Origin of the sequence: Mesorhizobium australafricanum (assembly GCF_033977265.1) — a bacterium.
Taxonomy (GTDB): domain Bacteria; phylum Pseudomonadota; class Alphaproteobacteria; order Rhizobiales; family Rhizobiaceae; genus Mesorhizobium; species Mesorhizobium australafricanum.
Genome location: NZ_JAVIIT010000024.1, coordinates 1 through 55,800 on the forward strand (window position 1 = coordinate 1; position 55,800 = coordinate 55,800).

Genomic DNA, 55,800 nt, shown 5'->3' on the forward strand with positions numbered 1-55,800 from the left:
ACGCCAGGACCGACTTCGTGTTCCTTCCCCTCAACAATGCCGCGCTTGGCGAGCAGGGCACCCACTGGTCGCTGCTGTTTGTCGATCTGCGCGGCTCCCAGCCGCTCGCCTCTCATTACGACTCCTCCGGCGGCCAAAACAGCGCGCTGGCACAAGAGCTCGCCGCAAAGCTGGGCGCCCGCTTGAAGCCGGTGCTGATGGCCCAGCAGGACAACACCTATGATTGCGGCGTCTTCGTCCTCGACGCCACCCGGGCGCTGACCGCACGCCTGGCTGAAGCCGAGCCGCCCACCGGCCGGCCGCTCCACCTCGACACCCTCGTCGCCGACCGCCAGGCCTTGCTGGACCGCCTCAGGCCGCTTATCGGCTCCGGTCCATGAAGCGACTCGGATCTGCAGCGGCGGCACGACGATGAAGATCAGCATCCCCCACAGGAAGACGATGGCCACGGCTACCGCGGCAATCGCACCGGGCTTGGTAAAGACGACAAACAGCAGGGCCATGGCGAGGAGCGTGGCGATCACACGTCGGCATCAGCTTCCAGTCTGCCGCCGATGATGTTGCCGATGGTCATGCCGGCGCCGAACAAGAGCAGCACCCAGGTCACGGTCGCCGTCGACAGGCCGGAAACGTCGATCCGATACGGCTTGATGTAGGTGAAGACGGCGAAGAGGCTGGCCGAGGCCAGCGAGGCGATCGCGCTGACGAAATGTTGGCGAGAACTTCGGCGGTTTTTTTCGCCACTAGCCGTTGGCCACGGCCTCACATGCCTGCGCCCGCGAGCGCCAATGGCCGGCACGCGGCTGAGCGATCTCATACGCATCGCATGTCTGCGCCACATGCTGGCCTCTGATGCCATACTGCCTTGCGATTTCGGTCATCGGTTTCGACCAGACCAGATCGTAGGGCTCGGTCAGCACGTATCTTCCTCTCGTATCAATCGCCAGCAACGTGAGCCAGCCTCTCGGCAATTTAGACGCGCTTGGCCTTACCTCCGCCTAAATGAAGATTTCGTGGATGCGCTCGGGCCGCGCCATTCATCAAAACGGAACGACACGACGTAGAGGAATATCCGCCCTAATTTTTCTTACCCCAGGTAGCCGGGAAAGGACTTCCCGGTGGATCTCTTCGTAGCCCCGGATGTCTTTTACGCAGACGTATAGAAGGTAATCCGTCTTGCCGCTCACCGCATAGCATTCTTCGATTTCAGGGTGCTTTCGAAGAGAATTTTCGAAGCGCTCGACCGTGTGTGAGCTAACGGCCTCCAACTCGATCCGGACCGGGATTTTGCTACCGGTTGTCAAATTTCTCTCTCCGGTTTTTCCAACTTAAACACCTCATGGAGTCAGCCGCGGTTTCAGTGGGATCGAGCCGCGGTGAGAAAACCGCTGTGCGGGGTTGACCCACGCTTTCTATTCGAACCCAAACTGCCGACGACAGTATGTCTCCCTTTGAAGTTGCGCGAAGACCTCTCGTATAGCCAGGCCTCCACCTGGCTTGCAAGTCGCCCGACGATCGCCCGCGCAAACATGTCGTACCTGGCATAGTCACGATCCGATGAATTCACGTCGAATGACGACGTTGTCGCCGGGGGAGGGCGAATATCCTCTTTGGCCATCGGGGCAGTACGGTGCCACAGATGACGGCCCGGATTGCGGCATGGGGGCGCGATTTCATCCCGCGCCTGGCTGCAACCTCGTCGGATCATGAATACGATCGCTTTATTGAGAAGGAGGGGCCAAAAGCGTAGCGATGGATGACCAGCCAGGGGCAACTCCAAGAAAGTTGAGCAAGGTTTTCCGTCCGCGACGTTCTGCCGAAGGCGTGACGTGGTCATGAAATAACCTTCTGACCACCTCGACATCAGCGTACCGCGGTTGAAGTAGATAGCGAGCCGATCGCCGGCATCGCCAGAGGCGACCAGCGGTCCCGTCCGATCCGAGCGGCTAGCAGCGTCGGGGACAAAGGCCTTGGCACAGATTGCCAAATGTTTGGTTTGGCCAGCAATGTTGCCGCGTGTCTTGGTTTTGCCATTGGCCCGGCTTCGGGGCGGTCGCGCTTCGCCAATCCTGTCGACGTCGGCAAGCCATCGGCCATACTTCGCAGCCCCACTGGCGTCATCAGATTGTCCGCGATTGCCACCACGCCGCAGCGGCCCGGGGAGGGGGCCTTGTTGCAGTAAGCGGGCTTCGTCGTGCCGCGCTCCTCCTTCAATCGCCACCTTGTCATCGCACCGAACTCGATGCTGCCAGAGGTAAAATCGTGCGGCTCTGACATGGATCAGGGCAAACAGGCCGCGACTGCGTAATTGATGCGACGCGGATTGGCGTCCGCCGGAATTTCCAGATCGGGACTTGCGATGAAATTTGGCACAGAGATCGTCCTTCTAGGCCTTTTTGCTTTTGGCGCCCTCGTAGCCGCCGGCTTCGGGGTGGATGAACCATTTCGCCAGCACATGTGGGTTTTGTTCTTCGCCGTGGCTGGCTTCAACGCGATGCTGATGCGCAACACCGAGTTCAAGCCCGCGGCGCCGATCGACCCTTCCGCCTACATGGATGGACCGATCCGCTACGGGGCCATCGCAACGGTGTTCTGGGGTGTCATCGGCATGCTGGTCGGCGTGGTCATTGCGCTCCAGCTTGCATTCCCTCACCTCAACATCGAGCCCTGGTTCAATTTCGGCCGGTTGCGGCCGCTTCATACCTCCGGCGTCATCTTCGCCTTCGGCGGCAATGCGCTTCTGTGCACATCTATGTATGTCGTGCAGCGCACGTCCCGCGCCAGGCTGTTCGGCGGCAATCTCGCCTGGTTCGTCTTCTGGGGTTACCAGCTCTTCATCGTCATGGCCGCGACCGGCTATCTGCTGGGCATCACCGAAGGCCGCGAATACGCCGAGCCTGAATGGTACGTCGACATCTGGCTGACAATCGTGTGGGTCGCGTATCTGGTCCTTTTCCTTGGCACCATCCTGAAGCGCAAGGAACCGCATATCTACGTCGCCAACTGGTTCTACCTCTCCTTCATCATCACCATTGCGATGCTGCACGTGGTCAACAACCTGTCGATGCCGGCTTCTTTCCTGGGGTCCAAGAGCTACTCCGCCTTCTCGGGCGTTCAGGATGCGCTGACGCAGTGGTGGTACGGGCACAATGCCGTCGGCTTCTTCCTGACGGCCGGCTTCCTCGGCATGATGTATTACTTCGTGCCCAAGCAGGCGAACCGCCCGGTCTATTCATACCGTCTATCCATCATCCACTTCTGGGCGCTGATCTTCCTCTATATCTGGGCCGGGCCGCATCACCTCCACTACACCGCCCTGCCAGACTGGGCGCAGACGTTGGGCATGGTGTTCTCGATCATGCTTTGGATGCCGTCCTGGGGCGGCATGATCAACGGCCTGATGACGCTCTCCGGTGCCTGGGACAAGCTGCGCACCGATCCCATCATCCGCATGATGGTCGCGGCCGTCGCCTTCTACGGCATGTCGACCTTTGAAGGGCCGATTATGTCGATCAAGACCGTCAACTCGCTCTCGCACTACACGGACTGGACCATCGGCCACGTCCATTCGGGCGCGCTTGGCTGGGTCGGCATGATCTCGTTCGGCGCGATCTACTACATGGTGCCCAAGCTCTGGAACCGCGAGCGTCTCTACTCGCTGCGCCTCGTCACCTGGCACTTCTGGCTGGCGACCCTTGGCATCGTCGTCTACGCGGCCGTGATGTGGGTTTCCGGCATCATGCAGGGCCTGATGTGGCGCGAGTACGACGAGCAGGGCTTCCTCGTCTATTCCTTCGCCGAAACGGTCGCCGCCATGCATCCCTACTACGTCATGCGCGCCGCAGGCGGCGCCATGTACCTCTCCGGTGCACTGATCATGGCTTGGAACATCACAATGACCATCTTTGGCCACCAACGAGAAGAGGATCCGATGCCGGGCTCTGTCGCCGCCCTCCAGCCTGCGCGATCAGGAGCCAGAAAATGGGCTTGATGGACAAGCACGCGCTGATCGAGAAGAACGCCACGCTACTTCTCGTCGGGTCCCTGCTGGTCGTGACCGTCGGCGGCATCGTCGAGATCGCGCCGCTTTTCTATCTCGAGAACACGATCGAGAAGGTGGAGGGCATGCGCCCCTACACCCCGCTCGAGCTCGCCGGCCGCAACATCTATGTGCGCGAGGGATGCTACCTCTGCCACAGCCAGATGATCAGGCCGTTCCGTGACGAAGTGGAGCGCTACGGCCATTACAGCCTGGCGGCCGAGTCGATGTACGACCATCCGTTCCAGTGGGGATCCAAGCGCACCGGGCCGGACCTAGCACGCGTCGGCGACCGCTACTCCAACAGCTGGCACGTTCAGCACCTCACCGATCCGCGTTCCGTCGTGCCGGAATCCATCATGCCGAGCTATGGCTTCCTGAAGGATACACCGATCGAGGTGAAGGACTTCTCCATGCACCTCGTCGCCAACCGGCGCGTCGGTGTCCCCTACACCCACGACCTGGTCGTGCAAGCCAACGCCGATCTGATGGCGCAGGCCGATCCCAACGCCGACACGTCCGGACTGGAAAGCCGCTATCCGAAAGCCAAGGTCGGCGACTTCGACGGCAATCCGCAACAGGTCACCGAGATGGATGCGCTGGTCGCCTATCTGCAGATGCTCGGCACGCTCGTCGACTTCAAGAACTACGACGAAGCCGCCGGCTACCGCTGAGGAGAACAAACCGATGGAATACAACCTGATGCGCGAGTTTGCCGACAGCTGTGGCCTGCTTGCCATGGTGCTCTTCTTTGCTGGATGCGTTGCCTTCGCGCTCAGACCGGGCGGTCGCAGTCAGGCTCATGAAGCCGCACACATCCCCTTCAAAGACGACTGATCATGAGCACGCAGTATATCGATGATATGTCGGGCATCTCAACCACCGGTCATGAGTGGGACGGCATCAGGGAACTCAACAACCCCCTGCCGCGGTGGTGGGTGGTCACCTTCTACGTCACCATCGCCTGGGCGATCGGCTACACCATCGCTTATCCGGCTTGGCCGATGCTGACCTTTGCAACAAAAGGTGCGCTCGGCTATTCAAGCCGCAATGACGTCAAGAACAAGATGGCTGCGGCCGAAGCCGCCAAGGCCAAATATGTCGCGGCCGTGGGATCGAAAACCGTCTCGGAGATCGCTGCCGACGACGCGTTGCGCGAGTTTGCTGTCGCCGCAGGCGGTGCTGCATTCAAGGTCAACTGCGTGCAGTGCCACGGATCCGGCGCGCAAGGTTCGAAAGGATTTCCGAACCTTAACGATGACGATTGGCTGTGGGGAGGCAAGACGGGAGAGATCCAGCAGACGATCACGCATGGCATTCGTTTCACCGCGGATGATGACACCCGCCAGTCGGAGATGCCTGCCTTCGTCGATGTGCTCAAGCCCGAACAGATCGCCCAGGTCAGCGCTTTCGTTGCCAGCCTCTCGGGGACCATTAAGGACAAGAGCCTGATTGAGCCCGGCGCCAAAGTCTTCGCGGAAAACTGCGCTGTCTGCCATGGTGAGAACGCAAAGGGCAACAGGGAATTCGGCGCACCCGATCTGACCGATGCCATCTGGCTCTATGGACCAGGCGAGACGGCGATAGCCGCCCAGGTGCGCACCCCGAAACAAGGCGTGATGCCAGCGTGGATCGAGCGCCTCGGCGAGATCAAGGTCAAGGAACTTGCAGTCTATGTCCATTCGCTTGGCGGCGGAGAGTAGGCGGCGGCCTATTCTCGGCCCTCCCCCCGCCAAGCGACGAGGCCCGGCGCGAGCCGGGCCTCGACCGCGTTGCGGCAGTCCGCGATTGAACTTCCTCAACGCGACGCTGCCCGCCATGCGGCAAGGGTCGCCCGACCTTCGGCCAGAACCCGTGGCCGAGTGTCGGGCGCGAACATCGTCGCTGGTCACCGGAGCTTCTCGTGCTTGATAACAAGCAGATAAAATGGCTCGAAGCCGAAGCGGTCAACTCCGCCACGACACGCCAGCCGCTCTATGCCGCGCGCAAGAAGGTCTTCCCCAAGCGCGCCTCCGGCCGTTTCCGCCAGTTCAAATGGCTGGTCATGGCGATCACGCTCGGCATCTATTATCTCACGCCCTGGCTGCGCTGGGATCGTGGCGCCTTCGCCCCCGACCAGGCCGTTCTCATCGATCTGGCGAACCGTCGTTTCTACTTCTTCTTCATCGAGATCTGGCCGCAGGAATTCTACTACGTCGCCGGCCTGCTGGTCATGGCCGGCGTCGGCCTGTTCCTCCTTACATCGACGATCGGGCGGGCCTGGTGCGGCTATACCTGCCCGCAGACGGTCTGGGTCGACCTGTTCCTTGTCGTCGAGCGCGCCGTCGAAGGCGACCGCAATGCCCGCATGAAACTGGACGCCGCACCATGGACCGCACGCAAGCTGGTCCTGCGAGCATCGAAGCACGCGATCTGGCTGGTCATAGCGGTGGTCACCGGCGGCGCCTGGATCTTTTACTTCGCCGACGCGCCTAGGTTGCTCGGCGAAGTCGCCACCGGAACCGCCGCGCCCGTCGCTTATGTCACCATCGGCGTTCTGACCGGAACCACCTATCTGTTCGGCGGGCTGATGCGCGAGCAGGTCTGCACCTACATGTGCCCGTGGCCGCGCATCCAGGCCGCCATGCTCGACGAAAATTCGTTGACTGTGACTTACAACGACTGGCGTGGCGAGCCGCGGTCACGCCATGCCAAGAAGGCATTGGCGGCCGGCCAGCCGGTCGGCGACTGCGTCGACTGCAAGGCCTGTGTGGCGGTCTGCCCGATGGGGGTCGACATTCGCGACGGCCAGCAGCTCGAATGCATCACCTGCGCGCTGTGCATAGACGCCTGCGACAACATCATGGACAAGCTCGGCCGCGAACGCGGGCTGATCTCCTACGCGACGCTTTCCGACTACAACACCAACATGGCCATAGCGACGGCAGGCGGCACCCACCCGATCGATCCCACTCTCGTTCGGACCGCCGGCGGCGCTTTCTCCGACAATCTGACGCATTTCCACGTTCGCAAGATCTCTCGTCCGCGCACCTTTGTCTACATGGGCTTGTGGTCACTGGTCGGCATCGGACTGCTCTTTTCACTGATGACCCGCAACCGGCTCCAGGTGAACGTGCTTCACGACCGCAACCCGCAATTCGTGACGCTGTCCGATGGATCCATCCGCAACGGCTACACTGTGAAGCTGCTAAACATGACCCCTGAGCCGCGAACCATAGTCGTCACGATGCAGGGACTGGAAGGCGCGCAAATGAACCTCGTTGGCTCTGACCTGCCCGCAGGCCGTTCCTTCGCTATCCCGGTCGAACCCGACCGCCTCAAAACGTTGAAAATCTTCGTGCGCCAGCCCGCCAATCAGCTCCGGGGCCAGACACAGACCTTCACGTTTGTCGCAAACGATCAGGCCGGTTTGGAGTCGGACCGATACATCGCCACCTTCAACGCGCCGGAGACGACCAGGTGAGCACTAAAACAGAGCAACCTCGCGAATTCACCGGCCGGCACATGCTTCTCGTCATCTCGGCCTTTTTCAGCGTGGTCGTCAGCGTCAATGCATTGATGGCGACGCTTGCCACTACAAGCTGGACCGGGCTCATCGTCGAAAACGCCTATGTGGCGAGCCAGCAATTCAACAAGAACGCGGATGAAGGCCGCGCTCAAGCGGCCCTTGGCTGGAAGAGCCATTTGACCATTGTCGGTGGCGAGGTTCGCTACAGCCTCGCGGATGCGGCTGGCAAGCCTGTCGCATTGCATGGCGTCAAGGTGCTCTTTCGTCATCCCGCCTACGAAGCCGAGGACTACTCCATCACTTTAGCCCTTGCCTCCGGTCAGGAATACGCGGCCCGGCATACGCCCCGCAATGGCGTCTGGATCGCTGAGGTGGACGCGGACGCAGGTCTTGCGAAGCCCTATCGGGAAGTCCGCCGAATCATCGTTTCCAATGGGGCGTTGCAATGAGTTGCTGTGCACCTGGCGCCGAGATGGTTCCGGATCCAGGCAGGGTGACGCCGGACCTGCCCTCGAACCAGGAAATCAGGCTGGCAAGCCGCCGTCTTGGCGACGGCATCATTCAGTCGGACTTGTCGGTCCCGACGGTCCACTGCGGAGCCTGCATCCAGGCGATCGAGGCAGCACTCGCAAAACTCGACCGCGTCGAGGGCGCGCGCGTCAACCTATCGACGAAACGGGTGTCGGTGCAATGGCGCGAAGGTGAGGTGCCGCCGATCATAGCCACGCTCGAAGGACTGGGTCATCCGGCGCACCTCTTCGAAACCGACGGCGACGAGAAGGACGCGATGCTTTCGGGATTGGTCCGGGCAGTCGCGGTGGCAGGCTTCGCTGCGGGCAATATCATGCTGCTGTCGGTCTCTGTCTGGTCGGGCGCTGGAGGGCCGACCCGCGATCTGTTCCACTGGATCTCGGCGCTGATCGCCATTCCCGCGCTTGCATTCGGCGGCGGCATCTTCTTCCGGTCGGCCTGGAATGCGCTGCGACATGGCCGCATGAACATGGAGGTCCCGATCGCTGTCGCAGTTTCGCTCGGCTATGCGATGAGCCTCTACGAGACAGTCATTCATGGCGAGCACGCCTATTTCGACGCGTCGGTATCGCTGCTGTTCTTTCTGCTGATCGGCCGGACGCTCGACCACCTGCTGCGCGAACGGGCCCGAACCGCCGTCAAGGGCCTGTCCCGGCTGGCTGCCCGCGGTGCCATGGTCTTGCGCGATAACGGCGCACGCGACTATCTGCCGGTCGGCGAGATCGAACCGGGCATGCGTGTGTTGATCGCCGCTGGCGAACGGGTGCCCGTCGACGGCAGGATCGTTCAAGGCACGTCGGACATTGATTGCTCACTAGTCTCGGGCGAGAGCACACCACTAGACGCCGACGCGGGAGAACTGGTCCAGGCCGGCATGCTCAACCTGACCGGCCCGCTGACTGTCGAGGCGACCGCGGCCGCCAAGGATTCCTTCCTGGCGGAAACGGTCCGTCTGCTGGAGGCCGCCGAGGGCGGCCGCGCCCACTATCGCCGGATCGCAGACCGCGTTGCCGCGCTTTATGCGCCGGTGGTACACCTGACGGCGTTCGCGACGTTTCTTGGCTGGATGGCCGCCAGTGGAGACTGGCACAGGGCGATGACGATCGCCATCGCCGTCCTGATCATTACCTGCCCCTGCGCACTCGGCCTTGCCGTGCCCATCGTCCAGGTTGTCGCCGCGCGACGACTGTTCGACAACGGCATCATGGTCAAGGACGGGTCGGCCCTGGAACGCCTGGCGGCGATCGACACGGCGGTCTTCGACAAGACGGGCACTCTGACGCTGGGAAAACCCCGGCTCGTCAACAGGTCGTCTATCGATCCGGCAATGCTGGCCATCGCCGCCGCGATGGGCGCGCATTCCCGCCATCCGCTTTCGCAGGCGTTCGCCGGCCTCGCGAGCCCGGCCGGGCAGCCGACGTTCAATGAAGTGAGAGAGCATCCGGGTTTTGGCATCGAAGCGATTGCCGCGGGCGGCACCTGGCGCTTGGGCAGGCGGGGATGGGCCGGCAGCAAGGGTCGCATCGGTGCCGAAGGAAAAACCGGTGAGACGGTGCTGACCCGAAACGGAAGGCTCGTCGTATCCTTCAAATTCGAGGACGCCTTGCGGGCGGGTGCGGACACGGCCATTGCGCAGTTGAAACATGCCGGACTTACGGTGGAAATGTTGTCCGGCGATACGGCCGCCGCATGCGCCGTAGTCGCCGACGCGCTAAAGCTCGACCGTTTTACCCCCGCTCTCGTGCCCTCGGGAAAGGTCCAGCGGATCAGGCAGCTGACCAATGATGGTCACCGGGTCTTGATGGTCGGCGATGGCTTGAACGACACGCCTGCGCTGGGCGCGGCGCATGTCTCGATCGCTCCGGCCACCGCCGCCGACATTAGCCGCAACGCTGCGGATTTCGTATTCCTTCGCGAGAGCCTATGGGCGGTACCCCTTGCCTTGGACGTCTCGCGGAGGGCGGGACGATTGGTCCGCCAGAACATCGCCATCGCGATCGCCTATAATGCGATTGCCGTGCCGATCGCTATTCTTGGACACGTCACTCCGCTGATCGCCGCCATCGCCATGTCCGCCTCGTCGCTGCTTGTCATTGGAAACGCGCTGCGCCTGCAAGGCTTTGCACCTACCACGACGGCTCCTTCGGCAACGCGCGCTGGCATTCGCGCATGGGTGCAGCCCTCATGACGACGCTCGTCTACCTATTACCAGCAGCGCTGTTCCTTGGCGCGCTTGGGCTATCCGGCTTTCTATGGGCGTTAAGGAGTGGTCAATACGAGGATCTCCACGGGGCCGCTGAGCGCATCCTCATCGACTGGGACGACAAGCTGGAACGCTGACCTGATCACCGTGCTGGCGATTGTACGGATGGCGGTGGTCAGCCGGGTCGACTTGGTCGGGGCCAGACTACCAAGGCTCCCACAGCGAGCTCGCCAAGCGACGTTCAATTAGCCCTACCGCTCGAAGGACTTGTCGCCCGTTCCTCCGTGCAGGCGGCTGATGTGACAAAGTACCTCGCATGGCAGACAGGAGCGTCCGATGTTTGCTTAGAAAGGCTGCCGAGCCGATGCGACGGGCGCGAAAAACGGATCAGCCAAGGTTAAGTTTGCCGAACGTACGCCGGAGGGGTGCCCGTCATTCCAGGATGACGTGACCACATGGCCGACATTTTCTTGGGCCGTTGACCAGTCGAGCATAAAACCCGCCGCTGTCGGCTTTGCCGCGTCTGGCTGATCCAGATCAAGGTTATCTTCTGAGCGGCGTGGTTACGTCTACCAATACTTCAAGGGAGAATGCATGTCTAACGGACAGTGTGGTCGTTACCTTCAGCGAACCGACGTGGTGAGAATCCCTCCTGCTGGTTGGCAATTTGCCTGGCTCGGCCCGCGGTCCTATCGGCTGCGTTGCTGGCCGCATCCTTCGTTGCCGATTTATGCGCATTCTTATGTCCAGTTGCTTGAGGCAATGCGGCGCACACTGGCAGCCAGGGCAACCGGTCCACGGATTGCGGCTCAACGCAACCAGCACCTCACCCAGATAGCCGACGCGATGGCAGCGCGCTGATGGCCAGGTGCGACGACAGTTTCGACATCATCGTCGCCGGAGCCGGGCCGGTCGGACTTTCCTTCGCAGCATCGCTTGCAGAGAGCGATCTCAAAGTGGCGGTGGTTGAGCAGCAGGCCCTCGAAAGCCTGGCGAAGCCGCCTTTCGATGGTCGCGAGATCGCGCTGACCTTCGCCTCGATCAGCATCCTTCGCGAGCTCGGCGCCTGGGACGCCATCCCCGCTGGTCAAAAGTCACCAGTGCAAGGCGCGCGCGTGCTCAACGGATCGAGCCCTTTCGCTCTGTGTTTCGATCCTCCAAGAGGATCTGCAGAACCACTCGGATTTCTGGTCCCAAATTGTCGGATCCGCGATGCCCTGTTCAAGATCATCCGCACGCACCACCGTGTCCAGCTGCTATGCGGCCACTCGGTCGTTGGTGTAACCAACAGCCGCAAAGGGGCGGTCGTAAAGCTTTCCGACGGCAGGCGCTTGACCGCTCGGCTTTTCGTTGCAGCAGATTCGCGTCTGTCGCGCACGCGCGACCTGCTCGGCATCGCCGCCGACATCAATCGGCTTGGCAGCTCGATGGTGATTTGCCGGGTCAGGCACGAGCGCGCCCACCATCAGCTCGCAATCGAATGGTTCGATCACCATCAGACCATAGCGATCTTGCCGCTGATGGAAGGCGAGTCGTCATTGCTTCTCACATTGCGCGCAAACGAGGCCAATAGACTTCTTGCCTTAGACGACGATCTGTTCCTGATCGAATTGACGGACCGGTGTCGAGGGCGCCTCGGAAAAATGACCCTTGCAAGCAAACGCCATATCTATCCGTTGGTCACGACCTGGGCGCACAGCTTCTGGGCTCAAAGCGCCGCACTCGTCGGCGACGCTGCTGTCGGCATGCACCCGGTGACCGCCCATGGCTTCAACATCGGCCTCGGCGGCCAACAGCAACTCGCCCATGGAATACTGACGGCTATTCGCAAGGGTCACGACATTGCCGACCCCGACATGCTCCACAGATACGAAAGCTGTCTTCGGCTGTCGGCGGCACCGCTCTATCATGCTACGAATCTACTTGTCGGACTCTACTCAGGCGAGCACGCGGCGGCACGGTTTGCAAGGCATGTCGGGCTTCGCCTTGCCCAATATTTTCCCTTTGTCCGCCATGGCATTTCGGTCATGCTGAGGCGGTGAGACACAGGCATGGGTAGCTTACCCCTAGCACGACGCCTTCTGCATGTCCCGCCGCTCGGCGGTGACGAAGCCGCCCGCGAGCGGGCCCTCAACGACACGCGAGCGGCACGGCAGCGGAGGTCGGTTGCCGAACACCTCGCCTGGTTCGAAAAAGCACCGGTGACCACCGCTCTATCGAGCTGCACCAGGTTTCTGACGTCACCTTCGCGTGCCCCGGTTCGAGCGGCCGATCTCCCCGCCGCCGATCCTCACCAGGCACGCTTACGTGCAGCGGTCAGACTCGATGCTTCAACCTAGGTTTGAATTTTCGCCTCCGTCCATGGAACTCAGACAAACTCCGTTGCCTCTCCGACACACCCGTTGTCAGCCTTCTGACGAGGGTGCAACGCCGCTGTGTGAGTGAGCAGGTTCTTGGGCCGGTTTCCCGTTTGGCCTGGCAATTGCTTGGACAAAGACAAGCGATTCTGGAGCACGCACGAGCAGGAGCCATGACAGCCTCGCCAGATAGACAATCCAAACAGCGGTGGTGCGTCCGCCGCAGGTCAGTATCGACATCCTGGCCGACCAATATTCTAGCGCATCCGCAGGCAGGCCCGCGGTCCTCCGACATCCCTATTAAGCCACGCATGCTCTATCGGCGCTCACCTTGCCGAAAAAAGGGACTATTCCTGCGCCCGCCAGCGGTCACCTAAATCGGTCGGCCGACAGCCAGGCATACTCGCGTGGCGTTCCTGCACCGTCCTGACAATTCCCATTCTTCTGAGACGAAGGACAACGACATGCTGCATTCTCAAAAGTCCATGAAGGGTGGAACACGGTCTTTTTCGCCGCTGCGAAGCGCACCTAATCGGCCAACAGCAGCCGCCCGCAGTTCAGCGGCGAAGAGGTCAAGGCCCCACACTGATGTGCCAAATGAAAAAGCCAGTGAGCGTGCAAAGCGCGTCACCTTCAAGGCCGTCATCACTTCTTGTGTCCTGTTGTCGGCGCCATCGTTCGCTGCCGAGGGGAAGGGCCCATTTTACATCGACAATGGGAACATCGTGGTTTCCGGCGAAATCGGTCTTGCCGACATCAGGGCCCAGGAATTTGTCTACTGGAAGCACGACTGGCACAATCACAAGGTCAGCCAGCTGGATTGGAAGAGCATAGAGGTCACTCTGCTGACGGTTGGGGTCAGTGCACCCATCGATAAGGAATGGAGCCTAAAGAGCAGATTCGATGTCGGTATTGGCGGCGACGGGCACATGCTCGACCGCGATTGGGCCAGCAAGCTCCACGACAGCTGGAGCGGCCGCGCGGTTATGCCCGATACCGACCTCGATCACTATTTCGCCGGTTCGATCGAGGTTGACCGGATCGTCGGCAGCAATGAGACCGGCAGTCTCGCGGTCGGTGCGGGCTTGCGCTATACCGATGTTAAGTGGACAGCCTTTGGGGGATACGGCATCGAATCCAGCGGGGATCCGCTCTTTCGCGACCGACAGGAAATCTGGTCGGGAAACCATAAAGTCATCAGCAATCGGCAAAAAATTCCGGTTGGCTTCGTGAGCCTGAGCGGCGAACAAGTCCTCGGTGACCTTAGCGTCAGTGGCGGCATTCGAGCTGGCCTGAGCATCGGCTTCGAGGACATAGACGACCACTGGGGCGAGCATCGCTTTTACAGTGACCTATACACAGCACCGACGATGGGAGCCGATATCGCGGTTAGTTACGCGGTAACGCCATGCACCTCGCTGTATCTGCGGGGGTCCTTCGATCGGGTGTTTCACACCCGCGGCGACGAAGAAAGCTTAGACACCGACAAAGGGCAGCTCAAGGGCCCGTGGAAAGACAGAGTCGCGGCGACGTTCCAAGCCATGTCAGTCTCCTTTGGTCTCAAGGCCACTTTTTGAGGATGCTGAGACATGCACCTTTGCCGAAGCGCCGAAGGAGGCCGAGACTGCTATGGGCGCTCGATCGCTTCCAGCCATTGCCTCAGCCGAAGCGGCACGCTCACCGAGTGACGTATTCACGATCGCTGGGCGCCGGTGCGCTTACGTTCTTGATTGTCGGGCCGTGATTTATCCATGGTCGCGCCAGCGCCGACAACCTTGCTAAAACCCGCTCCCGACGTACGATGATAGCGGGGTCGTTCACCAAACCTGTCTGGATTGCGCACGCTTCAGATCAGCTCGGGCCGCCATCGGGCATGCCAGACATTGTGTCTGGCGGGCCAATAAGCTGGCGCATCGCCGCAAACCCGCTTCGTCGCGAGGACGCGCTTTTCCAGGGCGCTGCTAAGATCGGATTTTGCCGCGATATGCGGCGCGGGGCGGTACCCGCCGCGGATCTTCATCTACTCAAACGAGCACCGGGCGGCCCGATTTGCAAGACATGTGGGGCTTCGCTTGGGTCAATATCTTCCGTTCGTCCGGCACGGATGCGAACATGCTTGGGCGATGAAAAAGCTGCCAGTAGATTTTCGGGCTATTGCGGCGGATGGATTGCCAGGTGCGCTGCGAAATTCCCCCTGAGCAAGTTGCTGTCCCTGGCGCGCAATTCGGCAGGGACTTCCGGCTGGAGGTCCTTCGTCCCCGAGTTCCTGGGTGACATTTTAGTCGGCCCCGGGGTCGCGTTGGCTGAGGAAACGGAGCCTCCGCCGGATCTTGCCTCAGCCCGCATCGCCGTATGCTGCCACAAATGCTCCCGCCCGCAGGATGAGGCGAAGCGCCCCGGTCCATATCTCGCCACTGGCACTGCCGCCCGGTGTCGGGCTGCCGTCTTTTTTCTTGTCGGAACGCCAGTCAGCCGGCGAACAATTCCCTGTAGCCTGTCGTCACCATCCAGTTCGCCCGATCGAGATGGCTGCGGGCCGCATTGCGGGCCCGTTCCGGTTCGCGTTCGGGATCGATGCCGAGGATCAGCTGCGCCATTTCCTCGTAACTGGCACTGTCGGCGGCGGCGTCCAGGAACCGCATATAGGTCGTAAAATGCTCTTTGTCGTAGGCCGTGAGGCTATCCGACCAGGGAACTTCGTCTTGCATTTCGATGTCCAAGTGCTTTGTGCGAGTTCGGCTTCCGGGCGCGTCTTCCACGATCCAGATGTGTTTTGCGCGGCTCACTATAACGAATAGGAACGATCGTTCCTAGAACGATAGTTCCGGTTCTGGTCCGTATATCGCCATGGACCTCAAAGAGGTGATGGCGATCAACATGCGTCGCGTGCGCCATCATCAGGACCTGACGCAGGAGGACGTGGCGGCTCTCGCGCAGCTCAGCATGCGTTATGTGGGCTCAATCGAGCGCGGCCGCGTCTCCGCGAGCGTAAGTGTCCTGGGTCGGCTCGCAAAAGCTCTTAATGTTGATCCTTGCGAATTGATCAAGCCGCCCCGGTGATCAAGCAATCCATATTCCCCGTCGGCATGACTCGTTAATGCATGTCGCCCAGAAGTGTGCAGCGGTTCTGGGACAACGACATGCATCAAAATAAAGACCTAAAAGCCCGTCGCCTGAATCCGTTTCAGCGCGACGCGCTCTAGATGGCGGCGTCCAACCCCTTGAACTGAGCGGCGGCTGCGCGCAGACGGCGCTCACCGGACGCTCGGGAAATCGAACCTGCTCGGCGATGCGCTCGGCCCGATGGCCGCGTCAGCCGTTTTCCGGCGTGACAGCAAAAGAGCTATCGTTGAGAGGTCGACAGCCAGGAATGATTGTGGCCGATTGTTTAATAGTCGCTTCGAAGTTCCGCAATCGTTAAACAATGATGTAACGAAAGTTTCACAAAACTAGCTTTTATTGTTAGTTCTATTGTGTAAAATGTTATAGATATGCTTCGATTTGGTTTCGGTGATGCTTTGGTGATCTGGGGGAAGATTGTAAGACATATTGGGTCGGCTACGTTATTGATCTCAGGTCGGCAACCGGATTCATAACTATGATAGGAGATGTGACCATAACCGCGAACTCTAACAATGGAACTCGCCAAGCATCCACCGCATCGGCGTTGCGGACTCTGGTATGTTCGAATGAAATCGCTTTCCTTATGGAAGCCCACGACGCCCTGTCGGCGTCGGTCGCGGAGGCCGCCGGCTTTCGAGGTCTGTGGGCCTCAGGACTGTCGATCTCGTCCTGCCTGGGCTATCGCGATGCGAACGAAGCGTCGTGGACTGAGATCGTCGATGCTGTGCACAGAATCGTCGAGGCCACGCAAATACCTGTTCTTGTCGACGGCGACAGCGGATTCGGGAATTTCAACAACGCGCGCCTGTTCGCGCGCAAGCTGCACCAACGCGGGGCGGCCGGTGTCTGCGTCGAGGATAAGAGCTTCCCAAAAAAGAACTCGTTTGTCGCAGACCGGCACTCACTCGCTGAGATCGGTGAGTTCTGCGGACGTCTAAAGGCTATTCGGGACCACGTGCCGGATCCGGAATTTGTTGTGGTCGCGCGGATCGAGGCACTCATCGCGGGGCATGGTCAGGATGAGGCGCTGACGCGGGCACATGCTTATGCTGACGCCGGTGCCGACGCGATCTTGATCCATTCGCGCAAACCAGACGCAGCGGAAATTCTCGCCTTTAGCCGCGCCTGGAGGAACCGTCTTCCGGTAGTGATCGTCCCGACCAAATATTACCGCGCGCCGGTCGCGCAATACAGAGCGGCACAAATCTCAACCGTGATTTGGGCGAACCATAATATGCGTGCTGCGATCTCGGCCATGCGCCAGGTTTGCGACCGCATCATCCGCGAAGAGAGCACCGCCGGGATCGAGCGCGACGTTGCGACGCTCGAAGACCTCTTTGATCTGCTGAAATATCAAGAGCTCTCCGCGGCCGAACAAAAATATCTGCCGCAAATAGCGAGCGGTGCCCGATAAACGGGCCTGACTTCCCAAATCAAGGCAAGGAGGCGCCGATGCTTGCTCGACGCACAAGCTCGTTCGGTTCATCTGGAACCGCCGCGGCGCGGGCCGCCGCAAGACAGGCAGCCCACAGCCGCCAAGAGGTGATCGACCTGACCGCTGGCGAGATCTGGAGCGAGCTCGCTCCGACCATTCGCGAAGGCGCGATCAATGCTATCAACAACGGCGTCAATCGATACACCGATACGCTCGGCATGATGGAATTGCGCGAGGCGCTGGCGCGGAAGGTCTCCTTCGATACGGGCCAGACCTGGAGAGCCGACGAGATCGCGGCAACGACAGGCGCCAAGCAAGCGCTCTTCAATGCGACCATGGTGCTGCTGAATCCAGGCGATGAGGTGATTATCCCTTGTCCCTACTGGACGACGTTCTCGGCCCAGGTCGTAATTGCAGGTGGCAAGCCGGTTTTCGTCGATACGCGTTCCAACGCATACGTCCCTCGGATCCAGGACATCGCTGCGGCATTGACCGAAAAGACCCGTGCGATCGTCGTCAATACGCCCGCCAACCCGTCGGGTGCGGTCTACGATTTTGATACGCTGACGGCGATCGCCCATCTGGCGATCAACCGCGACCTGTGGGTCATTTTCGATGAATGCTATGCCAACTTCGTCTACGGCCATCATGCCCATCACCCGATCGTCTCGGTTGTGCCCGAAGTCAGGTCTCGAACAATTATCGTCAACGGATTCAGCAAGTCGCTGGCCCTGACGGGCTGGCGGATCGGCTATCTGGCGGCTCCAAAGGAAGTTGTTGATGCCGTCAGGGCCTTGCAGTCCCATACCACCTCAAATCCCAATGTGATCGCCCAACATGCGGTGCTGGCTCACCTTGAGCGGGGAGACGGCTGCCATGAGAGCAAGCTGGGCTTGCAACTGGCAAGTTCCAGACAGATCGGTCTCGGCATCCTCTACTCATTGAGGCGGATCCCCGCGCCTCGGGCGCAGGGCGGCATTTATTTCTATCTTGATCTTTCCGAGTTGCGACCCGCATTCAAGAATGGTCAGGCGAGCGCCGATGACGTTGTGACCTCGCTCCTTGCCGACGCCGGCGTCGCAGCTGTATCGGGCACCGCCTTCGGCGACCCCCTCGGTCTCCGCCTGTCCTATGGAATTCCTCCCGAACAACTCCAAACCGGGCTAACCCGGCTGGTTGATCTCCTCAACAGCTGGAAATGACACCACGAAGAAAGGGGATCGACATGCCTGTCGCCGCGCCCAAGAAAGCCGTCATTCTCGCCGCCGGAATGGGCTCACGTCTGCGCCCGCTGACCGATCTGCGGCCGAAGCCCCTGATCGAAGTCAACGGCACATCGATCCTGCACAATGCGCTGCGAAACCTCGCAGCAATCGGCGTGGAAGAGGTCATAGTCGTCGTCGGCTACCGCAAAGACGCTATTCAATACGCATGCGGCAACCGCTTCCACGGCATCGAGATCACGTATGTGGAGTCAACGGTTTTCGACCGCACCGGCAGCGCCTATTCGCTTTGGCTAGCCCGCGATATGCTGCTTTCGGGGGATTGCTATCTTCTCGAAGGCGACGTCTTCTTTGAACAGGAAGCACTCCACTATCTTAACATAGCCGATGCCCCCGACGTTGCCGCCGTTGTAACGTTCGACGCTACGATGCAAGGGTCGGCGGCGGTCATTTCGGCGAGCGGATTGATCTCGACTTTCCGCACAAAGCAGACCGCGGCAGATCTTGCCGAAAGCGGGCCCAAGCTCTTCAAGACAATGAATCTGCTGCGTTTGGCCGCGTCTACCCTTAGAGGCCTCATCGTTCCCGCGCTCGACGAGGTCATCGGCTCAGGTGCTACTCAGGCTCACATAGAGGAACTTCTTGCCTATCTGGTGGAAAGGCGCGGGCTCCAACTGGCCGCGGCCCGTTGCGATGGCGTGAAGTGGTGCGAGATCGACAGTGCCGAGGATCTGCACAGCGCGCACAGCATCTTTGCTGATGCCGCGCAGCCGCTCCACCCCGCCCGGGCGTAGCGCCTGCGATAATCAGCAAAGGGAGGTCTCGATGATCCGCCTGCTTGTCGATCCGGCAAATGCAATCACCGCCATGGGCCTCGCACTCTCCTCGATCGGCATCGATTTCTCGATCGCTGGGTTTCCGGAGATCGGCATGGCAATCGTTTTGTGGGCGCTCTTGGCTGATCATTTCGACGGTGTCGTCGCGCGGCGAATGCGAGGCAGCCGTTCGGCGGAAACCGCAGAAGTCGGCAAGAATTTGGACTCACTCGCCGATCTCGTCAGCGCTGGAATTTTTCCAGCCGTGACCCTGATCGTCGTCGGGCACGGATCGCCACTGTGCGTTGTTTGCGGAGCCGTTCTCGTCGTCGCCAGCGCCTTGCGGCTGAGTTTCTTCAACGTGGTCGGGTCTCCGACAGGGCGGTTCGTCGGAGTGCCGACCAGCTGGGTCATGCCGGTGACGGCGATTGTGTTCTTGCTTCGTCCCACTCTCCCCGAAAGTATTTTCGCGAAGCTGTTCGCATTCCTCCTCATCCTGCTCGCCATTCTCCACGTCTCGCCGGTTCGCGTGCCTAAAACCGCGGGCTTCATGTATTTGGTCGTGACGGCGTTTTGCGTCGTTGCATCCGCGGCGCTCGCATTTCGGGGCGCGTCTTGAGGTTGGCGGAAAGTGCCGCGAGCACGGCAGGCCGACGTGCCCTTTGTGTCCGGGCGACCGTGCTCAGCCATTGCGGCAGGCCGACGTAGGGCTGAACAATCGATAAGGCATGTCACATCGCGCTTTGTTTCCTCATTCGTCCATCGCCAATGTTGCATGACGCAACTTCGCGTTTGGCCCTGTCGTTCCCGAGGTCGCTCGCCGCTACGTTCGCAAACGACGACAGCCACGACTTCAAGCTTCTTGCCCCTTGTCGGCACCCACGAAACCCAGGGAGCGCCTCATGAGCCGTCCGCGAACCAGCGCAATCGATCTTTCCACCGCGCTGCCGCCGTGCCCATCTTTTCTGGGAGAGGCTTTGTCTCGATCCCTCGTCGAACTGGCCTCGCAATCGCAGCTCCACTGGCGGGTCCGGAAAAATCGGCCCGGTGGAGAGGAACGGGATCGCGAGATCGGCTCCATATGGATAAAGCCGCGCGTCGGTGAGATCCTCCCCGCGGATCGCATCCTGGTGACCAACGGCACCCAAAACGCGCTCGTCGTCATACTGCGGCACTTGTGCAAACCCGGTGACGTCATTGTGGCGGAAAAGCTGGCTTATCTCCTGATACGTCCGATAGCCTTGTCGCTCGGCCTTATCGTAATCGGTGTCGAAATGGACGCGGAAGGGGTCGAGCCGGCCGCGCTCGAGGCTGTATGTCGGCGAGCCAGTCCCAAACTTCTCTACTGCACCCCGACAGTCCAGAATCCCACCACGGCAGTCATGTCAGCAAGTCGGCGAGCCGAAATTGTCCGCGTGGCACGAGCGCACAACATTGCGATCATAGAAGACGATGTGCTCGGCCGTCTCCATCCGGAAGCACCACCATCACTGTACGCCCACGCCCCGGATACCACCTGGTACATTATGAGCGTTTCCAAGTGCTTCGCGATGGGCCTTAGATTGGCCTATCTGGCGACACCCGAGGGCCTCGCGGCGGCAGATGTATTCAGGCCGCATCTAAGATCGTCGTCGATGTTTGCCAACTCTTTGTCCTGCGAGCTCGTTGCGCATTGGGTCGAAGGGGACAACGCTGGACAAATCGTCGACACCGCGCGCGACGAAGTCACGGCAAGGCAACAATTGGCCCTGCAGCATCTTGGCCGATCCGGCGCCAAAACCGTGCCGGGGGCTTTGCACTTCTGGATAGAACTGCCTCAAAACGCGAGCTGTGACGCAGTCGTCGAAGCCGCTCTGGCGGCTGGCGTCCAGATTAGATCCGCCAGGGTTTTTTCGGTGGACGATCAGCCACCTCCCAATGCGATCCGCGTGGCGATTACAGGTCCCCAGGATCACGCGCAGCTTCATGCCGGTTTGTCGATCGTTGCGGAAATCCTTTCCGCCCATCTCTCACACGACCCACCATGAAGACGTTAAACAGTGTATCCATCAAGACAAGGAATACGGGAAATGAGCACAACAGACCGTCAAATAATGACCACCGCGCCTGCGGATCTGTTTGCGGGAGCCGCCTACTATTTTGCGCGCTACCAAGCAGACTATCCGGCTGCGATGTTCGATTTCTTGACGCAAAATTACCTTTCTGGCCGGGAGCCGGCCGTCTTGCTCGATCTTGGCTGTGGAACGGGCCAGATCAGTGTTCCGCTTGCTCGATTTGCCGATGAAGTCATCGCCGTGGACCCCGATCAAGGTATGATCGATGAGGCACGCCAATACGCCGCCAGGTCCGGCGCTCGCAACGTCTCCTTCGTGACCGGAAAATCCGAGGAGCTTGGCTTGGACATCGGCCCGTTTTCACTGGTCACGATAGCGGGCGCGTTCCATTGGATGGATCGGGAGCGGGTCCTGAAGTACCTCGAGAAGGTGGCGGCGCACGACTGTGCTATCGCTGTCATTTCGAGGCACCGTTCGAACTGTTCACCCGATGATTGGTGGTTGGAACAACTCGCCTATACCGAGGCTTTCTGGGGCGGTTTCTTTCCGGCGGGCAGCGAAGGTATCCGACCTGCCTTGAAGGTCGCAAATGGTGTCATCCTTGCCCGTTCTGCCTTCAGCGACATTCAGGACAAAAGCTTTCCTTACGAACATCATTGGGATCTGGATTCGCTCGTCGGCTATATCTTGTCCACATCCAAGGCTTGCCCTGGGGTGCTCGGCGACCAACGGCCGGCATTCGAGGATGGCTTGCGGTCCCGACTCTCGGCGATGTCGCCCACCGGGACGTTCATCGAGCGCGGCGTCGCTTCTTTGCTCTTGGCAGCGCGACCATAACGAGCAGTGTCTCGCCCGTTGGGGCGCGGATCATCTCAGCCTCGTTCAGCATGTCGCGCCGAGGCTTGGCGGGACATGCTGAACGGCTAACATCATGCAGAAACCGCTTCCAGTTTATATGGCGACTGCTTCAAACGACCAAGGAACTCACGAGCGCCATAGCTCAACATATGGTTGGCATGATCATAAACGAGCCGAACGCCCTTATCGACGAAGGACCCCACGTCGCTATGGTTGACGAGCGTGCCGCAGATCTTGCCTGCGTCCACTATCGTTTTGATCGCACGATCGACGACTTCGGCAACGGCTTGCGGCTTGTTGCCTTGCTGCCATTCGTAGGTGATGGGCTGAGCGCCGATCGTGAGGGCCAGGTCCCCAGGAGCAACCAAATAGGCGTCGACGCCTTCGACGGCCATGATTTGCGGCAAGTTGTTGACTGCCTCGATGGTCTCAATCATCAGGATAAGCAACCGGTCCTGGTGATCGAATGGCGCGGAGAACCTGAACCGGTCCACGATGCTCTGCGCTACTTTCGCGTCCGACACCAGCGGGATCATCAGACCATCGACGCCGCATTCGAGATACTTGGTCACCATCCATGGCGAGGGATCTTCCGGCCGCAGGATCGAAACGATTCCCGACAGACTCGAAGCGCGCGCCATCTCTTCCACCCGTTCCGGACCGGCCGAACCGTGTTCACAGTCGATGAGGACGGCATCGAACCCGCATTCAGCCAATTTTTCCACTAGGCTGGGCGACGGATGACTTGAGTGTACCAGGGTGCCGAAGCCCCCGGAACGGAGTTTTTCTTTTAGCGCGCGAGAGGCCGACAAGTCACGCTTTAGGAATGATGCCATTTGATAAAACCTTTGATTGAGGAGTGGTTGGGGTCCGGGTCGGTCAATGCAACGGCAGCAGATCGGAGACGTCACGTCCCATCTGCTCCAGTGCCTGCTTGGGTGCGACTTTCAGCAAAACCACCGATGCCAGGTGGTTCTTTATCACGGTGGTGATCTTGACTGAGTTCTCGCCTGGGAACGCTTCCCATGGTCCCATCACCGACAACGCCGGGATCAGCGCCTGGAGGTTGGGACGCGATGCATAATATTCCCGGAGCGCTTCGGTGCCGAGCGCGAGATCGTTGGCCGGGAGATAAGCCGTGTGCGTCGCCACGATTGTCTGCCCCGCGACACCTGAAGCGAACTTCATGAACTCCCATGCCTTTTGTCGCTGCTCCGGATCCTTGGAGAACATGATGCTGATGGGTCCGGCGGCGGGCAGGTGACCGGCTTCATTGGCAACCGGGAACGGCCGCATCGCAATTTGAAACTGTCCTTCGGCGCGTTTGGCGATAGCCGCGTAACTGCTGCTTGAAGTGCACAGGATGCCGATCTGACCCGCGGAAAATGCCTGTCGTGCCTGATCGCGTGACATGTCCGTTCGCGCTTGTCCGCATGCGCCGAAATCCCGCAAAATTCCAAGAGCGGCGAGCCCTTCGGGCCCGACAAATCCGACGTTGCGTTCGTCATCGGCCAAGATGCGGCCGCCAAACCCATTCAAGAGGCAATGGAACGTCCAGTTGCCACCGTTGTCGTACTCCATAAACGCGCCCACGACCTGGCCTTTGCCCATGGCATCGAGTTTGCGGCCCAGCGCCGTGATTGCTTCCCAGGAGACCGGCGGCTCGCTGACCCCAATTCGCTTCAAGAGGTCGAGGTTATAGAGGATCACCGGCATCGAGACCGCAAAGCCAAGGCCATGCATGCTTGCTCCAAAGCGGCCGATTCGTGTCACGGCCGGTGAGAAACTTTGTCCCCAACCGGCTTCGTTGCGCTGGTAATCATCCAGGCTTTGCGCAAGCTTTCTGTCGGCGAATACACGAAGACAGTTCGGGCTGATGAACAGGACGTCCGGCAGTTCCCCAACCATTGCCGAACGCAGCACGGTGGTGACGGCGGTCTCATCCTCTCGAATCGAGGTGTCTATGTTCAACGCAACGTCATGTCCCGCCTGATAGGCAGCTCCCAGCGCGGAATACATGTCGGCGAATATGGAGGGGAGCGCGACTATGCGCAGCGCATCCGAGGGCGCCGCGCGCGCGAGAGACCCCGTGGTAAGGAAGATGGATGATGAACCGGCGAGAAAATGGCGCCGCGTGATTTCGAGCATTGGTTGATCCTCATTGTATTTGTGAGCTGCGTTCATTTCACCGACCCACCAGTCATTCCCTCCACGAACCACTTCTGCGCGGCCAGGAATGCGATGAGCAAAGGGGCGACGACCAGTGTCGATGCGGCCATCAATGGGCCGTAGTCATTCCCGGCCTCTTCGTTCTTGAAGGCCATGATCCCGAGCGGCGCAGGCATCAGGTTGCCGTCGCGCACCGCAATCAGCGGCCAGAAAAGATCGTTCCAGTGAGCGACAACCGAAAAGATGGAAAACGCGATGACGGCAGGCAGCGCCATCGGCACCATGATTTTCCAGACGATGGCAAGTTCGCACAGGCCATCAAGCCGAGCCGCGTGGACAATGTCGTTCGGGATCTTCTTGAAGAATTGGCGGAAGAGAAAAATACCGAACGGTGAGACGACGTATGGAATAACCAGGGCCAGGTACGTGTTCAGGATGTCGAGCTTGTAGCAGAGGATGAACAAGGGAAGGGACAGCACCTGGTGCGGCAGAAGCAGCCCGACGAGAACCATGGCGAAAATGAAATCGCGACCCCAGAACTTGAGCTTGGCCAGAGCGTAAGCTGCCGGCGCGCACACGAGAATTTGTGCTGCCAGGATCAGAGCGCAGACAAGGAGGCCGTTGCCCATGTACCGCGGCAGAGGCACCGAAGTGATCGCCTTGGCGTAATTGTCGACACCATAAAATTGTGCCGGAAGGACCGAGAAGGTCGCCCGAAAAATCTCACCAGGCGATTTGAGCGACAGGCTGACCATCCAAACGAAGGGTACGAGAATGAATGCGGACGTGAGGACCAGCACGCCGTGGCGCAGGATAGCGGCCGCAGGAGAAAGGCGGATCGCGCTCATTGATAGTGTACCCGTATGTCCATGCCACGCGCCTGGAGCAACGTCAGCGCCACGACGATTGCGAGAAAGACGATGGCGACCGCGGCGCCATAGCCCGCGCGCAAATATTCAAAACTTTCCCGGTAGATCGTGAAAAGCAGCATTTCCGAGGAGTGGCCCGGGCCGCCTTGGGTCAGGATCTGGATCGTGTCGAAGGTTTCGAAAGCTCTGAGCGCCACAACGATGACGACGAACATGGACACCGGTCCAAGCATTGGGATGGTGACCGTTCGCAGGCGATCGAGCCAGTGATCGGCCCCGTCAACATCAGCGGCGTCGTATAAATCGAGCGGGATCGACTTCAGCCCCGCCATGAAGAGCACCATGGCGTAACCGAGATTCTGCCAGATGCCGATAACGGCGAGGACAGGCAGGGCCGTCGTTTCGTCGCGCAGCCAGTTGGCAACAGGTAAACCAAGGGCCGCGAGGCTGTGGTTGACCAGGCCGATGGTGGGATGGAGCAAGGCCTCCCACAAGATCGCCATTGCAGTTGCCGTGGCCATGAAGGGCAAGAAATGAACTGCTCGATAAAGAGCGCGGCACGAATGGCTGCTCTCTATGAGCAGCGCGATCAAAAGTCCTGCAAGGACGGTTCCCGGAACAACCATCACTACATAGACGACAGTGTTGATCAGCGACGCTCGAAAACCCTCGTCAAAGATGACTTCGCGGAAGTTTGCGAGGCCGACGAAGGAAAGCGAGCTGGCCCCGAACTGCCAGTCGCTAAACGCTATGACAAAGACGCCGATAACTGGCAGGAAGAACAGAACGACGAGAAAGATGAGAGCGGGCGCAATAAGTGCCCACCCCCACATTGCCTCATGCAACCAGTGTCTTCGTGGCAGCGAGACGCGCGACGATAGCTTGCCCGCGATCCCTTCCGCAGGCTGGGCAAGCCGACTGACAGCAGGCAGGCTTGCGCTCATCAGGCCAATTCCCTGACTGGCGTGGACGAGTGAGCGCTCGAGACGTCTCGCGCACGAACCCGACGACCGTCGCGGTTGAAGACGAGCAGCTGGTCCGATCTGACCGAGACATGCAGCGTCTGTCCGGTGACAATATGGGGTGCGCGCTCGGCGGATAGCCTGGCTATCAACGGTTGCTGGAGGCCGCACGGGTCGAAATAAACGAACAAATCGGAGCCCATATGCTCGACCATGCGTACCGAGCCGGTGATCACGCCTGGGCCGGAATGTTCAGCAAACTGGAAAGCCTCTGGGCGGATGCCGACAGTGAATCTGGACCCCGGCGCTATCTCGCAATCAATCGAAAGGGCGGAGCCTGCAAAATCGACCAAGCCAGGTTCGCGCATTGTTGCGTCCACCATGTTGATCTTTGGCGATCCGAGGAACTCAGCCACGCGTATGTCGTTCGGGTCGGCATAGATCTCCTGGGGCGGGGCAACTTGCAACATCTCGCCGTCGCGCATCACAACGACACGATCGGACAGCGTCATCGCTTCCGCCTGGTCGTGCGTCACATAGACAAATGTCACCCCAAGGCGCCTGTGCAGGTCCTTGATCTCGGCACGCATTTGGACCCTCAGCTTGGCGTCGAGATTGCTGAGCGGCTCGTCCATCAAAAACACGGCAGGATGGCGCACCATGGCGCGACCGACCGCCACCCGCTGACGTTGTCCGCCGGACAGTTGTCCCGGTTTGCGATTGAGCAGATGCGCAATTCCCAGCGCTTCGGCGGTGCGAGAAACCTCCACCTCGATCCCGCTCATCACCGGCCCGGAGCCTGGTAGCCATCGGCCGATGAGCGGCAGGCGCTGCGCGCGGCTCAGTCGTCGCATTCGCAACGGCAGGGCGATGTTCGCGGCGACAGTCATATGCGGGTAAAGCGCATAGGATTGGAACACCATCGCCACGTCGCGACGCTTCGGGCGTACTCCATCCACCACACGACCGCCAATCTCGATGCTGCCTGTGTCCTGGACCTCGAGCCCGGCCAGTATGCGCAACAATGTCGATTTTCCGCATCCCGACGGGCCGAGCAGGGTGAGGAACTCGCCATCCGCAATCGAGAGCGAAACGTCATGCAGCACCCTTGTGGCCCCGAACGACTTGCGAATATTTCTTATGGTAATTCCACTCACGCGGCGGCCTCCTCATTCCTCACGGAAGCGACGACACGCCCAGCTGACCTCGTCGCCGCGCACCGCTGATGGCAAAGGACGCAGCGCTCAAGCGGTGTGATAGACCAGCTGTCAAACGTGCCCAACGCAAGACGATTGGGTAACCTGCGCCAGATTTGACGGCGATATGCAATGCGAGCTGTCGGCTCACATTGCGCAAAGCAATAAGTAAGGAACCCAACGCTATTGAGTGGAACTGTCATGCACCCATCCTGGGGCCGGAACTGATGGCTACCGCGGTACCGCCGGGACACGACAGTCCGGTGACAAATATCGAATAATGTGATGGATGGTCCCAGTTTGGAGATGAATGGCCGTAAGGGATCAGCCCTCCAACTATTTTTCCGGAGCTACCGATGACGAGCGAAGACGAAGCAGTGCCTTTGAACGCAATCCGCGCTTTCGTAACGATCGTGCGCGAAGGAAGCCTGACGCGGGCAGCTAACGCATTAGGCACGACGCAGAGCTCAGTCAGCCGCTACCTAGCGGTTCTGGAAGGATATCTCGGGACAGACTTGATGGAACGGCGGGGCAGGCGAAGCGAACTGACCGAGTTTGGAAGATTATTCGCCAACACTGTCTCGGAGCCGCTCGATACAGTGTGCTTCACCGCTCAAAGAATGCGGCGGCGGACTCGGCCGAACGCCAACCGGATTGTCGTGCGCACATCACTTTCGACTTTTGCCTATTCATTCTTGATCCCAAATCTTCAGGCATTCTCCACCGAAATGGGCGGCGTGATGGTTGACGTGATCAGTTCGCTTTCGCTGCCGACATCCACCGACGATTTCGACATCTTGATTACACGCGACCTTTCGGTCGTCGAACCTGCCGATCATTGGGAAATCTACAACGAGCAACTCGTGTGTGTCGGCTCTCCAAATCACATAGCGGGCAAAAGTCTTTCGGTCGTTCGCTCGATGCCGATAATCAACGTCACATCTCGTCCCGACATACTCCCCACTTGGCTGAGAGGGATGAATCTGACATCAAGGGATATCAAGTCGGGCGCGCGATACGATCACAATTACCTTGCGCTGCCTGCCGTCATGACAGGAAAAAGCCTTCTTGTAGCGCCCGAGATCATCGTCAGTGACCTGGTGCGCACTGGCGCTTTGAATGTGGTGCCGGGATCGCTTACGCCAAGCGGTATGCAATACCGGGCCTATGCGGTCGATCGCTCTGACAATCCCGAACTCGCTCGCGCCTTTTGCCGGTGGTTGGCTCGACTGTGTAAGAAGGCGGCGATTTCGGAGGCTCGGTAATATCGCATTCGGCTATGGAAAGGTCTCAAAAATCGATCAATCCGTTTGATTGCCAACGACGTCGCTGAATACAGGTGGCAGTAATTCGATCATTCGTCGATTGCAGAGGCGCGCAAGATGCTGCAAAGTCAAAGCCCCAAGCACATCTCCGGAGCCTCCACGCTGACGAGCAGGGCATCTCTGCGAGCCCATATCTGCGCCGGCCATCTGGCCCACGTCATGGCGGCGCACAGTCCCTTGTCGGCAATCCTGGCCGAGGAGGCAGGCTTCGATGGCATCTGGGCCTCCGGTTTCGAACTTTCCGCTCTTTATGGACTGCCCGATGTAAGCCTTGTCTCCATGACGCGGCACCTCGACATGGTCCGTTCGATGGCCGAGCAATCATCGCTGCCGATCATAGCTGATATCGACACCGGCTTCGGCAACGCCATCAACGTGATCTACGCCATCGAGCAATACGAGCGTGCGGGCGCCGCCGCGGTGGTCATTGAAGACAAGGCTTTTCCAAAGGTGACGAGCCTCCTGGCAGATGGTCGCCAGGAACTCATCCGGACCGAGGAATTCGCGGGAAAGATTCGGGCGGCCGTTGCCACGCGCGCAGACGCGGACTTCCTCGTCATTGCGCGCACCGAAGCGCTGATCGCCGGACTGGGTGAAGCCGAGGCCCTGAAGCGGGCCAGGGCGTATGAAGAAGCTGGCGCGGACATGATCTTGATCCACTCCAAGCGCAAGACGCCCGACGAGGTGGAAAGTTTTGTACGAGCATGGCGCGGCGAAGTTCCGATAGTCATCGTGCCGACGGCCTATCCGGAAATGAACGAGTCGCGCATCCGCGCGCTCGGCAAGATTGCGATGGTGATCTATGGCAATCATGCCATTCGGGCAGCGGTCACCGCCATGAAGGACGTCTTTACCCGCATCCGCGCCGACGGCGGTATTCACCGCATCGACCCCGAAATCGTGCCTGTGGAGGAAATCTTCCGACTGCAGAAAATGGACGCCGTCAAAGCGAACGAGGATAGGTTTCTGTGGTGACGTCACCAGGGCTACTTTCCGGACCATCGAAAATAGGTCTGAGGATGACCTCCTGATGCAGCCAAGTTCGTCCGTTTCTGCATCTTCGGTGTCGGGTTCGCGGTGCCGAGCTCATTTCGGTTTTCAGTTCGCAATGCGGGCATTGGGCCTCAGGCGCCCGCGTGTCTCGTGGCAACGGATTTTTCGATGCTATGGCTTGCGGCCGAGTTTTGTTGTCTTTCCATCCATGGAGCTCAGGCTGCTGCATGGTTCGGCGCCACCATCGTGCGAGCAGGCGCCGCTTGGCCAGCTACTTTTCGCGCGAGGTATGCCTCGCTGGTGCGCTACGGCAAATGATGCAATGGAGGTTTCGCCGAATTGGAAATTTTCGAAAGGCTTGAAGCGTTGATTGATTCGCCGGGCGCGGAAACGGTCAATGAGGCACGCTCAATGCTGCGTCAATTCGAGGCGGTCGTGACTGCCGACGCGATCCACCAATTCTTGCTGGATCTGATGACCTTGGTGTTTGTGGTGGACGCTGCTCCTCAAAATTATCACGCGCCGGTGCGCAAGCTCGTCAAGGTTCGGCTGGCAATGCTCAAGATGCTTGGCGAAGCCTCGGCGTGAGCATCGGCCAAGCAAGCCTGTCGCGTGGCGCAAGCACTATTAGCCGGATGGCGAAACGGCTGAAAATCTGTCGCGGCTGCACGTTGAATGGCGCGTGCCGCGGATCCGGTGTCATCGCCTGTCGGTTCGAATTGGATGCTGAAGAGACTCGAATCGCTGTTCTGCCATCGTTGGAATGCCAGCCGGAAGGTGACGGACCGGCGATCGCGTAACGCTCCGTGCCGGCGAACGTGGCCATGTCACCTTGGCAAGCTGCCCGCCGGCTTCCGAGACTCCGAATGCCGCGCGGCGGAAGGGTCTGGGGACGACTAGGCATGCAATTTGTCTTCGAGACCTTCCTGGAGCAGCTTTCGGAAAGCGTCGATGAGACGGATTTCCGCGACGCGATGGCGCGTGCTGCCGCGGCATTCGATCTCGTCAAATTCGCCTATCTGTGCCTGCCGCCACGGGCGCCGGGAAAGCCAAGGCTGATCTCGAACTATCCGCCACGCTGGACCGCTCATTACCTGAGCAACCATTATCACGCCATCGATCCGGTGATCGCGCGGGCGCAGGGCGGCCAATGCCCGTTTCTCTGGGGGCTTCACTACAGCCGAACCGGGCTGTCGGATTTCGAGCAGAAGCTCTTCGACGAAGCGGCCGCGTTCGGCATCTGCTGCGGTTTCACCATCCCGATCCTCGACAAGCGGGGCAACGTCGCCGCCATGAGCTTTGCCGCCGACGGGCTCAATCCGGCCCTCCTGCGGGTGACCGAGCGCTACCAAGAGGCATTTCGCTTCATGGCGACCTGCTTTCATATCTGCGTCCGCCGCAAGCTCTCGGCCGATCGGGTGGTCAATGGCGTGCAGCTGACGCCGCGCGAATATGAATGCCTGGAATGGGCCGCGCAGGGCAAATCCGCACGCGACATCGCCTCGATTGTTGGCATCAGGCGCCGCACCGCCGCCTTTCACCTGGAGAACGCCAGGAAGAAGCTTGGGCTGCGCACCCGCATGCAGGCCGTGGCGCAATTCTCAGCCGCCAGAACGGGTCTCGGCTGACCAGGCACCTGTACCGCTGTACAGGCTGCTTCGGCCTGACGCCTGGCCTCCAATGGCAGGGTCAATCCCGCCAGGAGGCCGATAATCATGCTGCAGCTTATTGCTCCCGAATGGTACGGCGACTTCGCCGACGAGCTCCACGAAATGCACCGTCTGCGTCACCGTGTCTTCAAGGAGCGGCTGGACTGGGACGTCGACACCAGCGGCGGCTACGAGATCGATCGCTTCGACGCGCTGAAACCCCACTATCTGCTGCTGCGCGGCTCAATTGGCAGCGTCGACGGCTGCGTCCGGCTGCTTGCCTCGACCGGGCCGACCATGCTTGGCGATATCTTTCCGACGCTACTGGACGGACAGCCGGCGCCGCAGGATCCAAGAATCTGGGAAAGCAGTCGTTTCGCGCTCGACCTGCCGCCGTCGGCCGCCAAGGGGGCAGGCGGCATCGCTGTCGGCACCTATGCGCTCTTCGCAGGCATGATCGAGTTCGGCCTGTGGCGAGGTCTGAGCCGCATCGTCACCGTCACCGACCTGCGCATGGAGCGCATCCTGCGCCGGGCCGATTGGCCGCTCGAGCGGCTCGGCGAGCCGCGCGCGATCGGCCCCACCAAAGCCCTGGCCGGCTACCTCGGGGTCTCAAGCGAGCGCCTCGATGCCGTTCGCCGTAATGGCGGTCTTGCCGGTCCGGTGCTGTGGGCGCCGGTCAATCCACGAGGCCGCACGCTGGCTTCGCTTCGTGCTTCGGGCGGAGATACCTGATGAGCCTGCCAGAACCTGAAGCCGACCGGCCGGACTGGCGCGATGAGCGGTCCTATGACTACACCCTTGAGCTGACGCGGCGCGGCTGGGCCTGGGAATTCCTGCGGCGCAATCCGGCCTTCCGGCATGATCTGTCCCACGCATTGGAACGGGCCAGGTCTGTCGATCAGCGGCCGTCGCTCGACGTCATTTTATCCTCCGCCGACCTGTCGCGCTGGGGGCTTTTGTTTCGCGTCCTCGATGCACCGTGACGCAGCCACGTTCTGGTGTCCGCACCGATGCCCTCAGGTGTTGCCGGTCGTCGCCGAACGGGTGTCCTCCTCGCCGGCGATGCCGGCGTTCGAACCGGCGAGTCTGCCCTGCCGTGCGAGTGTGCTCAGGCTGGTTGACGGCACCCAGCATCTCCTGCTGCACAGCGCCGGCCGGCAGCTTCAGCTCGCCGTTTCGGGGCCGAGTATCCTCGGCCCCGTTCGGCTGCGCGCCGATGCGGTCTGGCCGGCCGGTGAGTGGCGGCAACGCCTCTGGGCGCTCAAATGCCTCAATAGTCTCGTTGCAGGGGAACGGTTGCCGAAAAGACTGTTTGTGCCGGAAGCGCGCGGTCGTCGCCTGCGTTTTGTTCTGCGGGCTCTTGACGGCTCAGTTGCGGGCGCCTCGTACCGAGACATCGCCGAAGCGCTGATTGGTCAGACGCGTGTGCGGGCCGACTGGACGGATCCTCGCGACCATCTGCGCGATCGCATCCGACGTGCCGTGACACGGGCTCGCGTGCTCATGAATGGCGGCTATCTCGACTTTCTTGCCTGACGTCTCGCGCCGTATAAATGCGTCAGCTGGTGAACAGCTCCCTGTAGCCCGTCGTCACCATCCAGTTCGCCCGGTCGAGATGGCTGCGGGCCGCATTGCGGGCGCGTTCTGGTTCGCGCTCCGGATCGATGCCGAGGATCAGATCGGCCATCTCCTCGTAGCTGGCGTCATCGGCGGCGGCATCCAGCAAGCGCATATAGATGGTGAAGTGCTCCTTGTCGTAAGCCGTGAGGCTGTCCGACCATGGCGCTTCATCCGCTACCGGCACGGTCGAGTGAGGCTGCAACATCGCTGATTCCATCTTCAAGAGCGGTCTCGCAAAACCCGTCCGCGAGTGGATTGAGACGCTTGGTGTGGAATACATATTATAGTTGATAAACTCAAGGAGCCTGATCCGCTGACTTCTCACGCATGGACATGCGTCAGTTGGTCGGTCGGAATGTGATAAGGATCAGGCTGAAGAAAGGTCTGACGCAGGAACAGCTCGCCGAAGTTTCCGGCTTCAGCCAGCAGTATATCAGCGGTCTGGAGAAGGGCCGCCGCAATCCGACGATCGTCACCATCTATGAACTGGCATTGGCGCTTGGCGTCAGCCACATGGATCTGGTTCGTCCCGACAAGTAATCGATCTCTGCGCGCCAATTGCTGGGCACCTGCGCGCCTCAAGGCGCGCATCGGGTGCTCGTGAACCGAGCCCGCTTGTCTTCGCGTCGCTCAGGCGGTCTCGGCCATTCGGCTTCGCCCCCTGGCGCGGGCAGCCCTTGCGGGCTGTGCCGGTCGCCGCCCTTTCGGGCGGCGTTGTTTTTTTGATTTGGCCTTCCCGGCGGCGCGGTGTGGGCGGCTCTCCCTTCTAGGCCCGCCGCGGCGGCCCGCAACCCTTCGCTCGCGCTCCGGGTCCTCCACTTGCGTTCCGGTCCTTCGGATGCAGGCCACCTCTGACGGCGGGCCTTTCCGGTCGTTTTCGCCGCCCACCCCGCTTTGCGGGGAAGAGCGCGGCGAGATTGGCGAGCGGAGATCTAATTATGCGCAAGACCGGCAAACATAGCGCTAGCGGAGAAGTTGGCGGCAAGAGGAGCGAGCCGCTTAAGGGCAGCCTTTATTCCGAGATCACAGACCGCATCATCGCCGATCTGGAGCGGGGTTGCGTGCCTTGGGTGAACCCTTGGGGCAGCGCCAAGGCCAGCCTTGGCCTGCCGAAGAATGCCGCCACGGGGCGCGGCTATTCCGGCATCAACATCCTGATCCTGTGGGGCGCGGTCATCGAAAACGGCTATGCCGGCCAGAACTGGCTCACCTTCCGGCAGGCGCTTTCCCTCGGCGGCAATGTCCGCAAAGGCGAGCACGGCACGACCATCGTGCATGCCGATCGCTTCATCCCGAAAAACGAGAAGGAACGCGCCAAGGCGGAAGATACCGAGCCGCAGGCGGTGCCGTTTCTCAAGCGCTTCACCGTCTTCAATGTCGCGCAGTGCGAGGGCCTGCCCGACGCGCTTTACAGCCAGCCCGAGCCGCTGCCCGAACGCCAGATCATCCCGCATGCCGAGGCGCTTGTCCGCAAAACCGGTGCCAATATCCGCATCGGCGGCGACCGCGCCTTTTACATGCCGTCTGCCGATTTTGTTCAACTGCCGCCGCAACCGGCGTTCTTCGAGCAGATCAACTATTACCGAACCTGCTTCCACGAGCTTGGCCATTGGACCGGGCACCCAACGCGGCTTGCGCGTGACCTCTCCGGCTCGTTCGGCACCAAGGCTTATGCGCGCGAGGAACTGGTGGCAGAGATCACGGCTGCCTTCACCTGCTCGAGCCTCGGCATCGAGCCGACCGTGCGTCACGCCGACTATATCGCCTCATGGCTCGAGGTGCTGCGCGAGGACAACCGCGCCATTTTCCGCGCTGCCAGCCTTGCCTCGAAAGCCGCCGATTTCCTGCTGGCCTTCCAGACGGATGCCGAAACCAAGATGCGCAAAGGGATCGCGGCATGAGCGCTCCCGAATCCCGTTGCGCTGCAGAGCGAGCCGACGCCGCAACGCGAGCAGACGCTCGTTGCCGATGTCCGTCCGGCCGACCTCTTCGCCCGCCGAAGCGGGCTTCGCGAAGGCGGGTCACCGCCCGCGACCGGCTTGACCTTTTGATGGACGCGCCGATGCGCCCGCGCGCGGCGCAGGAAGACGCTCGATTTCGACCGCTTCGACGAAGCCAAACGAAACCAGCTCGACCTGTTCTGACCCAGTTCGACCTGTTCTGACAAGGAAGCTTTGCCATGATCCTGATCACCGACGAATTGCGCGCCCGCCTGCTCGCCAATGGTGCCGCCGAAATCGAAACCGACCATGTCCCGGTCGTCAAACTGTTCAATCCGGTCGGCGCCGCGACTTGGCTTCTGAGCGAACTCGACGCCGACGGCGGCACGCTGTTCGGCCTTTGCGATCTCGGCTTCGGCTTCCCGGAACTCGGCAGCGTCAGCCTCGCCGAACTGCAAGCCGTCAAGGGACCGCTTGGCCTCGGCATCGAGCGCGATCTCTATTTTCGTGCGCGGTTTCCGCTCTCGGTCTACGCGCAAGCCGCCCGGATTGCCGGCCACATTACCGAGGCCGAGCGGCTTTTGCGGCAGGCCGCCGCCGCTCTCGAAATCCCCACTCCCGAGCTTCCGCCAGACCGGGCGGAATGACCGCGCCGCCATGCGCACAACATCCCGCCGCTCGGCCTGCGGCCTCGCGGTGGGGCTTTTAAAAGCCCAGACAAAGGAGAAAGACCCATGCAGCTTGCCCATATTTCCCTCGACCAGTTGAGCGTTTCCGCCATCAACATGCGTCATTCAAAGCGCCCGCCAGACATATCCGACATCCTGCCGTCGGTCAGGGCGCGCGGCGTGCTCGTGCCGCTTCTGATCCGGCCCAATGGCACGCCGGACAGCTTCGAAATCGTCGCCGGGCGGCGGCGCTATTTCGCAGCCAAAACGGTCGCCGACGAGCGCGGCGAGGCCGAACCGCTGCCCTGCGCCATCATGGAAGAAGGCGACGACGCCGATGCGCTGGAGGCCTCGCTCATCGAGAACATCGCCCGCCTCGACCCTGATGAAGTCTCGCAGTGGGAGACCTTTACGCGCCTGATCAAGGAGGGGAGGGGCGTCGCCGACATTGCCGCCACCTTCGGCCTCACCGAGACTCAGGTGAAGCGCATTCTGGCGCTCGGCGACCTGTTGCCGAAGATACGCGAAGCCTATCGCCGCGAGGAGATCGACACCGAAACGGTGCGGCATCTCACCATGGCTTCCAAGGCGCAGCAGAAGGACTGGCTCGCGCTTTATGCCGACCCCGATCAACATGCGCCACGCGGCTGGCAATTGAAGCAATGGCTGTTCGGCGGCCAGTCGATTTCGACCAAGGTGGCGCTGTTTCCAATCGAGGACTATCCCGGCCTGATCGTCTCCGACCTGTTCGGCGAGGACAGCTATTTCGCCGATGCCGACCTGTTCTGGCAAAAGCAGAACGAGGGCATTGCCGCCAGGCGCGAGGCCTATCTGGAAGCCGGTTGGATCGAGGTGGTCGCGCTCGAACCGGGCCAGTATTTCCATTCGTGGGACTACGAAAAGACGCCGAAGAAAAAGGGCGGCAAGGTGATCATCACCGTCTCGCAGCGCGGCGAGGTGGAATGTCATGAGGGCTATCTGTCGCGCAAGGAAGCGCGCCGCGTCCGCGCAGAAGGCGACTTTGGTGAGGAAGCCGAACCGCGTGCCAAACCGTCGCGTCCCGAGTTGAGCGGGCCGATGCAGAACTATGTCGATCTGCATCGTCACGCCGCCGTGCGCACCGCCTTGCTCGATCATCCGGGCGCAGCACTGCGCTTGATGGTGGCGCATGCCGTTGTCGGCTCGAGCCTGTGGACGGTACGTCCCGAGCCGCAGCGCGCGGCCAACGAAACGGTGGCCGCCAGCATCGCCGCTTGTAAGGCTGAAGCCGTCTTCGGTGAGAAGCAACGCGAGGTTCTGACCCTGCTCGGTTGTGTCGATGAGGATGGCCCGGTGACCGGTGGCAATGGCGACGACTTTGCGCTGGCCAGCGTCTTCGCCCGTCTGCTGGCACTCCCACACGACGATGTCCTGCGCGTTCTGGCGCTGGTCATGGCCGAGACGCTTTGCACGGGCAGCGCGATTGTCGAAGCGCTCGGCAATCATCTTGGCCTCGACATGCGCGGCCATTGGCAGGCCGACGATGCCTTCTTCGAGCTGTTGCGCGACCGGCAAGTCGCCACCGAAATCCTCGCCGATGTCGGCGGCAGGCTCGTCGCCGATGGCAATTCTTCGCAGAAGCTGAAGACGCAAAAGAAGATCATCCGCGACTTCCTTTGCGGCGAGAACGGCAGGCAAAAAGTCGACGGCTGGCTGCCGCGCTGGATGGCATTCCCGGTGTCGAGCTACACGGACCGTGGCGGTTTGCGCACCGCCGATCAGTGGGCGAAGGTCCAGACGCTGTTCGTGTCGGAATGATCCTCGCATGGCGGGCGGCGACGTTTTCTGGCGTCGCCGCTCGTGCGCCAACCGGGCAGCATTTATCGCTCGGCAAAGTCTCCTGCAGACCGCAGCGCCGGTCCGGTTTCAGCCGCGCGTACCGGCCGACAGCAGTTCGAAAACACCCGGACAGGTGGTGGCAATCTGGCGCTTTGTGCCTGGCACGATAGCGCTGGCACGGCGCTGGAGCGTCCGCAAACCTGTCCTCGGCCAACGTCTGCCTGGCTACCGGGACCGCGTCTTCGCGACATCTCCTTTTGCTCGTGCGAGCACCATTCCCCTGCCGCTGGCTTGATGACCTATGGGCGGATCCGGCCCGCCCGAAACCCTCGGCCAGCAGCTTTTTTCCCCGCCGCCTGCGGCGGCTCCTCGCGCCCGCTTCGCTTCAAAAAAGCTGCCGCTCGGGTCCTCCGCTGCCGCTGCGGCCCTCCGGGTTCAGCCGGCCCGGACGCGCCCATCACGGTCCGCCATCGCAGGGGAATGGTCCCCGGCGAGAGCAAAAGGAGACTTTCAAATGACCGCGATCGGATACGTTACCAAGCAGGACAATGGCGGCTACAAAGGCCAGCTCAAGACGCTCAGCGTCCGCGCCGACATCGCCATCGTGCCCAACCAGTCAAAGAGCGCCGACACCCATCCCGACTTTAGGGTGCTCACGCAAGGCGTGGAGGTCGGTGCCGGCTGGACCAGGATCGGCGAGGCATCCGGCAAGGACTATGTGAGCCTGTCGATCGCAGCACCGGAGTTCGGCCCGAGAAAACTCTACGCCAATCTCGGCCGCGCCGCCGGCCAGGATGACGACGACACCTTCGCCATCATCTGGAACCCGGCCGACTGACGCAACAGGCCCCCGCGCCACTGGCGCGGGGGCTCTTTCAGCCGAACTGAGCCAGCCCGCAGGGGCGGCGAAAACTCGCCGTTGACTCTTCGCCCGTCCCGCAAGCGCTTTTCCTTGCCGATCCTCCCACCGTCTTCAGCCGACGAAACGAGGATCATCATGGACGACGAAAACGAACGCGCCGCCCGCGCCAAGAAGGGCAGTCCGTTCCTCAACACCGCGCAGGCCGCTTTCTATGTCGGGCTCTCTCAGCGGACTTTGGAAAAGATGCGGCTCAAGGGCGGTGGCCCGCAATTTCGCAAGCACGGCCGCTTCGTCCGCTACCACATCGACGAGCTCGACGCCTGGTCGAAAGGCCAGCCGAAGGGCTTTGACGCCGATGACAATCGCGCAGGCCAGCCATGATCGCGCGGCCTTCTCTTCATCTGATCGGCAGCCGTTTGCGGCGCGTTCGCGCGCGCAAGACGCTTGCCGCGGCAAGCATCGGCCTTGGCCTGATCGGCTTTACCGCTTTCGTCAAGCCGACGCCCGTCCTGGTCTGGAATGCCTCGGCCAGCGCGCCAATCGGGCTCTATGGCCTTGGCCTTGGTGCCGCTCGCGCCGGCGATTTCGTGCTTGTCCGCTTGCCCAAAATGGCCGCTCACCTCGCCGACCAACGCGGCTATCTGCCTCGCAACGTGCCGCTGGTGAAGCGTATCGCCGCACTGCCGCACGAGCATGTCTGCGCCTTCAATGACGCCATCATCATCGGCGGCGAGATCGTGGCACGCCGCGTTCCGGTCGACACGCAAGGCCGAACCTTGCCTTGGTGGAACGAATGCCGGGCACTCACCGGCGACGAAGTTTTCCTGATCAATGGCGAGGCTCCCGGCTCCTTCGACAGCCGGTATTTCGGGCCGGTGCCGGCCGCCAATATCGTCGGGAGGCTCGTGCCGCTATGGACCGAGTGACCCTCCTGATTTTGGGCATGGTGTCGATCGCACCATGCGCCTGTTCCGCCGCGACCGGCGCACAGCCGGCCGTCATCTCCCAAGGTCCGCAGCTGGCAAGATGGCAAGAGTTCGTTGCCGAGGCAAGCCAGCGCTTCAGTGTTCCACAGTCCTGGATTTATGCCGTCGTGGATGCCGAAAGCCGTGGGCAGACCATGCTCAACGGTCGGCCGATCACTTCACGAGCCGGTGCGATTGGGCTGATGCAGGTGATGCCCGACACCTATGAGGAACTGCACGTCGAGCACGATCTCGGAGCCGATCCGCACGATCCGCGCGACAATATTCTGGCCGGTACAGCCTATCTGCGCGCCATGTATGATCGCTTCGGCTTTCCTGGGCTGTTCGCAGCCTACAACGCCGGGCCGGATCGATATGAGGCGCATCTGGAACGCGGGAAGCCGCTGCCGAGAGAGACAGTCTTGTATCTCCAACAGCTTAAGGCGGCGGGTGTTTCGGCGGCCGACATGGATCAGTTCAAGGGCAAATCTCGACCCCCAAAAGCGCCGAAAATCTCCTTAGGGCGCGAATTGTTTTTCCTGAGGGATGGCGTTTCGGCGGGCGGTTCGAGTGGCGGAATTCTGGTGCCGCTCGGGTCTCAGCCAAGTGGGTCAGCGCGGCCGGACGGCAGATGAGGGCAAGGTGCCGGGCGGGCGGTGGGGCACGCTATTGCCCTCCCTTGAACGAGCGCCAGATGGGCACCAGCCGCTACACGGTTTGGGCGCATCCGCGTGACGATCGTCTCGCGGCGCTGCGCCGCCAGTACGGGTGGGAGGGCGCAGGACCGGCTGGTCGCCGGATACGGACACGGGCCCCGGTCGGGGCCGTGGGTTATCTCTCTCTGACTGCCCATTGTGGCACCGCCTCTGCGGCGTCAAGGACGAGCGGTCCCCCCCATTTTGCCGCCGGACGCTGAAGCGCCGACGACCAAATCGGCTCCCCCGCACGCCGCGTTGCGGTCGCTAAAGCGATCCTTGACCCGTCGATGCGCCGGTGCGGTCCCCTTCCGTCAGAGAACGAAAGGAGATTTCCATGACACATCGCAAAATCGTCAGCATCGACGGCGGCAGAGCAGAATATTGGCGGCAGCGCAAGCTGGGCTTCCTGCTCATCCATGAGGCCGAGTGGGCGCTTTCGCGCCTGAATCGGGCGCCGATGTACCTCCACGGCGGCTATGACGAGAACGGCGACGTCATCGCCATCGAAAACCTGCGGCCATATGCCGACATGGAGGACGCGATCCGGGCGATCGAGGCGAACGAGACGGCCGTCAGCATCCTGGTCGCGCAACGCCGCACCAAGATCGGCGACCATGAGGTCAAGGCGGTGATCCGGGAGCTTAAGGATCGGGACCGCGACTAAAGTCGAGACGGGAGACGGCATCCGTCGCCTCTCGTCCTATGTCGCCACCGCGGAATTCCGATCGCGCGGCCGCATCTCAGCGGCGCGTTGCACGCCGTTAGGCGCCGAGCTCGAAGTAGCGCATGGACGGAGGCAACAATCCGCCCGTGAGCTTGGCTTATGTACGACTGAAATGAATCATGCCGTCTTTACTGCGATGGAGTTGGAGTTGAGCAATTGATATTGATGAATTATTGCAGGTTGATGGGGTGTCTAATTGGTAAGGCAAGATAAAGGTGCCGCCTCCTGGAGGCGACGAAGTCTTTGTCTGCACATCGTTTTTCCAGGAGGCTGCTTGCGGCACCAGGAGGCAGGAATCCGCAAGTTTCTGATTTTGCTTCAAGTTAGCCGGAGGTTGCGATGTCGGACGACGAATTCAGGCCTAAGCTCGGCAAGATCGGGTCGCGCGGATCGAAGGCAGGCAAACGCTACGCTGGGCAGGTTCGGGCGGCGATCAACAGGGCCGGCGGCAAGCCCTCTCGCGGTGGTCGCTTCACGGGAAGCCGGACAGGGCGCGGCGGAGCGGCCGCCGCGCTGTTGAAATCACGCGATCGCTACGCCGCTTTCCGACAGCGGCGGGTCGTTGTTAAGGCGCGCGTCGTCAGGCTGGCCGGCAAGGGCGTTGACGGTGCGCGTGTGCACCTCCGCTATCTTCAGCGCGGCGGCGTCACCCGTGAAAACGAGGCTGGCGAGCTCTACGGAGCTGATAGCGATCAGGTCGACGGCAAGGCCTTCATCGATCGGGCGAACGGCGACCGGCATCAGTTCCGCTTCATCGTCGCAGCCGAAGACGGCATCGAGTACGAGGACCTCAAACCGCTAACACGGCGCCTCATGGCGCAGATGGAAGAAGACCTCGGCACGAAACTCGACTGGATTGCCGTCGATCATTTCAACACCGGCCACCCGCATACGCATATCATCCTCCGTGGCAAGGATGATCGGGGCGAGAATCTCGTCATCGCGCGGGAGTACATCTCCTCTGGGCTGCGCGAGCGGGCCGCCGAGTTGGTCAGCCTCGACCTCGCCCCGCACACCGACCGCGAGATCGAGCAGCGCCTGCGCCAGGAGATGGAGCAAGAACGCTTCACCAGCATCGACCGCCAACTGCTACGAATGCGTGACGAGTATGGAATTGTTTCTCCGGTCGGCCGCGACGCGTTTCGCCAGACATTGCATCAGGGTCGCCTGCGCAAGCTCGAGCGGATGGATCTTGCAGCGGAGGCCGGCACAGCCCGCTGGCGCCTTGATGATGGGCTCGAAGCAACGCTGCGTCGGTTGGGCGAGCGCGGCGATATCATCAAGACCATGCATCGCGAACTGACCAGCAAGGGAATCGCGCGCAGTGCCGCCGATTATGTTGTCTACGATGCGGGACAGAATGCCGAGCCTATCGTCGGCCGCGTTGTTGCTCGTGGGCTGGCAGACGAGATTAACGACCGCCATTACCTTATCGTCGATGGCTTGGACGGCAAAAGCCATTACATCGATATCGGCAAAGGCGAGGCGACGGAGCCTACGTCGGAGGGCTGCATCGTGCGGGTCACGCCGCGAAGCACGGAGCCCAGGCAAGTTGACCGGACCATTGCCGGGATCGCTGCAGCGAATGGCGGGCGCTACAACGTCGATATTCATCTGAGGCAGGACCCTTCCGCTACCGAACGCTTTGCCGAGACGCATGTCCGGCGGCTGGAAGCGATCCGGCGAGCCGCCGGCGGCTTGGAGCGCCAGCCGGACGGAACCTGGATCATCGCGCCGGATCATCTCGATCGTGTTGCGGAATACGAGCGCGATCGCGCGAAGGCGGAGCCAGTCCTGGTCGATAAGCTCTCATCGCTGCCGCTGGAGAAGCAAGTCAGTTTCGACGGTGCCACCTGGATTGATCAGGAGCTAGTTTCCGATGCGCCTGAGACACTGCGCAAATCCGGCTTTGGCCGTGACGTGCATGAGGCGCAGGCTCGCCGGAGGCAATGGCTGATTGCGCAGGGTTTGGCGCGTGAAGAGCAGGACCGGATCGTCTATCGCGCAAACATGATTTCGATCTTGCGCCAGCGCGAGCTAAACCGCGTTGCCGGTCAGCTTTCGAGCGAGCTCGGGCTCTCCTATTTCGAAGCAAAGCTCGGAGATCGACTGGAAGGCAAGGTGGTCCGATCGGTCGAACTCGCCAGCGGGAAATACGCCGTCATTGAAAAGTCGCGTGAGTTCACTCTCGTGCCGTGGCGGCCAGTGCTTGACCGACATGTCGGAAAGCAGGTCTCCGGGATCATGAGCGGGGAGGGGATTTCATGGACCATCGGTCGGCAAAGGAGCGGACCGACTGTTTCGTGACCTGCTTGCACTGAGCCGCCGCCGGTATTTGGCCCAAGAGGATGCAGTCAATGGCAGAAGTTAGCCGACAAATCTAATTAGACCTAGCCTACGGTTACGTAAATGATTGATAAGGCAACATTATCAGTCGTTTTGTCGCGCCGACAGGCTGTGCGTTCTTATGCGAAAATCATCGCCAAAAGTGCACGCGCGCTTTACCCTTGAAAGCATGATTCGCCTTGATCCCGCGACTGCCAGCTGCGTCGCGCCGCCGACTGTCCCTGCCTGGGCGCTTGCCGCCGGCGGAGCGCTCAACAACGATGTCGACGCCGCCTTCCAGGCCGGCGCTGCGCTGGGCACACTCGATACGCTGGTTCGGGCGCAGCCTGCCTGGGCCGGCGCCTGGCGCCAGCGGCGGGCGCTCAAATGCGCCGCCGCCAGCATGCGGCTGGCCGGCCGCGCCGGGGATGAAGCCGCCTTGCGCGATGCCTGGCAGCTTTGCCGGCCGGCGCCGATCCCGGCCCCGCCGGCGCCATTTTTGGGGCCTGGCGGCAGCTGGCGCTGCAGCCGCCGGCGACGTGATTTTTTTGCTCCTGAATGAAGAGGCTGTCGCCGGATCGCTTGTGACAAAGAACCTGTCGCGTTTTGCGGCGCGGCGCCTGTTCGAACGCCTCCGCAATTGGATGCCGTGCGCGAGCTGTCGGGCCGCACCAGCTTCCGGCTGTTTGGGCTGTAGCGATGAGCCAAGCGTCCGCCCGCCGCATGCGGAACGACCAGCCGGCGCTGCTGGACACCGAGCTCGAGCGCCTGCCGCCCGAACTGCGCTGGCGCGAGTGGATGGGTCGCGTCGAAGCGGTGATCTTTGCGGCCAGCGAACCGGTGACACGTAGTGTCCTCGCACGGGTGGTGGGAAGAAACTGCAACATCGATCTAATCATCGACGACATTCGCGCCGAGCTCGCCGGCCGCCCCTACGAACTGGTTCCCGTCGCCGGCGGCTGGCAGCACCGGACCAAGAAGGTCTTTGGCGACGCCATCCACGCCGCATTCGGGACTGCCGCGGGGCAGGGTGCAAAAGAGCTGACGCAGTCGGAGGCGCTTGTCCTGATGTGCATTGCCTATTTCCAGCCGATCACGCGGGGCGAGCTGTCATCCTTCTTCGGCAAGGAGGTTTCGCGCGATCTGATCGGTGTGCTGCGCGTGCAGGACCTCATCGCCTCGGGGCCGCGCAGCCCGCAGCCAGGCGCGCCTTACACCTATGTGACGACGAAAAACTTCCTGTCGCAGTTCGGGCTCGACACGCTGCGCCAGCTGCCGGATTTCGAGGCGCTCGAGGATGCCGGGCTGCTGTCGAAGGAAAAGCTGCTGGCTGGCGACATCATGCCCGAGTTTTCCGATCGGTATGGTAAAGATGGGGCGTGAAGGGTCGTTGTGATGGGTATCTCGACAGTCCACCGGAGATCGCCGATGGCCAAGCGATGAATAGGAAACCCTCACCGCATCCAGGTGGCCGCTTCTGCTCACGATCCCGCTGTTGTCCACGATGACGAGAGGCACGTCCTCGCTAGACTAGCGACGGTCGTCAGGAGTCCAGAGAAGCTGACCGCTCCGCACGAAGAAGTGAGCTCCGCAACTCTGGGTCTCCCAGATAGAGGGCGAAATGGTTGGGCGGTTCAGCCAGTCAATACGCAATGTCCATCGTTGCCGAGCCTGTGCAGTCTGCAACTGGATATGTTCGCAGCAGCGCGGACATGCCAGGTGCGCCCATTTGGAATAGCCGTCGCGAACCTCGTGATAAAGCATCCCCCGCACCAGCACCTCGGGGGCTTCCGGCACTTCGCAGGCCAGAAAATGAGGGCGCTGAAGAACACGATGGGTGCCGAGCCATTCGACCCACCGCAGAGGCAGCCGGAACTTCATCACAACACCAGATCTAGCAAGGGAGACATGTCGCCACGGCCGTCGTAATGGCGGCGGCCGCAAATCTTGCATTCGGGCTTGGACTTGCCCTGTGGGAGCGTATCCGAATCCTTCAGATATCTGAAAGACCGCACCCGTTCAGACGCATGCTCATCAGGCCCGCGAAAGCCGTTCAGGCGGTAAAAAAGTTCATTGACGGCCATTGCAGCGACCTCTGTCGTGAACGTCACCACGACCGGATTGGGGTCAGGATTGTTTGGCACATATCCAGCTCGCTGCCGTGCGACCAGAAGTTCGCCGTCCCGTCGCAGGCTATCCAGGAACATCTGCTCATCCTTGATGAGGCCGCGGCACGTCTGGCATGGGTAGCCCGGCTGAACGACCGTCACGCGTCCATCGAAGGTATCGTAGCCACCCTGATCGTTCGGTTCGATCAGAAGTCCGAGATCGATAACAGGAACGTAGTAGAAATGGGCAAGCCGATTCAGGACCTCCCGCCCAAGATGATCGTCGGTGCAGCCGAAAACTACGTCGCAGGCGCGCAATGCCGCCAGAGCCTCGGGGTGCGAATCGAAGTGCGGCAGGCGCACGATGTTGGTGGGTAGTCCCAACTCTGCTATCCCCTCGCCAACAACGTCGACCTTCAGGCGTCTTAGATTGGCATCGAAGCGGGTCGCAAAATGCAGACGGCCAAGGTTCGTGTCTTCGACTCGATCTGGATCGATCAACGCCAGGTGACGCACGCCGATTCGCGAAACAAGGGCCGCCACTGCGGAACCGGTGCCGCCCAGGCCAACGATTCCAATCTTGAGCTTGGCCAGCTGCCCGGATGTCTCGGCACCGAAAGCGCGGCGTTGACGGTCTAGTTCCGGTGTATTCGAATCCGCGGCCGCCGCACCGAAATCCCACCGCTCCCCGATCACAACGACATCTGAAAAAATCTCTGGCCGGAGTTCGGGGCCAAACACGCGCCCGACGAAAGATCCGTCGCGATCCATGATAACCGACAGATGCGGGCGTCGGCTTTCGAGACGATTGAAAGCGAGCGAAAACAAAGCCTGATCGGACACGTCATCATGCATCGAGAACTCCAGGACCCCACGTGGGTGCGAGTGAAACACCGCCACCGCCAGGTCCCGACTTTCCGCTCGCTTGAGCAAACTGTAGAACGGCGCAGTCGACCAAGTGAAACCATCCGGCCGACGCTCGTGATATGCCTCGGGTGGCACGGCAACCACCTCCCTTACTACAAACCTTTCGTCGACCTCCCCAGTCCAGGGATTGTGGACACGAGAGCGGCCGCACAGCGCCAGCGCTGCAGCCTCGTCTTCATCGGCAAGCAGCAGTTCTCGCAGTTGCCTGCGATGGTCCTCAATCATGCGCAGGCTATAGTGTGTCATGCTGCCCGCAGCCCCGAACGGATGTATTGAAGATAGGTTTCGAGCCCGTCGATGCCGGCGCGCCATTCTCCATCAGTCAAGTGACGCGACCAGAACTGCCAGTTTTCCCCGAACAGAACCTGCTGCCCGTTGGCCCGGTCGACCTCGCGTCCATCCAGGTGGAAGAGGCCGGGCGACACATACCAGCTGTCCAGCCTCACTTTCGCGTATCCTGTAGGGATGAGGACTAGCAGCCGTACAAGGCCGGCAGGGACAGGTTGGCCATTTTCCTTTCGAGCGAGGTTCGCGGGGACTTCGAACTCGGGAAACTCCACTCCCCTGCGGACTTCCTGGCCCGCAGGCTCTTCTCGAAGCGTATACCGCAGCGATTTCTGCGTGAGGAATATCTGATCGTCTTCGGGGAGGAACATATGTTGCTCACGCTCCAGGGGAAGTCGCCGGCTTGCGCGTCGTAAATCGCTTGCGCCCACGAGGCGGGGCCTTCTCGTCGAGATGCACAGCTTGACCGTCGCCGATTTCCGGATCTTCACCTGGGCCTGGCTCGATCTGATTCACCACCCAGTCCGTCGGGCTGCCGGCCAGCTGCCTGATTTGGGCGCCAGTGATCGTCTCCGTCGCCCACGTGTGCTCGACGCGATTGACGATCAGGTGGAACTGGGACCCATTGTTGCCGCCGTTGTTCCCGGCAGGGCCGTTGCCATTACCCTGGTTCCCTCCAGAGCCTTGATTCTGTCCGCTCATGTCATTCTCCTAGGTTTGCTTTTGCCGTCAGGGGGGCCTCGACCGCCGCAACTCGACTTACTGACTGCCTCGCGGCTGTTTCGATTGCCGCTTACTGGATGTCGTCGTGACCGCTGACTCTCTCAGGGCGTCACGATCGATGCCCACTTCGCGATAGATGTATGGACCTCCTTGACCTGTTGGAGTACGCTTCGAAGGTGCGCTTTTGTTCGGTATATCGAACATAGAACCGTTCGGTTGTCAAGCACGGATCCGTGCGGTATATATCGAACGATACAAGCCATTCAAAACACTGGAGAATCTGCAAAGCATGCCGGCCACGCTCCGCGAGAAGCTCAAAAGATTGCGAGCCGCCAAGGGTTATTCCCTAGACGAGCTCGCCCGACTCTCCGGTGCCAGTAAAAGCTATCTTTGGGAACTTGAAAATCGCGACGAGCGGAAGCCCTCCGCCGAAAAATTGGTGGAAATAGCTCGCGTTCTCGATGTGACGACGGACTATCTCACGGATGACAAGGCAGAGTTTGACGATGCCCAGGTCAAGGAAGCCTTTTTCCGCAAGTTCAACCGCCTTGACGACGACACGAAAAGTAAAATCATGGATATGATCGACACCTGGAGCAAAAAGAAGTGAAGATGCCGACGACTTGGGGCGGATGGGCCTCCCGCGTATCGGCATATGTAAAGCAGGGAAAAGAGCTACTCGGGCAGCCACGGTTTCCTGTTCGCATTGCGGAGATCGCCCCTGACTATTCCCGAAACGTCTTTCCGAATGAACCGATCACGCTGGTGCGAGGCCAGGATTTTCAAGGAAAATTCGAAGGCGCCCTCGTTCCAAATGAAAAGCGTAACGAGTGGGCCATTTTCTTCGACTCTGGGCACGCATCCAAAGGCCGCATCAACTTTTCCCAGGCCCATGAGTTCGGTCACTACCTCGCCCATCGCCATTTCAGTGGGCAGCCATTCTATTGCTCACGCCGGGATATGTGGGGTTGGGATACCGCATATGGTCAGATGGAGGCGGAGGCGAACCAATTTGCCTCATTTGTGCTCATGCCTCCTGACGACTTCCGACTGCAAACTGCGGATTTCCGGCGGCCAACTCTCGCGCAGTTCGAACCGATACGCCAAAGGTATGAGGTATCGTTGACGGCTGCCGTGCTCAATTGGTTGAAGGATACCAAGCGGCGCGCAATGCTGGTGGTTAGTCGAGATGGATTCATCGACTGGTCTTGGGGCAGCGAGGCGCTGTTCAAATCAGGCGTTTTCTTCAAAGCCAGGCAGATGACGATTCAGGTCCCCGACGCGTCGCTTGCGGCGCTCGGCCGACGCAGTGGCCTCACCGAAATCGAGCATGCCGCAGGAATATGGAATCCGACAGAGCCGGTCTTCGAGTCAGCCGTGTTTTCTGAGTATCACGACATGACCCTATCGTTGTTGATCTATCCCGGCTCTGGAGCCGATCAATGGCCCGAACGATCCGAAGAAAATCACGGTATAAAGGATGCCTTCAAGGTCTTTCAGCGCCAACTCTAATGGCGTTTCGGTGGGTGAGGGAAGCGGCTGCCCGCCGCACTCCTAAGTCGGCGTCGGCTACAGAGTGATGTTCGAGCTCATTATCCTCGGGTCAATGTCGTGGTCGAAGATGGGATCGGGCCGCTCCTCTCCAAGGCCGCGCCCGATACGATAGCAATTAACAATCCCAACGCAGGATCAAGAGAAGGCTTGAGTTCCCTTCAGAGAGTATCGACGACGAATTGGAGAAACCCATTGCCGCAGACACGGAAACGGGCAACTCAATTTGCAAGCCAGACTTATCCGATCAGGTCCTGCGTCACGTTTCCTTCAAACTATCGTTTTCACAAAGTCGCTGATATTGGGCTTTTGCCGATCGAGCTGCGACTGATTTACTGTGATGGTTCTGCCTGCAAGATTCTTGGTGCCGGCATGCAATCCCATAATCGGGATTCCGAGCGCTCCGGAAATCACTGAGGCGGTATTAGCGTCGTTGATTTCCGCCTGAAACATGCGCCGAAAATCCCGCTGGGAGGAAGGAATTTGTGTGCCGGACGGGTGAATGGCGAACAAGCTCGGGTTGCTCTTCCAGACATTCCAGATTTCGGCACCGATCTCATTGACAACTGTCTTGAACGCGCCGGCAGCTCCCAAATTCATCTGCGTCAGCCTGTTCCCTACATAACTGTAGATTCGCGGTATCGACATTCTCCAGCGCTGGGATTCAAGGAAGAACTGGGATTGCGGAGCGCCGGCAATACGGGTGATCCCGTAGAGTAGCGCGAGCACAGCCTTGACCGCACGCTTTGAAGATCCATCTGCTGAGAATGGGATAATGAGATTGTCCGAGGCTGACATGGCAAGCTCTGTGTAAACCGTGAAGCTGGGATTGCAGTCGATGAAGACGGTCGAATCTTGCACATCCCAAGACCGGCGAATATCCGCTATGAGATCAGATATCCAAAAGTGCACGATTCGCCATGCGTCTGCTGGTCCTGGTGTGGTTGCATTCGCGACACGAGAGGCTTGAATCTCAAGTTCCTCATCGCCAACGACCAGGTATAAGTTACCTGGAATCGCGTCGTTGAAAGGCCGCACCTGGGACACATATGAAGCTCCAACATTCGGGCTCATATAAGGGCTTAGAATTCGTTCTTCGATGTATCCTGCGATCGTTTTACGACGGGCTGCGGCCGTCAAGGCAATCTGATCCAGTTGTCTTTCGCCCTCAATGATCCCACCGAGAAGCATACTGGACGAATTCGATTGCGGGCATAAATCGATCACAAGTACTTTCTCATTCGGATGGGTACGTGCGTATTCTGCTGCGATCTGGAAAGTCAGGTAGCTTTTCCCGACTCCCCCCTTGTTATTCCAAATTGCATAAACTGACATAGGTCGCGCTCCGACGTGGTTCCCGCTCTCTCTGCCAGAAAAATGAGTCTTACTGTTAGAGTTTTTCGAGTGCCGACGGTGAAGTTCAAGGGAATTTTGAGGGTACCAAATTGGCCGACGCTGGTCTGGGGAGGGGGTGCGACCCTTACTGGTAATGGCCGGGGCCAGACGGGCGTCCTGATACGTCTGGGATAACACGGGCGCGCCGCGCGCTCTCATCGCGGGTAGCCGACGCGGGAGGACTGCACAAGGATCGACGTCGAATACAACGTTGAAGAAGAGGCCGAACTGCTGCGGCTTTCGCTTTCGGTTCCCGAGCAGCTTGCCCAAGGTGCAGAAAAGCCCCAAACCCGCTCCCATAATATTTTACTTGCCAAAATCTAATCATAAGATGTGACTCAGGGTAGATTCGGAGGGGCGGCATGTACCTGTGCGGTGAAGGCATTGATGAGATACTGATCGAACTATACCAGATCCTTCTGGCGGAGGGAGCCGCGACCGTCGGCACTCGCGGCGATATGCGAGAAAAGCTTGGGGTGTCGTTCCGGATGACTAATCCCAGAGCTCGGATAAGTCGATCACAGGACCGCGGCAAACCTTTCAGCGCGCTGGGTGAATTGCTCTGGTACCTCGGAGGCCTCAATACTCTGGAGTTCATCAAGGAATACATCCCGGACTACGCCGAGGATGCCGAAGATGGCATTCTCGCTGGCGCGTACGGCCCGCGTATTCACGCTCTGCGCGGAAGCATCAACCAGCTTGAGAATGTCACCAGGCTTCTGCAAGAGAAATCCACCTCCAAGCGCGCTGTGATCCAACTCTACGATGCCGCGGACATCGCGGTCCATCACAAGGAGATCCCGTGCACGACTGCATTGCAATTCGTAGCGCGGGACGGCCGTCTTCACATGTGCACCACGATGCGGTCGAATGATGCGCACAAGGGACTGCCACATGACGTGTTCTGTTTCACCATGCTCCAGGAGATGATGGCAACTCGCCTTGAACTCGATCCGGGTGACTACATTCACTACGCCACTAGCATGCATGTTTATGACGGCTCAATCGAAGCAATGAACCACTACGTGCATGAAGGACATCAGAAGACTGTGCAAATGCCCCCGATGCCTTCCGGAGACGCGTTCTCGATTACAGACGCCCTGCTGCAGGCGGAAGGGGAGATCCGCGCAGGAAAGAAAATTCGGGCCGGAGACTTTGTGAGAGAACCCTACTGGGCTGATATCGTTCGCCTTCTGCAGGTGTTCTGGGCAACTAAACGGCGGGATGCACCTGGCTTTGAAGGTCTCGACGAGCTGAAAGCCGAATTTCATGACGAGGTTTATCGAACATATCTCGCGCGAAGGCTGAGGACCCGAGCCCAGCGAGACACCAAAAAAACTGGAGCAGCCTGAAATGTGGCCGTCGAGGCAACAACAACATGCGCAGATCTCTAGCGCTCTTCAGAACTATTCGGCCAACATGCGTAATCTTCCGGGTGCCACGGGGACTCTAGCGCGCGACACGCTTGCGATGCAGTTCGTCGCCAGCCTGAGGCGCGAAGATTACTACAGGCGAGCACAGGAAAAGCCCGTTACTGCAAGGAAAGCAGATCCCAATTCGGGCTCGTTCGATGCCGAGCGAGCGGTTGCATACCATATGCAGAACGGCAACGTAGAAGAGGCTGCATGGCTTGTGTTTCTCATGACGCATCTCGCTCGGCCCGCGTCTTCCGGATGGCTTCGACTTCAGCAGATATACGGCCGGCTGGGGGCTGGAGTGTGGGACTGGCAGACTGTTTCGAACAACCCACAGGCAATGATCTCATGGCTCGACGCGAATTGGATGAACATCGGGGGAAAATTCGGCAATCACCGGAAGTACGAGAGCCTGCGGCCGAATTCCAACAGGAGCTTCGGCGACGTGCTGCTTAGCTACGTCGGTTGGATAGGGTCCGCGGGACATCAAGCGTTCTTCGCTGCAAAGATCCACCAAACCGGCAACAATCCCGCAACTATCTTCGATGCTCTTTATCGGAGCATGAGCGTTAAGACCTTTGGGCGTCTTGCGAAGTTTGATTACCTTGCGCTGATCGGGCGGTACGGTATCGCTCCGATCGAGCCAGGATCCGCCTACTTCAAGGGCGCCACGGGTCCCGCTTCCGGCGCACGCCTCCTATTCACAGGTTCACACACAGGCGCGGCAACGGAAGCTCAGCTTCAGGCCTGGGTGGATGAGTTGGATGCCAGCCTTCACGTGGGGATGGCCGTGATGGAAGATGCCTTGTGCAACTGGCAAAAGAGCCCGACCGCATTCGTCCACTTCAAAGGATAGCGATCCTAGACGGTGGCGGGGTTGATCTGACTCCAGTCCCACGTACGCTTAAGATAGTTCAACTTGTCGGGGTCCAGCATTCCACGGTGCTGCATCTGTCCGACGGTTAGGCCTGGAGCCACCCCAATCGACACGCTGAAACGCACGATGTCTTCTCGTTTAGGCCTGACGCGTTCGAATTCGGACTCCCGAAGGGCAGGAATGACGCATTCCGCCGCAAACTCGTTGGCCTCGTTTTCCCGATCTGCGTCCCCCGGTAAAGCGTCATCGTCAAGGAAGGTGTTCGCTTTGTGGAGCACCAGATGTCCAATCTCATGGAAAACCGTGAACCAGAACTGATCATCCCGCTTGTAGCGGAAGCTCAGCAGGAGCATTGCCTTGTCGGGATCGACCATTCGTATCGCGCCGCTGGCGCGGCAGCCCTCGGGAGCCTTGACGACTACAAGCGCAACACCTGCTTCAGCGCAGAGCGTCCTCAATCTCGGTAGAAAGAGCTGAGGATGGCGGATCATAGAAAGCCTTCGGATGTCCCGCAGCCGATCCATCAGATTCTCGGAATTCCAGACGCGTGTCTGGATCATGTCGGCCTCAAGTTCCCCGCGCCGGAGCCATAGAAGAGTGGCATCTTCCTTTGAAGCGAATGCCTTGGAGGTACGATAGTCCGTTTCGCCCACCAGGCGCCCATATCGACCCGTCCACGATTCTGCGTCCGGAACGTTGTAGAAGACCAACCTCTTGCGGATCTCGGCCGCACGGCGCTCTAGGGATAGCTTGCCACGTGCCCTCTGGCCCGGAGCAGGGAGGCGCAGCAGCAGATCCTCATGTCCACTTTCCCGGACTTGAACCAGAGCACGGTCAACCGCCGTATCGAAGTTCTCCTGCCGCTTCAGCCAGAATTTCGCTGTCGCTCCTAAGGCCGCCGACAGTGTCGAAGCGCATGACTCGTCGATTTGCCGCGACCCGTCTATGAGGCTGCGGACAGCCTCAAGCCCGTCCTCGAAGCGCGCGGCAAGGTCACGCGCGGAGATGTTGCGTCGTTGCATTATCGCGCGTATCGAGTCGCCAGGTTTCGAAAACCAGTTGGCTGTGGCGTGATCGTCGATCATCGTACTTCCAATATGGCTGTCAGCTTCACGAATTCAACGCTGGCCCAGTCAATCCGTCCAGCGTCCGTCAGTGCGACGTTCTGATCCACGCTCACGAAGGTTGCCGTGTAACTCGAACCGATGGCGACTTCAAAGCTCTCATCGTCATTGACGGTCACGTTTCCCCCAAGGATCTCGTGCCACTCCTGGACATTCTCGAAAGCTTCCGCATCCGCAAGCTCGCTGACCAGGCGGTCCGCATATGTTCTTCCAAACCGTTGTTCCGCCACGTCACGGTTGAGGCAACAATGCTTTAGGTCGGCCGTTCCATACGAAATCTGCATCCGCGAGTCACCGCCCGCTTGCGCAATACTGGGTGGCGAAGCTTGCGCCACGCTGATCGGCTAACACTACGTTCATTGAGGAAGAGCCGATCCCCGACGCTTGGCCGCTTGCTTGGCGCGGATTCGATCGATGCGGGACCAGTTCCTTTGCAGTTCCTGTTCGGCGGCCTCATCCATGTCGACGCTGGTGGCGTTGCAAAGGGCTGCGAGCGTCACGACGACGCCCCCAACTTATTGGCGCACGTCACCTTTCGGCCTGCCGAACACGTATTCCACAAGTTCGAGTGCCTCCGCCTTGGTGCAGGAGTTCGCTTGAGCGAGTTCGAGCGCTTCTTCAAGGAAGCGATGATTACGCTCCTGCACATTGAGGTGCGCCGATGTCGGAAAGCACGCGACAACCCATTGCCAAACGCGGTGTTGAAACGAGCCTGAAGGCATGTCTACTCCCGAGTTGGCCCTGAGAAGACACTGAGTCTGAGATTGGTTCAAGTTCTAAGGGAAGAACTAAGCTTTCTGGATAATAAAGGTTGTGCATAAGCTATGGCTTTGTCTTGCGACTGGCGTGATCCTCGTGCGGCAGAAATCTCAATCTCGTCACTATGCCTCCAGCCCGGATGCTGAATGACAGCTTATCGCCGACAGTAATCGAAAGGCGGACAGATCCCCCCGGCCCCCCCTTCTGGCCATTTCGCCATGCCCGCCGGCCGCGAATTGAGCCAGAGCTGCTAACGTCACATGAGCCACTAGCTTAATGTTCACTATTTGTGCTTCGAAAGTCGCTTAAAAGGCAATCTGGAATTTGCAGAAATTTCCAGAAAACCGCCACCCTCTTCACGGTCTCAGATGCGTCGAACCTGCCGGCATCGCCAAAATCCGCGGACGACTTCCTTGGATCGGGGTTGCGCGGTGTCAGAGTCGCTTCGGCATCCAGGCTATGCATTGTTCCAGGCGTTCCAACCTAGCCTTTTGCGAACGAAGCTGGTGACCTACGTTAAGCAGATTGGATTTGCCTTTGGAACCAGCCGCATTGATCAATTCGGATTCGAGCAAAGCTATCCGATCGCGCATCTGCTGAGCCTCCGTCAATCGTATTTCTCTAATCCAACCTAGGCCGCGCATATTCAACGATCACCATCCATGCAGCGTGGATTAGCATCCGAAAACTAACGCCAGCAGATTCGAAAAACTCGCATTTTAAGCGTTGCTAAAATTCGCCGCGCTGTCCTACGTTTGCGCGCGTTCCCGACCGCAGATGACGGCACCTCTTTTCTCGCCCTTCTAGTTTCAGAATAATCTTAATTGACTTGGTAACGGCTCTTTCAGAGCCTCTATCTAAAGAAACAGTGCCAATCTCCAAAGAAACAACATGACGCCTCGCGCCAAGCGTATTCTAGGCAAATCAATAGTCGTGACGATAATTGCAATCGTCGCGACCTTTGCTCTGTCGTTCACGGCAAGACTCGCCTTGCACATGCCGATCGATTGGCTGAGCTGGGTGGAATGCACCCTCATTCCCATCCTGATTGGAATGCCCGTCGGTGCCTACATCTTCGCCCAGTCGGAAACCATCCAAGACACCTGTGACAAGTTGGAGAAGTCGTATGCGGCCCTGAGAGAGACCCACGACAGGCTGGCGTTCGTGACCAGCCACGACCCGATGACGGGGCTTCTTAGCCGCGGCGGATTCATGGCAAGGATGGACAGGAAGCGCGATGAGGGTGAATACGACACGCTTCTCGTTATCGACCCGGATCACTTCGCCTCGTTCAATGACAAGCACGGACATTCCAAAGGTGACGAGGCCTTGGTTCGAATCGCAAAAGCGCTTGTCTATCTAACGCGCCCTGGCGATTCAATTGGACGCCTTGGTGGCGAAGAGTTCGGGGTCCTGCTGCGAGGGGTCCGCAAAGAGCAGGCAATGACCATTGCGGAGAACATCCGCCGTCTTATCGAAGGGATGCCCTGGATCAAAGGGCAACAGGACGATCTAAAGGTGACTGTCAGCATCGGGGGTGCGGAAATCCCTCCCAATGCAGATAGTCAGGATATCCTTCGCACAGCAGAACGATGCATTTTTGAAGCGAAACAGCGTGGCCGGAACCGCGTTTCGTTCGACTACGAAGCAACCAGATTGCGAGTCACGACTCCATAGCCGACCCCGCTTGGGCGGATTCCTTCG

At 60.1% G+C, this 55,800-nt stretch carries 58 protein-coding genes and 1 pseudogene; 43 read left to right on the forward strand and 16 right to left on the reverse strand.

Going from position 1 to position 55,800, the window contains the following annotated elements; all coding sequences use genetic code 11:
- Window positions 1–380, forward strand: a 380-nt coding sequence (locus tag RFM98_RS28760; RefSeq protein ID WP_320311979.1) for a Ulp1 family isopeptidase, incomplete at its 5' end; no start/stop codon positions are given.
- Window positions 381–383: 3 nt separating this feature from the next.
- On the opposite strand, the pseudogene RFM98_RS28765 reads toward RFM98_RS28760, so the two are convergent.
- Together RFM98_RS28765 and RFM98_RS31440 are read right to left on the reverse strand one after the other, a co-directional pair.
- Window positions 384–697 (reverse strand): annotated as a pseudogene (locus tag RFM98_RS28765) (MFS transporter); the annotation flags it as partial.
- A gap of 343 nt (window positions 698–1,040) precedes the next feature.
- Window positions 1,041–1,304, reverse strand: coding sequence for an Lrp/AsnC ligand binding domain-containing protein (locus tag RFM98_RS31440; RefSeq protein ID WP_430681829.1), 264 nt, complete (start codon window positions 1,302–1,304; stop codon window positions 1,041–1,043).
- A gap of 1,055 nt (window positions 1,305–2,359) precedes the next feature.
- On the opposite strand from RFM98_RS31440, the gene ccoN reads away from it, so the two are divergent.
- From ccoN to RFM98_RS28815, 10 genes are all read left to right on the forward strand, one after another.
- Window positions 2,360–3,991 carry a cytochrome-c oxidase, cbb3-type subunit I gene (ccoN, locus tag RFM98_RS28770; protein WP_320311938.1) on the forward strand — a complete coding sequence of 544 codons (1,632 nt, stop codon included), beginning with the start codon at window positions 2,360–2,362 and terminating at the stop codon, window positions 3,989–3,991.
- Window positions 3,982–4,713 carry a cytochrome-c oxidase, cbb3-type subunit II gene (ccoO, locus tag RFM98_RS28775; RefSeq protein ID WP_320253015.1) on the forward strand — a complete coding sequence of 244 codons (732 nt, stop codon included), beginning with the start codon at window positions 3,982–3,984 and terminating at the stop codon, window positions 4,711–4,713. The genes ccoN and ccoO overlap by 10 nt, the downstream gene beginning before the upstream one ends.
- 13 nt (window positions 4,714–4,726) lie before the next feature.
- Window positions 4,727–4,876, forward strand: a complete 150-nt coding sequence (locus RFM98_RS28780) for a cbb3-type cytochrome oxidase subunit 3 (protein ID WP_320253014.1) — start codon at window positions 4,727–4,729, stop codon at window positions 4,874–4,876.
- Window positions 4,877–4,878: 2 nt separating this feature from the next.
- Window positions 4,879–5,742 (forward strand): cytochrome-c oxidase, cbb3-type subunit III, encoded by an 864-nt coding sequence (ccoP, locus tag RFM98_RS28785; RefSeq protein ID WP_320311939.1) that lies wholly within the window; start codon window positions 4,879–4,881, stop codon window positions 5,740–5,742.
- 200 nt (window positions 5,743–5,942) lie between these two features.
- Window positions 5,943–7,502 carry a cytochrome c oxidase accessory protein CcoG gene (gene ccoG / locus RFM98_RS28790; RefSeq protein ID WP_320311940.1) on the forward strand — a complete coding sequence of 520 codons (1,560 nt, stop codon included), beginning with the start codon at window positions 5,943–5,945 and terminating at the stop codon, window positions 7,500–7,502.
- Between the two features lie 41 nt (window positions 7,503–7,543).
- Window positions 7,544–7,996: a FixH family protein gene (locus tag RFM98_RS28795; protein WP_430682359.1), complete on the forward strand. Its 453-nt coding sequence runs from the start codon at window positions 7,544–7,546 to the stop codon at window positions 7,994–7,996.
- Window positions 7,993–10,266, forward strand: a complete 2,274-nt coding sequence (locus tag RFM98_RS28800) for a heavy metal translocating P-type ATPase (RefSeq protein WP_320311942.1) — start codon at window positions 7,993–7,995, stop codon at window positions 10,264–10,266. The genes RFM98_RS28795 and RFM98_RS28800 overlap by 4 nt, the downstream gene beginning before the upstream one ends.
- Window positions 10,263–10,418: a cbb3-type cytochrome oxidase assembly protein CcoS gene (ccoS, locus tag RFM98_RS28805; RefSeq protein WP_320275776.1), complete on the forward strand. Its 156-nt coding sequence runs from the start codon at window positions 10,263–10,265 to the stop codon at window positions 10,416–10,418. The genes RFM98_RS28800 and ccoS overlap by 4 nt, the downstream gene beginning before the upstream one ends.
- 723 nt (window positions 10,419–11,141) lie before the next feature.
- Complete coding sequence (ubiM, locus tag RFM98_RS28810) at window positions 11,142–12,323, forward strand: 5-demethoxyubiquinol-8 5-hydroxylase UbiM (RefSeq protein WP_320311943.1); 1,182 nt, start codon at window positions 11,142–11,144, stop codon at window positions 12,321–12,323.
- A gap of 722 nt (window positions 12,324–13,045) precedes the next feature.
- Window positions 13,046–14,215: an omptin family outer membrane protease gene (locus tag RFM98_RS28815; RefSeq protein WP_320311944.1), complete on the forward strand. Its 1,170-nt coding sequence runs from the start codon at window positions 13,046–13,048 to the stop codon at window positions 14,213–14,215.
- Between the two features lie 891 nt (window positions 14,216–15,106).
- Here RFM98_RS28815 and RFM98_RS28820 read toward each other — a convergent pair.
- Window positions 15,107–15,346 (reverse strand): DNA -binding domain-containing protein, encoded by a 240-nt coding sequence (locus tag RFM98_RS28820; protein ID WP_040972983.1) that lies wholly within the window; start codon window positions 15,344–15,346, stop codon window positions 15,107–15,109.
- 139 nt (window positions 15,347–15,485) lie between these two features.
- Here RFM98_RS28820 and RFM98_RS28825 point away from each other — a divergent pair, with 139 nt between their 5' ends.
- The 7 genes from RFM98_RS28825 to RFM98_RS28855 all read left to right on the forward strand — a co-directional run bounded on the left by RFM98_RS28825 (window position 15,486) and on the right by RFM98_RS28855 (window position 22,125).
- Complete coding sequence (locus RFM98_RS28825; RefSeq protein ID WP_320256457.1) at window positions 15,486–15,698, forward strand: helix-turn-helix domain-containing protein; 213 nt, start codon at window positions 15,486–15,488, stop codon at window positions 15,696–15,698.
- Window positions 15,699–16,236: 538 nt separating this feature from the next.
- Window positions 16,237–17,175, forward strand: coding sequence for a phosphoenolpyruvate mutase (aepX, locus tag RFM98_RS28830; protein ID WP_320311945.1), 939 nt, complete (start codon window positions 16,237–16,239; stop codon window positions 17,173–17,175).
- Window positions 17,176–17,213: 38 nt separating this feature from the next.
- On the forward strand, window positions 17,214–18,398 hold the full coding sequence (locus RFM98_RS28835; protein ID WP_320311946.1) for a pyridoxal phosphate-dependent aminotransferase: 1,185 nt from the start codon (window positions 17,214–17,216) through the stop codon (window positions 18,396–18,398).
- Between the two features lie 23 nt (window positions 18,399–18,421).
- Window positions 18,422–19,213 (forward strand): phosphocholine cytidylyltransferase family protein, encoded by a 792-nt coding sequence (locus RFM98_RS28840; RefSeq protein WP_320311947.1) that lies wholly within the window; start codon window positions 18,422–18,424, stop codon window positions 19,211–19,213.
- 31 nt (window positions 19,214–19,244) lie between these two features.
- Window positions 19,245–19,853, forward strand: coding sequence for a CDP-alcohol phosphatidyltransferase family protein (locus tag RFM98_RS28845; RefSeq protein ID WP_320292946.1), 609 nt, complete (start codon window positions 19,245–19,247; stop codon window positions 19,851–19,853).
- 283 nt (window positions 19,854–20,136) lie between these two features.
- Window positions 20,137–21,261 carry an aminotransferase-like domain-containing protein gene (locus RFM98_RS28850; protein WP_320311948.1) on the forward strand — a complete coding sequence of 375 codons (1,125 nt, stop codon included), beginning with the start codon at window positions 20,137–20,139 and terminating at the stop codon, window positions 21,259–21,261.
- Window positions 21,262–21,303: 42 nt separating this feature from the next.
- Window positions 21,304–22,125, forward strand: a complete 822-nt coding sequence (locus tag RFM98_RS28855; protein ID WP_320311949.1) for a class I SAM-dependent methyltransferase — start codon at window positions 21,304–21,306, stop codon at window positions 22,123–22,125.
- A gap of 92 nt (window positions 22,126–22,217) precedes the next feature.
- Here the strand turns inward: RFM98_RS28855 and RFM98_RS28860 are convergent, their stop codons facing one another.
- The 5 genes from RFM98_RS28860 to RFM98_RS28880 form a co-directional block, all read right to left on the reverse strand.
- Window positions 22,218–22,982: an HpcH/HpaI aldolase family protein gene (locus RFM98_RS28860; RefSeq protein ID WP_320253001.1), complete on the reverse strand. Its 765-nt coding sequence runs from the start codon at window positions 22,980–22,982 to the stop codon at window positions 22,218–22,220.
- Window positions 22,983–23,025: 43 nt separating this feature from the next.
- Window positions 23,026–24,294 carry an extracellular solute-binding protein gene (locus RFM98_RS28865; RefSeq protein ID WP_320256357.1) on the reverse strand — a complete coding sequence of 423 codons (1,269 nt, stop codon included), beginning with the start codon at window positions 24,292–24,294 and terminating at the stop codon, window positions 23,026–23,028.
- A gap of 32 nt (window positions 24,295–24,326) precedes the next feature.
- Entirely contained in the window at window positions 24,327–25,163 is an 837-nt protein-coding gene (locus tag RFM98_RS28870) for a carbohydrate ABC transporter permease (RefSeq protein ID WP_042643706.1), read from the reverse strand.
- Window positions 25,160–26,017: a carbohydrate ABC transporter permease gene (locus RFM98_RS28875; protein WP_320311980.1), complete on the reverse strand. Its 858-nt coding sequence runs from the start codon at window positions 26,015–26,017 to the stop codon at window positions 25,160–25,162. Before RFM98_RS28875 ends, RFM98_RS28870 begins: the two co-directional genes overlap by 4 nt.
- A 110-nt stretch (window positions 26,018–26,127) precedes the next feature.
- On the reverse strand, window positions 26,128–27,303 hold the full coding sequence (locus RFM98_RS28880) for an ABC transporter ATP-binding protein (protein ID WP_320311950.1): 1,176 nt from the start codon (window positions 27,301–27,303) through the stop codon (window positions 26,128–26,130).
- Window positions 27,304–27,698: 395 nt separating this feature from the next.
- On the opposite strand from RFM98_RS28880, the gene RFM98_RS28885 reads away from it, so the two are divergent.
- The 7 genes from RFM98_RS28885 to RFM98_RS28915 all read left to right on the forward strand — a co-directional run bounded on the left by RFM98_RS28885 (window position 27,699) and on the right by RFM98_RS28915 (window position 32,848).
- A complete protein-coding gene (locus tag RFM98_RS28885; protein WP_040980212.1) occupies window positions 27,699–28,607 on the forward strand; it encodes a LysR family transcriptional regulator in 909 nt (302 codons plus the stop codon).
- Window positions 28,608–28,724: 117 nt separating this feature from the next.
- On the forward strand, window positions 28,725–29,642 hold the full coding sequence (locus RFM98_RS28890; protein ID WP_320311951.1) for a phosphonopyruvate hydrolase: 918 nt from the start codon (window positions 28,725–28,727) through the stop codon (window positions 29,640–29,642).
- A gap of 357 nt (window positions 29,643–29,999) precedes the next feature.
- Window positions 30,000–30,248, forward strand: coding sequence for a hypothetical protein (locus RFM98_RS28895; RefSeq protein WP_320228035.1), 249 nt, complete (start codon window positions 30,000–30,002; stop codon window positions 30,246–30,248).
- 314 nt (window positions 30,249–30,562) lie between these two features.
- On the forward strand, window positions 30,563–31,288 hold the full coding sequence (locus tag RFM98_RS28900) for a helix-turn-helix transcriptional regulator (RefSeq protein WP_320311952.1): 726 nt from the start codon (window positions 30,563–30,565) through the stop codon (window positions 31,286–31,288).
- A gap of 87 nt (window positions 31,289–31,375) precedes the next feature.
- Entirely contained in the window at window positions 31,376–32,044 is a 669-nt protein-coding gene (locus RFM98_RS28905; protein WP_320311953.1) for an acyl-homoserine-lactone synthase, read from the forward strand.
- Entirely contained in the window at window positions 32,044–32,295 is a 252-nt protein-coding gene (locus RFM98_RS28910; RefSeq protein ID WP_320311954.1) for a transcriptional regulator domain-containing protein, read from the forward strand. Before RFM98_RS28905 ends, RFM98_RS28910 begins: the two co-directional genes overlap by 1 nt.
- Before the next feature lie 37 nt (window positions 32,296–32,332).
- The gene (locus RFM98_RS28915) at window positions 32,333–32,848 is read left to right on the forward strand and encodes a DUF2285 domain-containing protein (protein WP_320311955.1); all 516 of its coding nucleotides are present in this window, start codon (window positions 32,333–32,335) and stop codon (window positions 32,846–32,848) included.
- A gap of 22 nt (window positions 32,849–32,870) precedes the next feature.
- On the opposite strand, the gene RFM98_RS28920 is transcribed toward RFM98_RS28915, so the two are convergent.
- Window positions 32,871–33,137 carry a DNA -binding domain-containing protein gene (locus tag RFM98_RS28920; protein WP_071073338.1) on the reverse strand — a complete coding sequence of 89 codons (267 nt, stop codon included), beginning with the start codon at window positions 33,135–33,137 and terminating at the stop codon, window positions 32,871–32,873.
- A gap of 122 nt (window positions 33,138–33,259) precedes the next feature.
- Here RFM98_RS28920 and RFM98_RS28925 point away from each other — a divergent pair, with 122 nt between their 5' ends.
- From RFM98_RS28925 to scpB, 12 genes are all read left to right on the forward strand, one after another.
- Complete coding sequence (locus RFM98_RS28925; RefSeq protein ID WP_320222794.1) at window positions 33,260–33,472, forward strand: helix-turn-helix transcriptional regulator; 213 nt, start codon at window positions 33,260–33,262, stop codon at window positions 33,470–33,472.
- Between the two features lie 398 nt (window positions 33,473–33,870).
- On the forward strand, window positions 33,871–34,833 hold the full coding sequence (locus RFM98_RS28930; RefSeq protein ID WP_320311956.1) for an ArdC family protein: 963 nt from the start codon (window positions 33,871–33,873) through the stop codon (window positions 34,831–34,833).
- A gap of 278 nt (window positions 34,834–35,111) precedes the next feature.
- Entirely contained in the window at window positions 35,112–35,519 is a 408-nt protein-coding gene (locus RFM98_RS28935) for a DUF2958 domain-containing protein (RefSeq protein ID WP_320311957.1), read from the forward strand.
- An 87-nt stretch (window positions 35,520–35,606) separates the two neighbouring features.
- On the forward strand, window positions 35,607–37,337 hold the full coding sequence (locus RFM98_RS28940) for a ParB/RepB/Spo0J family partition protein (RefSeq protein WP_320311958.1): 1,731 nt from the start codon (window positions 35,607–35,609) through the stop codon (window positions 37,335–37,337).
- A 535-nt stretch (window positions 37,338–37,872) separates the two neighbouring features.
- Complete coding sequence (locus RFM98_RS28945) at window positions 37,873–38,196, forward strand: DUF736 domain-containing protein (protein WP_320236964.1); 324 nt, start codon at window positions 37,873–37,875, stop codon at window positions 38,194–38,196.
- A 159-nt stretch (window positions 38,197–38,355) separates the two neighbouring features.
- Window positions 38,356–38,601, forward strand: a complete 246-nt coding sequence (locus RFM98_RS28950) for a helix-turn-helix transcriptional regulator (protein WP_320222788.1) — start codon at window positions 38,356–38,358, stop codon at window positions 38,599–38,601.
- Window positions 38,598–39,146, forward strand: a complete 549-nt coding sequence (locus tag RFM98_RS28955; protein ID WP_320311959.1) for a S26 family signal peptidase — start codon at window positions 38,598–38,600, stop codon at window positions 39,144–39,146. The genes RFM98_RS28950 and RFM98_RS28955 overlap by 4 nt, the downstream gene beginning before the upstream one ends.
- Window positions 39,134–39,820, forward strand: a complete 687-nt coding sequence (locus tag RFM98_RS28960) for a lytic transglycosylase domain-containing protein (RefSeq protein WP_320311960.1) — start codon at window positions 39,134–39,136, stop codon at window positions 39,818–39,820. The genes RFM98_RS28955 and RFM98_RS28960 overlap by 13 nt, the downstream gene beginning before the upstream one ends.
- Window positions 39,821–40,217: 397 nt before the next feature.
- The gene (locus RFM98_RS28965) at window positions 40,218–40,547 is read left to right on the forward strand and encodes a hypothetical protein (protein ID WP_320311961.1); all 330 of its coding nucleotides are present in this window, start codon (window positions 40,218–40,220) and stop codon (window positions 40,545–40,547) included.
- A gap of 399 nt (window positions 40,548–40,946) precedes the next feature.
- Window positions 40,947–42,914, forward strand: coding sequence for a relaxase/mobilization nuclease RlxS (gene rlxS / locus RFM98_RS28970; RefSeq protein WP_320311962.1), 1,968 nt, complete (start codon window positions 40,947–40,949; stop codon window positions 42,912–42,914).
- Window positions 42,915–43,122: 208 nt separating this feature from the next.
- Window positions 43,123–43,494, forward strand: a complete 372-nt coding sequence (locus RFM98_RS28975; protein ID WP_320311963.1) for a DUF1403 family protein — start codon at window positions 43,123–43,125, stop codon at window positions 43,492–43,494.
- Between the two features lie 137 nt (window positions 43,495–43,631).
- A complete protein-coding gene (scpB, locus tag RFM98_RS28980; protein WP_320311964.1) occupies window positions 43,632–44,315 on the forward strand; it encodes an SMC-Scp complex subunit ScpB in 684 nt (227 codons plus the stop codon).
- A 147-nt stretch (window positions 44,316–44,462) separates the two neighbouring features.
- Here scpB and RFM98_RS28985 read toward each other — a convergent pair whose 3' ends face one another.
- From RFM98_RS28985 to RFM98_RS29000, 4 genes are read right to left on the reverse strand one after another with little or no spacing between them, the layout of a single operon-like run.
- Window positions 44,463–44,813 (reverse strand): ubiquitination-like system serine protease family protein, encoded by a 351-nt coding sequence (locus tag RFM98_RS28985; RefSeq protein WP_320311965.1) that lies wholly within the window; start codon window positions 44,811–44,813, stop codon window positions 44,463–44,465.
- Entirely contained in the window at window positions 44,813–46,213 is a 1,401-nt protein-coding gene (locus RFM98_RS28990) for a ThiF family adenylyltransferase (protein ID WP_320311966.1), read from the reverse strand. The genes RFM98_RS28985 and RFM98_RS28990 overlap by 1 nt, the downstream gene beginning before the upstream one ends.
- Complete coding sequence (locus RFM98_RS28995) at window positions 46,210–46,623, reverse strand: E2/UBC family protein (RefSeq protein ID WP_320311967.1); 414 nt, start codon at window positions 46,621–46,623, stop codon at window positions 46,210–46,212. The genes RFM98_RS28990 and RFM98_RS28995 overlap by 4 nt, the downstream gene beginning before the upstream one ends.
- Before the next feature lie 7 nt (window positions 46,624–46,630).
- On the reverse strand, window positions 46,631–46,954 hold the full coding sequence (locus tag RFM98_RS29000) for a multiubiquitin domain-containing protein (RefSeq protein ID WP_320311968.1): 324 nt from the start codon (window positions 46,952–46,954) through the stop codon (window positions 46,631–46,633).
- Between the two features lie 310 nt (window positions 46,955–47,264).
- On the opposite strand from RFM98_RS29000, the gene RFM98_RS29005 reads away from it, so the two are divergent.
- Entirely contained in the window at window positions 47,265–47,585 is a 321-nt protein-coding gene (locus RFM98_RS29005; protein WP_320311969.1) for a helix-turn-helix domain-containing protein, read from the forward strand.
- Between the two features lie 2 nt (window positions 47,586–47,587).
- A complete protein-coding gene (locus tag RFM98_RS29010) occupies window positions 47,588–48,487 on the forward strand; it encodes an ImmA/IrrE family metallo-endopeptidase (RefSeq protein WP_320311981.1) in 900 nt (299 codons plus the stop codon).
- A gap of 309 nt (window positions 48,488–48,796) precedes the next feature.
- Here the strand turns inward: RFM98_RS29010 and RFM98_RS29015 are convergent, their stop codons facing one another.
- Complete coding sequence (locus RFM98_RS29015) at window positions 48,797–49,861, reverse strand: ParA family protein (RefSeq protein WP_320311970.1); 1,065 nt, start codon at window positions 49,859–49,861, stop codon at window positions 48,797–48,799.
- 422 nt (window positions 49,862–50,283) lie between these two features.
- On the opposite strand from RFM98_RS29015, the gene RFM98_RS29020 reads away from it, so the two are divergent.
- Window positions 50,284–51,273, forward strand: coding sequence for a thymidylate synthase (locus RFM98_RS29020; RefSeq protein WP_320311971.1), 990 nt, complete (start codon window positions 50,284–50,286; stop codon window positions 51,271–51,273).
- Between the two features lies 1 nt (window position 51,274).
- Complete coding sequence (locus RFM98_RS29025; RefSeq protein ID WP_320311972.1) at window positions 51,275–52,192, forward strand: alpha-glutamyl/putrescinyl thymine pyrophosphorylase clade 3 protein; 918 nt, start codon at window positions 51,275–51,277, stop codon at window positions 52,190–52,192.
- Window positions 52,193–52,197: 5 nt separating this feature from the next.
- Here the strand turns inward: RFM98_RS29025 and RFM98_RS29030 are convergent, their stop codons facing one another.
- Together RFM98_RS29030 and RFM98_RS29035 are read right to left on the reverse strand one after the other, a co-directional pair.
- Window positions 52,198–53,298: an ImmA/IrrE family metallo-endopeptidase gene (locus tag RFM98_RS29030; protein WP_320311973.1), complete on the reverse strand. Its 1,101-nt coding sequence runs from the start codon at window positions 53,296–53,298 to the stop codon at window positions 52,198–52,200.
- Window positions 53,295–53,621: a hypothetical protein gene (locus RFM98_RS29035; RefSeq protein WP_320311974.1), complete on the reverse strand. Its 327-nt coding sequence runs from the start codon at window positions 53,619–53,621 to the stop codon at window positions 53,295–53,297. The genes RFM98_RS29030 and RFM98_RS29035 overlap by 4 nt, the downstream gene beginning before the upstream one ends.
- A 147-nt stretch (window positions 53,622–53,768) precedes the next feature.
- Here RFM98_RS29035 and RFM98_RS29040 point away from each other — a divergent pair, with 147 nt between their 5' ends.
- Together RFM98_RS29040 and RFM98_RS29045 are read left to right on the forward strand one after the other, a co-directional pair.
- A complete protein-coding gene (locus RFM98_RS29040; RefSeq protein ID WP_320311975.1) occupies window positions 53,769–54,053 on the forward strand; it encodes a hypothetical protein in 285 nt (94 codons plus the stop codon).
- Between the two features lie 934 nt (window positions 54,054–54,987).
- Window positions 54,988–55,773 (forward strand): GGDEF domain-containing protein, encoded by a 786-nt coding sequence (locus tag RFM98_RS29045; protein WP_320222759.1) that lies wholly within the window; start codon window positions 54,988–54,990, stop codon window positions 55,771–55,773.
- Window positions 55,774–55,800 lie beyond the last annotated feature (27 nt).

Bases quoted from the DNA above. Each gene is read 5' to 3' on its own strand.
- ccoN (WP_320311938.1), top strand. From the start codon at position 2,360: ATGAAATTTGGCACAGAGATCGTCCTTCTAGGCCTTTTTGCTTTTGGC.
- ccoO (WP_320253015.1), top strand. From the start codon at position 3,982: ATGGGCTTGATGGACAAGCACGCGCTGATCGAGAAGAACGCCACGCTA.
- RFM98_RS28780 (WP_320253014.1), top strand. From the start codon at position 4,727: ATGGAATACAACCTGATGCGCGAGTTTGCCGACAGCTGTGGCCTGCTT.
- ccoP (WP_320311939.1), top strand. From the start codon at position 4,879: ATGAGCACGCAGTATATCGATGATATGTCGGGCATCTCAACCACCGGT.
- RFM98_RS28795 (WP_430682359.1), top strand. From the start codon at position 7,544: ATGCTTCTCGTCATCTCGGCCTTTTTCAGCGTGGTCGTCAGCGTCAAT.
- RFM98_RS28800 (WP_320311942.1), top strand. From the start codon at position 7,993: ATGAGTTGCTGTGCACCTGGCGCCGAGATGGTTCCGGATCCAGGCAGG.
- ccoS (WP_320275776.1), top strand. From the start codon at position 10,263: ATGACGACGCTCGTCTACCTATTACCAGCAGCGCTGTTCCTTGGCGCG.
- ubiM (WP_320311943.1), top strand. From the start codon at position 11,142: ATGGCCAGGTGCGACGACAGTTTCGACATCATCGTCGCCGGAGCCGGG.
- RFM98_RS28820 (WP_040972983.1), bottom strand. From the start codon at position 15,346: ATGCAAGACGAAGTTCCCTGGTCGGATAGCCTCACGGCCTACGACAAA.
- RFM98_RS28825 (WP_320256457.1), top strand. From the start codon at position 15,486: ATGGACCTCAAAGAGGTGATGGCGATCAACATGCGTCGCGTGCGCCAT.
- aepX (WP_320311945.1), top strand. From the start codon at position 16,237: ATGATAGGAGATGTGACCATAACCGCGAACTCTAACAATGGAACTCGC.
- RFM98_RS28835 (WP_320311946.1), top strand. From the start codon at position 17,214: ATGCTTGCTCGACGCACAAGCTCGTTCGGTTCATCTGGAACCGCCGCG.
- RFM98_RS28840 (WP_320311947.1), top strand. From the start codon at position 18,422: ATGCCTGTCGCCGCGCCCAAGAAAGCCGTCATTCTCGCCGCCGGAATG.
- RFM98_RS28845 (WP_320292946.1), top strand. From the start codon at position 19,245: ATGATCCGCCTGCTTGTCGATCCGGCAAATGCAATCACCGCCATGGGC.
- RFM98_RS28850 (WP_320311948.1), top strand. From the start codon at position 20,137: ATGAGCCGTCCGCGAACCAGCGCAATCGATCTTTCCACCGCGCTGCCG.
- RFM98_RS28855 (WP_320311949.1), top strand. From the start codon at position 21,304: ATGAGCACAACAGACCGTCAAATAATGACCACCGCGCCTGCGGATCTG.
- RFM98_RS28860 (WP_320253001.1), bottom strand. From the start codon at position 22,982: ATGGCATCATTCCTAAAGCGTGACTTGTCGGCCTCTCGCGCGCTAAAA.
- RFM98_RS28865 (WP_320256357.1), bottom strand. From the start codon at position 24,294: ATGCTCGAAATCACGCGGCGCCATTTTCTCGCCGGTTCATCATCCATC.
- RFM98_RS28870 (WP_042643706.1), bottom strand. From the start codon at position 25,163: ATGAGCGCGATCCGCCTTTCTCCTGCGGCCGCTATCCTGCGCCACGGC.
- RFM98_RS28875 (WP_320311980.1), bottom strand. From the start codon at position 26,017: ATGTGGGGGTGGGCACTTATTGCGCCCGCTCTCATCTTTCTCGTCGTT.
- RFM98_RS28885 (WP_040980212.1), top strand. From the start codon at position 27,699: ATGACGAGCGAAGACGAAGCAGTGCCTTTGAACGCAATCCGCGCTTTC.
- RFM98_RS28890 (WP_320311951.1), top strand. From the start codon at position 28,725: ATGCTGCAAAGTCAAAGCCCCAAGCACATCTCCGGAGCCTCCACGCTG.
- RFM98_RS28900 (WP_320311952.1), top strand. From the start codon at position 30,563: ATGCAATTTGTCTTCGAGACCTTCCTGGAGCAGCTTTCGGAAAGCGTC.
- RFM98_RS28905 (WP_320311953.1), top strand. From the start codon at position 31,376: ATGCTGCAGCTTATTGCTCCCGAATGGTACGGCGACTTCGCCGACGAG.
- RFM98_RS28910 (WP_320311954.1), top strand. From the start codon at position 32,044: ATGAGCCTGCCAGAACCTGAAGCCGACCGGCCGGACTGGCGCGATGAG.
- RFM98_RS28920 (WP_071073338.1), bottom strand. From the start codon at position 33,137: ATGTTGCAGCCTCACTCGACCGTGCCGGTAGCGGATGAAGCGCCATGG.
- RFM98_RS28925 (WP_320222794.1), top strand. From the start codon at position 33,260: ATGGACATGCGTCAGTTGGTCGGTCGGAATGTGATAAGGATCAGGCTG.
- RFM98_RS28930 (WP_320311956.1), top strand. From the start codon at position 33,871: ATGCGCAAGACCGGCAAACATAGCGCTAGCGGAGAAGTTGGCGGCAAG.
- RFM98_RS28935 (WP_320311957.1), top strand. From the start codon at position 35,112: ATGATCCTGATCACCGACGAATTGCGCGCCCGCCTGCTCGCCAATGGT.
- RFM98_RS28940 (WP_320311958.1), top strand. From the start codon at position 35,607: ATGCAGCTTGCCCATATTTCCCTCGACCAGTTGAGCGTTTCCGCCATC.
- RFM98_RS28945 (WP_320236964.1), top strand. From the start codon at position 37,873: ATGACCGCGATCGGATACGTTACCAAGCAGGACAATGGCGGCTACAAA.
- RFM98_RS28950 (WP_320222788.1), top strand. From the start codon at position 38,356: ATGGACGACGAAAACGAACGCGCCGCCCGCGCCAAGAAGGGCAGTCCG.
- RFM98_RS28955 (WP_320311959.1), top strand. From the start codon at position 38,598: ATGATCGCGCGGCCTTCTCTTCATCTGATCGGCAGCCGTTTGCGGCGC.
- RFM98_RS28960 (WP_320311960.1), top strand. From the start codon at position 39,134: ATGGACCGAGTGACCCTCCTGATTTTGGGCATGGTGTCGATCGCACCA.
- RFM98_RS28965 (WP_320311961.1), top strand. From the start codon at position 40,218: ATGACACATCGCAAAATCGTCAGCATCGACGGCGGCAGAGCAGAATAT.
- rlxS (WP_320311962.1), top strand. From the start codon at position 40,947: ATGTCGGACGACGAATTCAGGCCTAAGCTCGGCAAGATCGGGTCGCGC.
- RFM98_RS28975 (WP_320311963.1), top strand. From the start codon at position 43,123: ATGATTCGCCTTGATCCCGCGACTGCCAGCTGCGTCGCGCCGCCGACT.
- scpB (WP_320311964.1), top strand. From the start codon at position 43,632: ATGAGCCAAGCGTCCGCCCGCCGCATGCGGAACGACCAGCCGGCGCTG.
- RFM98_RS28985 (WP_320311965.1), bottom strand. From the start codon at position 44,813: ATGAAGTTCCGGCTGCCTCTGCGGTGGGTCGAATGGCTCGGCACCCAT.
- RFM98_RS28990 (WP_320311966.1), bottom strand. From the start codon at position 46,213: ATGACACACTATAGCCTGCGCATGATTGAGGACCATCGCAGGCAACTG.
- RFM98_RS28995 (WP_320311967.1), bottom strand. From the start codon at position 46,623: ATGTTCCTCCCCGAAGACGATCAGATATTCCTCACGCAGAAATCGCTG.
- RFM98_RS29000 (WP_320311968.1), bottom strand. From the start codon at position 46,954: ATGAGCGGACAGAATCAAGGCTCTGGAGGGAACCAGGGTAATGGCAAC.
- RFM98_RS29005 (WP_320311969.1), top strand. From the start codon at position 47,265: ATGCCGGCCACGCTCCGCGAGAAGCTCAAAAGATTGCGAGCCGCCAAG.
- RFM98_RS29010 (WP_320311981.1), top strand. From the start codon at position 47,588: ATGCCGACGACTTGGGGCGGATGGGCCTCCCGCGTATCGGCATATGTA.
- RFM98_RS29015 (WP_320311970.1), bottom strand. From the start codon at position 49,861: ATGTCAGTTTATGCAATTTGGAATAACAAGGGGGGAGTCGGGAAAAGC.
- RFM98_RS29020 (WP_320311971.1), top strand. From the start codon at position 50,284: ATGTACCTGTGCGGTGAAGGCATTGATGAGATACTGATCGAACTATAC.
- RFM98_RS29025 (WP_320311972.1), top strand. From the start codon at position 51,275: ATGTGGCCGTCGAGGCAACAACAACATGCGCAGATCTCTAGCGCTCTT.
- RFM98_RS29030 (WP_320311973.1), bottom strand. From the start codon at position 53,298: ATGATCGACGATCACGCCACAGCCAACTGGTTTTCGAAACCTGGCGAC.
- RFM98_RS29035 (WP_320311974.1), bottom strand. From the start codon at position 53,621: ATGCAGATTTCGTATGGAACGGCCGACCTAAAGCATTGTTGCCTCAAC.
- RFM98_RS29045 (WP_320222759.1), top strand. From the start codon at position 54,988: ATGACGCCTCGCGCCAAGCGTATTCTAGGCAAATCAATAGTCGTGACG.